At 68.6% G+C, this 56,410-nt stretch carries 46 protein-coding genes and 1 tRNA gene; 18 read left to right on the top strand and 29 right to left on the bottom strand.

What is annotated here, in order from left to right; translation table 11 throughout:
* Nucleotides 1-79 precede the first annotated feature (79 nt).
* Nucleotides 80-712 (bottom strand): hypothetical protein, encoded by a 633-nt coding sequence (locus AB0M36_RS36610; protein ID WP_364167154.1) that lies wholly within the window; start codon nucleotides 710-712, stop codon nucleotides 80-82.
* A gap of 258 nt (nucleotides 713-970) precedes the next feature.
* Between AB0M36_RS36610 and AB0M36_RS36605 the strand changes: the two genes are divergently transcribed.
* A complete protein-coding gene (locus AB0M36_RS36605) occupies nucleotides 971-2,266 on the top strand; it encodes a potassium transporter TrkG (RefSeq protein ID WP_364167162.1) in 1,296 nt (431 codons plus the stop codon).
* Nucleotides 2,259-2,927, top strand: a complete 669-nt coding sequence (locus AB0M36_RS36600; RefSeq protein ID WP_364167152.1) for a TrkA family potassium uptake protein — start codon at nucleotides 2,259-2,261, stop codon at nucleotides 2,925-2,927. Before AB0M36_RS36605 ends, AB0M36_RS36600 begins: the two co-directional genes overlap by 8 nt.
* Here the strand turns inward: AB0M36_RS36600 and AB0M36_RS36595 are convergent.
* The 9 genes from AB0M36_RS36595 to AB0M36_RS36555 form a co-directional block, all read right to left on the bottom strand.
* Complete coding sequence (locus AB0M36_RS36595) at nucleotides 2,924-4,645, bottom strand: serine/threonine-protein kinase (RefSeq protein WP_364167151.1); 1,722 nt, start codon at nucleotides 4,643-4,645, stop codon at nucleotides 2,924-2,926. The two genes, AB0M36_RS36600 and AB0M36_RS36595, sit on opposite strands and share 4 nt — an antisense overlap.
* A 60-nt stretch (nucleotides 4,646-4,705) precedes the next feature.
* Entirely contained in the window at nucleotides 4,706-6,208 is a 1,503-nt protein-coding gene (locus AB0M36_RS36590) for a fused MFS/spermidine synthase (RefSeq protein WP_364167149.1), read from the bottom strand.
* Nucleotides 6,209-6,250: 42 nt separating this feature from the next.
* Nucleotides 6,251-7,264 carry a hypothetical protein gene (locus AB0M36_RS36585; protein WP_364167147.1) on the bottom strand — a complete coding sequence of 338 codons (1,014 nt, stop codon included), beginning with the start codon at nucleotides 7,262-7,264 and terminating at the stop codon, nucleotides 6,251-6,253.
* 64 nt (nucleotides 7,265-7,328) lie between these two features.
* Nucleotides 7,329-8,087: an SDR family oxidoreductase gene (locus tag AB0M36_RS36580; protein WP_364167145.1), complete on the bottom strand. Its 759-nt coding sequence runs from the start codon at nucleotides 8,085-8,087 to the stop codon at nucleotides 7,329-7,331.
* 14 nt (nucleotides 8,088-8,101) lie between these two features.
* Entirely contained in the window at nucleotides 8,102-8,911 is an 810-nt protein-coding gene (locus AB0M36_RS36575) for an inositol monophosphatase family protein (protein ID WP_364167143.1), read from the bottom strand.
* Complete coding sequence (locus AB0M36_RS36570) at nucleotides 8,904-9,359, bottom strand: response regulator (RefSeq protein WP_364167141.1); 456 nt, start codon at nucleotides 9,357-9,359, stop codon at nucleotides 8,904-8,906. Before AB0M36_RS36570 ends, AB0M36_RS36575 begins: the two co-directional genes overlap by 8 nt.
* Nucleotides 9,356-10,948, bottom strand: coding sequence for an ATP-binding protein (locus AB0M36_RS36565; RefSeq protein WP_364167139.1), 1,593 nt, complete (start codon nucleotides 10,946-10,948; stop codon nucleotides 9,356-9,358). Before AB0M36_RS36565 ends, AB0M36_RS36570 begins: the two co-directional genes overlap by 4 nt.
* A complete protein-coding gene (locus tag AB0M36_RS36560) occupies nucleotides 10,945-12,102 on the bottom strand; it encodes a SpoIIE family protein phosphatase (RefSeq protein ID WP_364167160.1) in 1,158 nt (385 codons plus the stop codon). Before AB0M36_RS36560 ends, AB0M36_RS36565 begins: the two co-directional genes overlap by 4 nt.
* 228 nt (nucleotides 12,103-12,330) lie before the next feature.
* Nucleotides 12,331-12,678: a hypothetical protein gene (locus tag AB0M36_RS36555; protein ID WP_364167137.1), complete on the bottom strand. Its 348-nt coding sequence runs from the start codon at nucleotides 12,676-12,678 to the stop codon at nucleotides 12,331-12,333.
* A 72-nt stretch (nucleotides 12,679-12,750) separates the two neighbouring features.
* Here AB0M36_RS36555 and AB0M36_RS36550 point away from each other — a divergent pair, with 72 nt between their 5' ends.
* A complete protein-coding gene (locus AB0M36_RS36550) occupies nucleotides 12,751-15,141 on the top strand; it encodes a M20/M25/M40 family metallo-hydrolase (protein ID WP_364167135.1) in 2,391 nt (796 codons plus the stop codon).
* Here the strand turns inward: AB0M36_RS36550 and AB0M36_RS36545 are convergent.
* Nucleotides 15,138-15,422, bottom strand: coding sequence for a Smr/MutS family protein (locus AB0M36_RS36545; RefSeq protein WP_364167133.1), 285 nt, complete (start codon nucleotides 15,420-15,422; stop codon nucleotides 15,138-15,140). The genes AB0M36_RS36550 and AB0M36_RS36545 overlap by 4 nt on opposite strands.
* 13 nt (nucleotides 15,423-15,435) lie before the next feature.
* Nucleotides 15,436-15,813 (bottom strand): tetratricopeptide repeat protein, encoded by a 378-nt coding sequence (locus AB0M36_RS36540; RefSeq protein ID WP_364167131.1) that lies wholly within the window; start codon nucleotides 15,811-15,813, stop codon nucleotides 15,436-15,438.
* Between the two features lie 132 nt (nucleotides 15,814-15,945).
* On the opposite strand from AB0M36_RS36540, the gene AB0M36_RS36535 reads away from it, so the two are divergent.
* A complete protein-coding gene (locus tag AB0M36_RS36535) occupies nucleotides 15,946-18,111 on the top strand; it encodes a hypothetical protein (RefSeq protein ID WP_364167129.1) in 2,166 nt (721 codons plus the stop codon).
* Here AB0M36_RS36535 and AB0M36_RS36530 read toward each other — a convergent pair.
* Nucleotides 18,056-19,657, bottom strand: coding sequence for a hypothetical protein (locus AB0M36_RS36530; protein WP_364167127.1), 1,602 nt, complete (start codon nucleotides 19,655-19,657; stop codon nucleotides 18,056-18,058). The genes AB0M36_RS36535 and AB0M36_RS36530 overlap by 56 nt on opposite strands.
* 178 nt (nucleotides 19,658-19,835) lie before the next feature.
* Between AB0M36_RS36530 and AB0M36_RS36525 the strand changes: the two genes are divergently transcribed.
* Nucleotides 19,836-20,573 (top strand): response regulator transcription factor, encoded by a 738-nt coding sequence (locus AB0M36_RS36525; protein ID WP_364167125.1) that lies wholly within the window; start codon nucleotides 19,836-19,838, stop codon nucleotides 20,571-20,573.
* Nucleotides 20,574-20,649: 76 nt separating this feature from the next.
* Complete coding sequence (locus tag AB0M36_RS36520; protein WP_364167158.1) at nucleotides 20,650-22,122, top strand: HAMP domain-containing sensor histidine kinase; 1,473 nt, start codon at nucleotides 20,650-20,652, stop codon at nucleotides 22,120-22,122.
* On the opposite strand, the gene AB0M36_RS36515 is transcribed toward AB0M36_RS36520, so the two are convergent.
* Nucleotides 22,069-22,473, bottom strand: coding sequence for a hypothetical protein (locus tag AB0M36_RS36515; protein WP_364167123.1), 405 nt, complete (start codon nucleotides 22,471-22,473; stop codon nucleotides 22,069-22,071). The two genes, AB0M36_RS36520 and AB0M36_RS36515, sit on opposite strands and share 54 nt — an antisense overlap.
* A gap of 268 nt (nucleotides 22,474-22,741) precedes the next feature.
* On the opposite strand from AB0M36_RS36515, the gene AB0M36_RS36510 reads away from it, so the two are divergent.
* The 4 genes from AB0M36_RS36510 (at nucleotide 22,742) to AB0M36_RS36495 (ending at nucleotide 27,920) form a co-directional block, all read left to right on the top strand.
* Nucleotides 22,742-23,830, top strand: a complete 1,089-nt coding sequence (locus AB0M36_RS36510) for a 3-deoxy-7-phosphoheptulonate synthase (protein WP_364167121.1) — start codon at nucleotides 22,742-22,744, stop codon at nucleotides 23,828-23,830.
* A 72-nt stretch (nucleotides 23,831-23,902) separates the two neighbouring features.
* The gene (locus tag AB0M36_RS36505; RefSeq protein WP_364167119.1) at nucleotides 23,903-26,116 is read left to right on the top strand and encodes a glycosyltransferase family 39 protein; all 2,214 of its coding nucleotides are present in this window, start codon (nucleotides 23,903-23,905) and stop codon (nucleotides 26,114-26,116) included.
* Between the two features lie 139 nt (nucleotides 26,117-26,255).
* Nucleotides 26,256-27,515: a bifunctional glycosyltransferase family 2/GtrA family protein gene (locus AB0M36_RS36500; RefSeq protein WP_364167117.1), complete on the top strand. Its 1,260-nt coding sequence runs from the start codon at nucleotides 26,256-26,258 to the stop codon at nucleotides 27,513-27,515.
* A gap of 96 nt (nucleotides 27,516-27,611) precedes the next feature.
* The gene (locus tag AB0M36_RS36495; protein WP_364167116.1) at nucleotides 27,612-27,920 is read left to right on the top strand and encodes a DUF3040 domain-containing protein; all 309 of its coding nucleotides are present in this window, start codon (nucleotides 27,612-27,614) and stop codon (nucleotides 27,918-27,920) included.
* A gap of 171 nt (nucleotides 27,921-28,091) precedes the next feature.
* On the opposite strand, the gene AB0M36_RS36490 is transcribed toward AB0M36_RS36495, so the two are convergent.
* Together AB0M36_RS36490 and AB0M36_RS36485 are read right to left on the bottom strand one after the other, a co-directional pair.
* Nucleotides 28,092-29,186, bottom strand: a complete 1,095-nt coding sequence (locus tag AB0M36_RS36490; protein WP_364167114.1) for a winged helix DNA-binding domain-containing protein — start codon at nucleotides 29,184-29,186, stop codon at nucleotides 28,092-28,094.
* A gap of 14 nt (nucleotides 29,187-29,200) precedes the next feature.
* A complete protein-coding gene (locus tag AB0M36_RS36485; RefSeq protein ID WP_364167112.1) occupies nucleotides 29,201-29,809 on the bottom strand; it encodes a GNAT family N-acetyltransferase in 609 nt (202 codons plus the stop codon).
* A 308-nt stretch (nucleotides 29,810-30,117) separates the two neighbouring features.
* Here AB0M36_RS36485 and AB0M36_RS36480 point away from each other — a divergent pair, with 308 nt between their 5' ends.
* A complete protein-coding gene (locus tag AB0M36_RS36480; protein ID WP_364167110.1) occupies nucleotides 30,118-30,993 on the top strand; it encodes a LysR family transcriptional regulator in 876 nt (291 codons plus the stop codon).
* On the opposite strand, the gene AB0M36_RS36475 is transcribed toward AB0M36_RS36480, so the two are convergent.
* Nucleotides 30,988-31,527: a hypothetical protein gene (locus AB0M36_RS36475; protein ID WP_364167108.1), complete on the bottom strand. Its 540-nt coding sequence runs from the start codon at nucleotides 31,525-31,527 to the stop codon at nucleotides 30,988-30,990. The two genes, AB0M36_RS36480 and AB0M36_RS36475, sit on opposite strands and share 6 nt — an antisense overlap.
* Before the next feature lie 120 nt (nucleotides 31,528-31,647).
* On the opposite strand from AB0M36_RS36475, the gene AB0M36_RS36470 reads away from it, so the two are divergent.
* From AB0M36_RS36470 to AB0M36_RS36455, 4 genes are all read left to right on the top strand, one after another.
* Nucleotides 31,648-32,226 (top strand): XRE family transcriptional regulator, encoded by a 579-nt coding sequence (locus tag AB0M36_RS36470; RefSeq protein ID WP_364167106.1) that lies wholly within the window; start codon nucleotides 31,648-31,650, stop codon nucleotides 32,224-32,226.
* Between the two features lie 98 nt (nucleotides 32,227-32,324).
* Nucleotides 32,325-35,699 carry a TIR domain-containing protein gene (locus AB0M36_RS36465; RefSeq protein WP_364167104.1) on the top strand — a complete coding sequence of 1,125 codons (3,375 nt, stop codon included), beginning with the start codon at nucleotides 32,325-32,327 and terminating at the stop codon, nucleotides 35,697-35,699.
* A 116-nt stretch (nucleotides 35,700-35,815) separates the two neighbouring features.
* Nucleotides 35,816-36,040 (top strand): hypothetical protein, encoded by a 225-nt coding sequence (locus AB0M36_RS36460; RefSeq protein WP_364167102.1) that lies wholly within the window; start codon nucleotides 35,816-35,818, stop codon nucleotides 36,038-36,040.
* Between the two features lie 62 nt (nucleotides 36,041-36,102).
* Nucleotides 36,103-36,612: an RICIN domain-containing protein gene (locus AB0M36_RS36455; RefSeq protein ID WP_364167100.1), complete on the top strand. Its 510-nt coding sequence runs from the start codon at nucleotides 36,103-36,105 to the stop codon at nucleotides 36,610-36,612.
* A gap of 614 nt (nucleotides 36,613-37,226) precedes the next feature.
* Here AB0M36_RS36455 and wecB read toward each other — a convergent pair.
* The 3 genes from wecB to AB0M36_RS36440 form a co-directional block, all read right to left on the bottom strand.
* The gene (wecB, locus tag AB0M36_RS36450) at nucleotides 37,227-38,444 is read right to left on the bottom strand and encodes a UDP-N-acetylglucosamine 2-epimerase (non-hydrolyzing) (protein WP_364167098.1); all 1,218 of its coding nucleotides are present in this window, start codon (nucleotides 38,442-38,444) and stop codon (nucleotides 37,227-37,229) included.
* Complete coding sequence (locus AB0M36_RS36445; RefSeq protein WP_364167096.1) at nucleotides 38,441-40,678, bottom strand: glycosyltransferase; 2,238 nt, start codon at nucleotides 40,676-40,678, stop codon at nucleotides 38,441-38,443. Before AB0M36_RS36445 ends, wecB begins: the two co-directional genes overlap by 4 nt.
* A gap of 131 nt (nucleotides 40,679-40,809) precedes the next feature.
* Nucleotides 40,810-42,306, bottom strand: coding sequence for a stealth family protein (locus AB0M36_RS36440; protein ID WP_364167094.1), 1,497 nt, complete (start codon nucleotides 42,304-42,306; stop codon nucleotides 40,810-40,812).
* Nucleotides 42,307-43,393: 1,087 nt separating this feature from the next.
* Between AB0M36_RS36440 and AB0M36_RS36435 the strand changes: the two genes are divergently transcribed.
* The 3 genes from AB0M36_RS36435 (at nucleotide 43,394) to AB0M36_RS36425 (ending at nucleotide 44,912) form a co-directional block, all read left to right on the top strand.
* On the top strand, nucleotides 43,394-43,627 hold the full coding sequence (locus AB0M36_RS36435) for a hypothetical protein (RefSeq protein ID WP_364167092.1): 234 nt from the start codon (nucleotides 43,394-43,396) through the stop codon (nucleotides 43,625-43,627).
* 242 nt (nucleotides 43,628-43,869) lie between these two features.
* On the top strand, nucleotides 43,870-44,124 hold the full coding sequence (locus AB0M36_RS36430; protein ID WP_364167090.1) for a hypothetical protein: 255 nt from the start codon (nucleotides 43,870-43,872) through the stop codon (nucleotides 44,122-44,124).
* Nucleotides 44,125-44,159: 35 nt separating this feature from the next.
* The gene (locus AB0M36_RS36425; protein ID WP_364167088.1) at nucleotides 44,160-44,912 is read left to right on the top strand and encodes a hypothetical protein; all 753 of its coding nucleotides are present in this window, start codon (nucleotides 44,160-44,162) and stop codon (nucleotides 44,910-44,912) included.
* Nucleotides 44,913-45,126: 214 nt separating this feature from the next.
* Here the strand turns inward: AB0M36_RS36425 and AB0M36_RS36420 are convergent.
* The 9 genes from AB0M36_RS36420 to AB0M36_RS36380 form a co-directional block, all read right to left on the bottom strand.
* Nucleotides 45,127-45,199, bottom strand: a tRNA-Arg gene (locus AB0M36_RS36420).
* A gap of 352 nt (nucleotides 45,200-45,551) precedes the next feature.
* Entirely contained in the window at nucleotides 45,552-46,805 is a 1,254-nt protein-coding gene (locus tag AB0M36_RS36415) for an MFS transporter (RefSeq protein ID WP_364167086.1), read from the bottom strand.
* A gap of 53 nt (nucleotides 46,806-46,858) precedes the next feature.
* Nucleotides 46,859-47,296 carry a PadR family transcriptional regulator gene (locus tag AB0M36_RS36410; RefSeq protein WP_364167156.1) on the bottom strand — a complete coding sequence of 146 codons (438 nt, stop codon included), beginning with the start codon at nucleotides 47,294-47,296 and terminating at the stop codon, nucleotides 46,859-46,861.
* Nucleotides 47,297-47,505: 209 nt separating this feature from the next.
* Nucleotides 47,506-48,339 carry an enoyl-CoA-hydratase DpgD gene (gene dpgD / locus AB0M36_RS36405; RefSeq protein WP_364167084.1) on the bottom strand — a complete coding sequence of 278 codons (834 nt, stop codon included), beginning with the start codon at nucleotides 48,337-48,339 and terminating at the stop codon, nucleotides 47,506-47,508.
* Entirely contained in the window at nucleotides 48,333-49,658 is a 1,326-nt protein-coding gene (gene dpgC, locus AB0M36_RS36400; RefSeq protein ID WP_364167082.1) for a (3,5-dihydroxyphenyl)acetyl-CoA 1,2-dioxygenase DpgC, read from the bottom strand. Before dpgC ends, dpgD begins: the two co-directional genes overlap by 7 nt.
* A complete protein-coding gene (gene dpgB, locus AB0M36_RS36395) occupies nucleotides 49,639-50,313 on the bottom strand; it encodes an enoyl-CoA-hydratase DpgB (RefSeq protein ID WP_364167080.1) in 675 nt (224 codons plus the stop codon). Before dpgB ends, dpgC begins: the two co-directional genes overlap by 20 nt.
* A 42-nt stretch (nucleotides 50,314-50,355) precedes the next feature.
* Nucleotides 50,356-51,417 carry a 3,5-dihydroxyphenylacetyl-CoA synthase DpgA gene (dpgA, locus tag AB0M36_RS36390; RefSeq protein ID WP_364167078.1) on the bottom strand — a complete coding sequence of 354 codons (1,062 nt, stop codon included), beginning with the start codon at nucleotides 51,415-51,417 and terminating at the stop codon, nucleotides 50,356-50,358.
* Nucleotides 51,418-51,546: 129 nt separating this feature from the next.
* Nucleotides 51,547-55,428 (bottom strand): amino acid adenylation domain-containing protein, encoded by a 3,882-nt coding sequence (locus AB0M36_RS36385; protein WP_364167076.1) that lies wholly within the window; start codon nucleotides 55,426-55,428, stop codon nucleotides 51,547-51,549.
* An 11-nt stretch (nucleotides 55,429-55,439) separates the two neighbouring features.
* Nucleotides 55,440-56,261, bottom strand: coding sequence for a methyltransferase domain-containing protein (locus tag AB0M36_RS36380; RefSeq protein ID WP_364167074.1), 822 nt, complete (start codon nucleotides 56,259-56,261; stop codon nucleotides 55,440-55,442).
* Nucleotides 56,262-56,410 lie beyond the last annotated feature (149 nt).

The following is a 56,410-nucleotide window of genomic DNA, read 5'->3' as shown; positions in this document are numbered from 1 at the left end:
CCTGAACGCCTTCTCGATCACCTTCGGCGACCGGTTCCCGGCCGCCGAAACCTACTAACCAAAGACGCCGGAAACACCGTTAGCGAGACAGTCCCAGGGTCTTCGGTTCCGTGCCGTCGGTTCGGAAGTTTCCGTTGACGAGGCGGTCGGTGATCGAATAGGTGATGGTTTTGCCGGAGAGTGTGCGGGTGACCTTGACGCATCCGACGATGTCTTCGGCTTTGACCTCGGTGACCGCGACCTCTTTCGCATAGGCGAGGTGGGTGGCCAGCACGCTTTGGAGTTTCCAGATGTCCAGCCACTGGCCGACGCGGCACAGGTAGATGTACGGCGTTTTCTTGATCGACTCCTCTTCCTTCATCGGGTCGTACGGGAACAGCGCGCAGATGTTGAAGTCGAGCGCCAGCGAGACCGCGCAGTCGGTGTCCATGTCGACATTGCCTAGTCGCAACGCCACCCCGGGTGCGGCGCCCGCCGCCAGCGTGGAGGGCGGCGGGTATTTTTCGATGGCCTTCTGGCGGGGTGTGAAGCCGCTGACGAAGATCTCGGCCGGTGCCCGGGTGTCGCTTCGATAGGCGAGCGCGAAGGTCCGGTCCGACCCCGCCGAGAACGTACGCATTTCATCGTTGCCGATGACCGTCGTGCCCATGATGTCGAACTTGAGTCCGGAGTCCTTGGTCGGCTTGGGCGATGGCACGTAGTAGGACGTCATGGGATCCAATGTCCAACCACTACGCTACGGGTTCAACCGACTGCGCAGCGTATGCCACAAGGCACTGTTCCACCGCAAGGGGCCAAGACGGAAGGCCCGGCGCGTGACGGCGGACCGGCAACCGGGGCGGAGAAAGTCGCATGTCGAGTTGCGTCATCCACCCCCTCTGCCGGGTAATGGAGCAGGCCAACCAAGAGATCGGGAGGTTACGGGGTGCGTACCCGCTCGCCGTGGCGCTATCCGGCGCGCATCGTGCCTCTGGCCTTCCTCGGTGCTGTCGCCATCGGCACCGCCCTCATGATGCTGCCCGCCGCCCGTGCCGAACCGGGGCACGCCCCGTTCGTCACGGCGCTTTTCACCGCCACGAGCGCCGTGTGCGTCACCGGGCTCTCGGTCGTCGACACGCCGACGTACTGGTCCGGCTTCGGCCAGGTGCTGCTCACCGTGCTGTCTCAGATCGGCGGCTTCGGGATCATGACGCTGGCGACCCTGCTGAGCCTGCTGGTGTCGCGGCGGCTGGGTCTGCGTAGCCGGCTGCTGGCGCAGGCGGAGAGCTCAGGGCTGCTCGGCGGCAACGTCGGGGGGATCCTGATCCGGGTCGCGCTTGTCATGTTCGTGTCCGAGGCGGTCATCAGCGTCGTTCTCACGCTGCGGTTCTGGCTGGCGTACGACTACTCGTTCGGCCGGGCCGTGTGGGAGGCGGTGTTCCATGCCGTCCAGGCGTTCAACAACGCCGGCTTCGCGCTCTACCCCGACAGCCTCGTACGATTCGTCGGCGACTGGTGGATCTGCGTGCCGCTGACCCTGGGGGTGTTGGCCGGCTCGATCGGTTTTCCGGTGCTGTTCGAGCTCGCGCGCGAGTGGCGTGTCCCCGGAGCCTGGTCCACCCACACCCGCCTGACGGTCTGGGGGACGGTCCTGCTCAGCGGGATCGGCTTTGTGCTCTTCCTGGCGTTCGAGTGGAGCAATCCGGGCACGCTCGGTCCGCTGAGCGTGCCGACCAAGGTGCTGGCCGCCTTCACCCAGGACGTCATGACGCGGTCGGGCGGCTTCAACAGCGTCGATCTGGGCGCCACGAACACCGAGACCATCGCCCTCACGAACGGGTTGATGTTCATCGGCGGCGGCAGCGCCAGCACGGCCGGTGGCATCAAGGTGACCACGTTTCTGCTGCTCGCGTTCGTCATTTGGGCGGAGATCCGGGGTGAGCCGGACGTGGTGATCCGCAAGCGGCGCATCGCCGAGGAGACGCAGCGGCAGGCGATGACGGTCGCGTTGCTGGGCGTCGCCCTGGTCGCCGTGGGGACGCTGGCGTTGATCATGTTGACCGACGACGTGCCGTTCGACCGGGCGTTGTTCGAGGTCACCTCGGCCTTCGCCACCGTCGGGCTCAGCACCGGAATCACCGCGAGCCTGCCGCCGTCCGCGCAGGTCGTGCTCGTCGTCCTGATGTACGTCGGCCGGGTCGGCACGATCGCGGTCGGCACCGCCATCGCGCTGAACACCCGCCGGCGGCTCTACCGCTATCCGGAAGAGAGGCCCCTCGTTGGCTGACAAGGAAGAAATCGACAACGTCGTGGTCGTGGGCCTGGGCCGCTTCGGCGGCGCGGTCGCCGAGTCGCTGGTCAACCTCGGCCACGAGGTGCTCGGCGTCGACTCCGACCCGCGGATCGTGCAGGACTGGTCGGACCGGCTCACGCACGTCGTGGAGGCCGACGCGACCGACACCGACGCGTTGCGCCAGCTGGGTGTGCAGGAATTCTCCCGGGCCGTCGTCGGCATCGGCACGAACCTGGAGACCAGCGTCCTGACCGTCCTCACGCTCGCCGAGGTCGGCGTCAGCGAGATCTGGGCCAAGGCGACCAGCGCCAAGCACGGGCAGATCCTGTCGCGGGTCGGCGCCCGCCATGTGATCTTTCCGGAGACGGAGATGGGCGAGCGGGTCGCCCATCTGATCACCGGCCGGATGCTGGACTACATCGAGTTCGACGACGGCTTCGCCATCGCGAAGGTCCGGGCACCCCGGGAGGCGGTGGGTCGCTCCCTGGCCGACGTCGGCCTGCGCAGCAAGTGGGGGGTCACGGTGGTGGGCACGAAGCTGCCGGGTGAGGACTTCACGTACGCGCGCCCCGAAACGGTCGTGCCGCCGGGCTGCATCCTCATCGTGGCGGGCAACACCTCCAAAGTGGAGCAGTTCGCCGCCGTCACCGTCTAGATGCCCACCGAGAAGCCGTCTTTGGTCCGCGGCGGCGCAGGCGAGGCGGCCGTCGGCGTCGGCGCCGGCTTGCCCCTGTCCTTCTTGCGCGAGGGCGCGGGCGCCGGCTGCGCGGGAGCCGGGACGACGATCGCGCCGAGGACCTCGGCCTGACACTGGTGGCCATTGAGGCTGAAGCTCAGCGGAAGCGGGTTGCTGACCCGGTAGCTGCCGCTGAGCGTCACGCTCGCCGACCGCCCCGGCCGCAGGTGTACGCCCTTCTTCGGCCGCAGCACCAGCTTGCGCCCCTTCTGGGAGAGCCGCTTGGGGCCGTCGGTGAGCCGCTGGCCGCCGGTGAACGTGAACTCCAGCCGCCAACCGGAGAGCAGGCGTTCCCCGGTGTTCACCACGGTGAGCTGCGCGCCGAAGTCCGTACCCGTGTCTTTCTGGACCCGGTAGCGAACCTTGCAGCCCATGCCGTGCGGCACCACCGGCCCGGGCCCGGCGCCGGCGGCCGCGGCCTGGGCGGGGCCGACGTCGACCGGCTCGCGGGTCGACGACCAGACCAGGCCGACCGCCGCGATCAGCACGAGCGTCGCCACGGCCGCCTGCAGGCGATGCCGGGCGGCGAGGACGGCCTGGCCGAGCCGGCCGCCGTTGAGCAGGTCGCGGGCCAGGACGCCGCCGCGGAACAGGCCGCCGCCGAGCGGCACCGGGCCGCCGATCCGCAGTGCCCGGCCGGCCCGCAGTCCGGCCCGCAACAGCAGGCGGCTCGGCAGGGGCAGCACCCCTAGAAAGCGGCGACGCCCGGGGCGCGGGCCGGGATGCGAAGACGGCCGGAATCCGGCCAGCACGTTCCGCTCGTCGAACGCGGTCACCGGCGGAATGATCGGCTGAAGACCGACGAGCGCGGCCAGCGTGGTGGCCACCTCGTCCGCGCCGGGCCGGTCTTCCGGACGTTTCGCAAGGCAGCGCAGGCAGAGTGCGGCGACCTCGGCGGGCATGCCGGGCAGCTCGGGTACGGGCTCAGGATCCGCGTAGAGATGCGCCCGCAACGCCTCGGTGGTGGTCTCGGCGGGCCAGGGCAGCCGCCCGGTGAGCAGCCGGTAGAGGAGCAGCCCGAGCGCGTACACGTCGGCGGCGGGCGCCACCGGGTCGCCGCTGAGGCGTTCCGGCGCCAGGTAGGCGGGGGTGCCGAGGAGGCTGCCGTCCGCGGCGGCGTCGCGCTGCCCGGTCAGTGCGGAGATGCCGAAGTCCACGACCTTCGCACCGGCGCCGGTGAGCATGATGTTCGCCGGCGTGATGTCGCGGTGCACGATGCCGCGCGAGTGTGCGGTCGCCAGCGCCGACGCAACCTCGGCGACCACGGTGACCGCGCCGCGCCACGGGAACGGGCCCTCGCGGCGGAGCCGGGCGGAGACCGGTTCGCCGTCGTTGAGCTCCATGACCACGTACGGGACGGTCACCCGCTCGTCCAGCGGCGATTCCCCGAAGTCGAACACGCCGGTGATGTGCGGGTGGCACAGCCGGGCCGCGGCCAGCGCCTCCTGCCGCAGCCGCGCGCGGGAGGCGGCGTCGGCGGCGAGCTGCGGCGACAGCACCTTGACCGCGACCGGGCGGCCGAGGACCTCGTCGTGGCCCCGCCACACGACCGACATGCCGCCGGTGCCGAGCCGCTCGACCAGGCGGTAGCGGCCACCGACGTGGCCGCCTTCTCGTCCGGTCGCCAGCCACCCCATGTGCCGATTGTGGCCCGAGGGAACACCCGGCCAGGGTGCGTCTCGAAAATCCCTTCAGATTCAGCCGGCGAGCAGCTGGTCGACGGGCGCGAAGTCGTCGGTCAGCACCCGGGCGTCGCCGATGAGGGCGCGCAGGGCCGTTCCGGACACCAGTTCGACCGGCTCGTCGACGAGGTCGAGGCGGTTGCGGATCTCGTCCAGCGGGAGCGGGGACGCCGAGGCCACGATGACGAAGTTCGCGCCGATCTCCCCGGCGAGGGCTGCCTTGGGGGCGATCACCGCCACGTGCGGAAAGACGTCCGCGACGGTGGCGAGCTCGGCCCGGATGAAGCGGTTCGGCGGATAGTCGATGACATTCTGGGCATACATACCGTCGTCGCGCAGCACGCGGGAGACCTCCGCGGCCATCTCGCGGGTGGCAAGATGCCACGGGACCACGAGGTGGCCGAAGGCGTCGCCGACCACGAGGTCGTACGACCGGTCGTCCTGCTCGCCGAGCCCGACCCGGGCATCGCCGACCCGGGTCCGCAGCTGTGGTCCGGTGGTGAGGCCGAGCTCGCGCTCGTCCAGCTTCACCAGGTCGCCGTCCAGCTCGACGACGAGCTGGTCGCTGCCGGGCCGGGTCGCCGCGAGGTACGCGGGCACGGTGAAGCCGCCTCCGCCCAGGTGCAGGGCGTCAAGGGGCGCGGCAGCGGACTTCTGGACATCGACCAGCGCGCCGATCCACTGGATGTAGGCGAACTCCAGGTGAGTCGGATCGTCGAGGTCGACGTACGAGTGCCGCGCCGAGTTGAGGATCAGCGTCCGCCCGCCGGCCCGGTGGGCATCGGCCTCGACCCGGGCGCAGTGGTAGGCGGTCTCGATGTCGCAGGGTGTCGGCGCCGAGGCCCCCAGCCCGGCGCCCACCAGCCCCACGGTGACCAGCATCGCCCGGGCCTTCGGCCGTCCCGGCTCGAGGTCGGGCCGCTGGCGGCGCAGCCACCAGCCGAGCCCGACGCCGGCGACGGCGAGCAGCGCGGCGAGGGTCAGCACGATCCAACTGCTCGGCATGGCGGCGACGAAGATGAAGCCGGTGCCGAGCGTCGCCGTGATCGCGCCCAGGGTGCCGAAGCTGGAGAGCCGGCCCACCACCTCACCGGTCCGCCGCAGGTCGCCCAGCTGGAGCTTCACGGTCATCGGGGTGATCGTGGAGAGCAGGAACGCGGGCAGGAAGACGGCCAGCGCGGCGAGCAGCAGCACGGCTGACGCCGCGCCGCCGCGCAGCCACTCGCCGCCCCAGCGCACGAGCGGCAGCGTGATCGCCGTGGTGATCGCGGCCAGCAGCAGCGCGGGGGCGAGCAGGGTCCGGGGGTCGTACCTGTCCGCCAGCCGGCCGCCGAGCCAGGTGCCGTACGCGATGGCGGCCAGCGCGATGCCGATCACCGAGCTGCTGACCTGGAGGGTCACGCCGACGTACGGCCCGACCAGCCGCAACGCGACGATCTCGAGGACGAGCACGGCCCCACTGGCGAAGAAGACGAGTGCGGTGGCCAGGCCGGACGGGAGAGCCCGTGGGGAGTCCATCGGCGGATGGTACCGACGATGACGCTTGATTCCCGGTAGGCCCTACAGGATCGACAGGTGCACGTGGTTGGTGTGTGCCGCGGCCGGGCCGCCGGAGCCGCCGTTGTAGGTGCGCCACCCCGAGCCGGGCAGCCAGATCTGGCGATACCAGATCACGTACATCACGCCGAGGCGGTCGGCGTTCTTGACGAAGAACGCGGCGAGGTTGTTGCCGTAGGTGCGGTCTCCCCCGCTGGCGTTGACGTTTTGGAACCCACCCGCGGCCGCGGAGTAGTCACAGGCCTTGCCCTGCGGGTGTTCGCCGGAGGCACGTTGGCTGAAGCAGGAGGTGTACCGCTTGAAGCCGGCCGCCTGCGCCTGCCGGTGGGCGTTCAGCAGCCTCGGCGTGATGCAGCCGCCGGTGGTGGGGTCGTCGACGGTGCACCCCTCGCCGGGCCACGAGCCGTCGGAGTTGCGCGGTGCCGCCTTGGCCAGCGGCGAGTTCGCGCTGACGAAGCCGCCGGCGACCTGTCCGCCGCCGGCCGCGGCGAGGGCGTCCTGCGCCTGCTGCTTCTTCTTGGCCATGACCGTGACCTGTTTCTGCTGCTCCTTGATCTCGAGCTCGATGGCCTTGGTCGCCTTCTCGGCGATGGTCGCGGCGTCCCGATATCCGGCCAGGGCGCGGCCGTCGACCTGGGCCATCTGGTCGAGGCTCAGCATGCGGTCGATCAGTGCGTCGGGCGAGGTGCTGCCGAGCAGCATCGTCATGGTGGTGAGCCGGCCCTGCCGGTAGGAACGGCCGGCGATCTCCTGGACCCGGCCCGACAGCTCCGCGGTCTTGCCCTGGGCCTGCTTGAGGGCGGCCTTGAGCGTGACCTGGCGCTTCTTGGATGCTTCCAGCTTCTGCTTGGCCTGAACGTGTCCCTTGGCCGCCGACTCGAGCTGCGCCCGCAGGGTCTTCGAGCCGCCCTCCTCGTCGGGCTCGGCATGCGCCGCCGGGGGCGCGACGAGCAGCACGAGGACTGCCGCCAACAGCGCGAGTACGTGCTTCGCTTGGCGTAGGTAAGTCGCCGCCACGATCAACCTCCAAGTGGTAAGCGCGGGGAACTCTACCTCGCTCCCACCGGTGGAAGCAGATCGATCAGGTCGCCGAATAGCCACCATCGACGAAGAGTGTTTGACCGGTTACCGCAGCGCTCGAAGAACTCGCTAGATAAACGACACAACCGACAAAATCGTTGGGTACGCCGTTACGCCCGATCATCGTCCGTCTCGCGTGCCCGGCGGCCACCGAAGGATCCGCGAAGACCGGCTCGGTCAACGGGGTGTGCACGACTCCCGGAGCGATCGCGTTGCACGTCACCCCGCGGCCGGACCAGGCCTCCGCCTGGGAGCGGGTCAGACCCACCAGACCCGCCTTGGCGGCGCCGTAGGCGCCGCTGTGGCCGTACGCCCGGAAAGCCTGTTGCGAGACGACGTTGATGATCCGTCCCCAGCCGCGCGCCGCCATCGCCCTGCCGAAATGCTGCCCGAGCAGGAACGGCGCGGTCAGGTTCGCGGCGAGCGTGACATCCCAGTCGGATTCGGTGAGCTCGTCCATGGGCGGCCGCCGGTTCACCGCCGCCGCGTTCACCAGGATGTCCACGTCGGCGCACCCGGTCACCCGGGCGACTGCCGCGCGGTCCGCCAGGTCCGCGGCGATCGTCTCCACCTCGACGCCGTGGGCCGCCAGCGCGTGAGCGGTTTCCCCCAGCGGCCCGGGTCGCCGTGCGACCAGCACCACGCGGGCGCCGGCTCGGCCCAGCGCCTCGGCCATCGCGCGGCCGATCCCGGAACTGCCACCGGTCACCATCGCGGTCCGGCCGTTGAGACCGAAGAGCTCGTCGAGGTACGAAGCCACGGGGAACGGACCTCCTACGGGGAGAGCAGCGTGCCGCGTACGGTGTGCCAGATGTCGTGGTTCGCCGCGATGAGCAGCCCCCGCTCGGCGCTCTCCGGCCGGTACGCCGAGCCGTCCAGGTGCAGCACCGCGCCGCCGGCTTCCCGCAGGATCAGGGAGCCGGGCGCGTGGTCCCAGGGCAGGACGCGCCAGAAGACCGCGAACTGCTGCTCGTCGGTGGCGACGCACGGGTACTCGTACCCGGCGCAGTGATGCCCGCCGGTGACCTGGCCGAGCCGGGAGGCGTTCGCGTCGATGCCCGCGCGCAGGTCGTCCGGGAAATAGGTGCGGGAGATCGAGCCCGTCAGCGCGTCGGCGGCCGGATCGTCGGACCGGGTCTTGAGCCGCAGACCATCGACGTAGGCGCCGCTGCCCGCCTCCGCGACGACCATCCGGTCGTCGGGCACGTCGAGGATCCAGCCGGCCACCGGCTCGCCGTCGCGCACGAGTGCCACCATCACCGCGAAGGGCCGCTTGCCCGCGGCGAAGTTGTTGGTGCCGTCGACCGGGTCCACCACCCACACCGGGCCGTTCCCGCCGAGGCGGTCCAGCACCGACGGATCCGCGGCGACCGCTTCCTCGCCGACCACGGTCGAGCCGGGCAGCAGCGCGGTCAGCCCCGACGTCAGCGCCCGCTCGGACTCCTGGTCCGCGACGGTGACGAGATCTCCGGGCGACTTCTCCCGCACGTCGCCGGTGTTGAGCCGGCGCCAGCGCGGCAGCACGATCGTCCGCGCGACCTCCCGGACCAGGTCGGTGACGGACTCGATCAGGTCGTCACGCACGCGGTGGCAACTTCACGACACTGACGAAGAAGTCGTCGATCTGGCGGATCACCGAGATAAACCGCTCGAAGTCGACGGGCTTGGTGACGTACGCGTTGGCGTGCAGTTGGTAACTGCGCAGGATGTCCTCGTCGGCGGCGGACGTGGTGAGCACGACGACCGGGATGCGGCACAGCTCGTCGTCCTTCTTGATCTCCTCGAGCACCTCCCGGCCGTCACGGCGCGGCAGGTTGAGATCGAGCAGGATCAGATCCGGGCGTACGGCGCCGGCGTACTGGCCCTCGCGGCGCAGGTAGGACAGGGCCTCGGCGCCGTCGGAGACCACCGTGAGCCGGTTGCGGACCTTGTGCTCCTCGAACGCCTCCTGCGTCATGAGCACGTCGCCGGGGTCGTCCTCCACGAGCAGCACCTCGATGGGCGTGCCGTCCTGCCGAACCGCTCCGGTCATGCGCCGACCTCTTTCAGTTTCTCCTGCACCGGAATCCCGGCCACCAGGGGCAACGTGAACCAGATGGAGGTGCCTTCGGTGACGTCGAGATCGAGCCAGATCCGGCCGCCATGATATTCGACGATCTTCTTCACGATGGCCAGTCCGATTCCGGTGCCCTCGTAGGCGTCACGACCGTGCAGGCGCTGGAAGATCACGAAGACCTTGTCGGCGAACTCGGCCTCGATGCCGATGCCGTTGTCGCGGACGTTGATGCGCCACTCGTCCTCGTCCCCCTCGGCGGTCACCGTGATGACCGGGGGCACGTCCGGACGGCGGAACTTGAGGGAGTTGCCGATCAGGTTGACGAACAGCGTGGTGAGCAGCGGCTCCTCGCCCTCGACCGTCGGCAGGTCCGTCCAGACGATCCGGCCGTCCGCACCGGTCCGGGGCTCCAGCTGAGACTTCACCTCGGTCAGCACCCGGTCGAGGTCGACGTCCGTGAAGCCCGCGGTGAGCCGGCCGATCCGGGAGAACGCCAGCAGGTCGTTGATCAACCGCTGCATGCGCTGCGCCCCGTCCACCGCGAACGCGATGTACTGGTCGGCACGATCGTCGATCTGCCCGGCGTAGCGGCGCTGGAGGAGCTGGCAGAAGCTGGCCACCTTGCGCAGCGGCTCCTGCAGGTCGTGCGACGCCACGTACGCGAACTGCTCGAGGTCACGGTTGGAGCGGGTCAGCTCCTCCGCCTGCAGCTTGAGTTGCTCGTTGACCCACTCGATCTGCTGGCGGGCCTCGCGGACCTCGGCGAGCTCGGCGGCGATCTTCTTCCGCATGCCGTCCACATTGTCGGCGAGCTCGCGCAACTCCGGGGAGCCGCTGCTCTCGATGTGCTTGTCGAAGTCGCCGTCCGCCACCTCGCGCACCTGCGTCGCCAGGTCGGTCACCGGCCGGCTCACCAGCCGATCGAGGAGCAGCAGCAACGACACGCCGGCGATGACGATGATCGCGGCCGCCGCGACCTGGAGCGCGACCATGCGCTGGCTGGTCTCCTTGGCCTGCGCCGCCGCCCGATCGCGCAGCACGCCGATGTCGGTCTGCATCTTCTCGATGGCCGAGCGCAGCGCGTCGAACTCGGCTGTGCTGCCGGCCTCCACCAGCGCCTGCCCGGCATCCGGCCCCTCGACGCGGACGGCGTCGAGGATCGGCTCGGCGACGCTGCGGTGCCAGGTGTCGCTGCGGGCCCGCACCTGCGCCAGGTCGGCCCGGATGGCGTCGTCCAGCGGGCCCGACCTCAGGAGCCCGTCGATCAGCGCGACGACGGACTCCTCCGAGGCGCGACCCTCACGGTACGGCTGAAGGTTCGTGTCGCGGCCGGTGATCGCATATCCGCGGACGCCGGTCTCCTGATCGACGACGGCGGTGTTGAGCCGCTCCCCCGCCGCGCGCATCGGGGTGGCCCGGTTGACGACCTCGTCGAGCTGCCGATTGCTCTCCGCGGCGGTGAACGCGGCGATCCCGCCCAGCACGGCGAGCAACAGGCCGACGGTCACGCAGAGGGCGAGGACCCGGCCGCGCAACGTCCAGGTGGCGACGCGCAGCAGGCTCACCGCCCACCGCCGCGCGAGATCAGCAGCATGGCCACGTCGTCGGCGAGTGGGCCGCCGTTGCCCTGCTCGGCCCGGCCGACGAGCCAGGCGGGCAGCGCGGCGAGCGGCACGTCCCTGGCGGCGGGCTGGGCGAGCAGGCCGCAGAGGCCCTCGACGTCGAGGCGCTCGTCGCCCTCGCCGGTGTGGCCCTCGATCAGCCCGTCGGTATACATCAACAGGGACCAGTCATCGCCGAAGAACTCCAGGTCGGTCGCGGGGGTGGGCGTGGGTCGTACGCCGAGAACGATGCCCGTCCGCGCGGTCACCGCCGCGGCCTTGCCGCCGGAGAGCAGCACCGGCGGTGGGTGCCCGGCGAGGCGCACGGTGGCGCGGTTGCCGGCGAGGTCGATGGAGACCATCGCCACGGTGGCGAAGACCTCCCGCGCCCGCCGCTCGGACATCAGCACCTGCTCCAGGGCGGCCAGGATCTGATCCTCGGGTACGCCCCCGAGCACCAGCGCGCGCCACGCGACCCGAAGCTCGACCCCGAGCGCCGCCTCGTCCACGCTGTGCCCGCAGACGTCGCCGACGATCACGTGCAGCTTGCTGTCGCCGATCTGGACGACGTCGAAGAAGTCGCCGCCGAGCAGGCCCATCGCGCGACCGGAGCGATAGAACGTGTGCACGGCCACCTCGGTGGTCTGCATCAGCGGCTGGGGCAGCAGGCCGCGCTCGAGCCGGGCGGACTCGGCCTGGCGCAGCTCGGCCTCGCGCAGCCGCTGCGCGTTCTCGTCGGCCCGCTTGCGCTCGACCGCGTAGCGCAGCGCCCGCACCAGCAGGACGCCGTCGACCTGGCCCTTGACCAGGTAGTCCTGGGCGCCCTCGGCCACCGCCTGGACTCCGAGGTGCTCGTCGGAACGCCCGGTGAGCACGCACACCGCCGCGCTGCCAGCCAGGGCGAGCAGCTTGCGCAGGCCGTCGATGCCTTCGGCGTCCGGCAGGCCGAGGTCGAGCAGCACGCACTGGACCCCGCGCATCAGGCCCTGGGCCTCGCGCAGGGTCGTGGCGATCTGCAGGTCGAACGACGCGCCCGCCTCGACCAGCAGCTCGCGGACCAGGAACGCGTCGCCCTCGTCGTCCTCCACGAGCAGGATCCGCAGCCGCTCCGGCACCATCACCCGGCCGGGAGCCGTCAATTCGGTCACGACCTCACCCCGCCCGACGTCGAAGCGTGGGCGGTATGCGGGGCGGCGGCACCGGCTCGGCGGGGACGCTTGATGACGAGACTCCTCCTTCGGGCGTGACCCGCTGATCGTCCATTACCGGTCGCGGGCGCACAACACCGGCCACCCCGTCCGGGCACCGTGCTGGCCATGCGACGACACAGCGTGACGGAGCCTCGGTCATGCCGACGGGCCGTAGGAAGGATCCTCGGCGACCCGCCGGGCATGCCGGGCGATGACCTCGCCGAGGATGCCGTGCAACCGGCCGCAGTCGCGGCAGTGCAGGTTCTCGTCGAGCCGGCGGCCGCCGCAGGCGATGCAGGAACCCCGGTCCTCGGGGTCGCGGTAGGCCTCCAGCGCCCGGCACATCGCGCGGACGACATGGTCGCCGAGCTGGAACGTCGCCTCGCCAAGGGCGGTACGCAGGCCGAGCACGGCGACCGGACCGGCCTCGGGCGTCGGGTCGTACGGCGCGACCCGCTCGACGAACTCGGCGAGGACGGCGGCGGGGTCGAGCGGGGCTGTCACGGCTCCCAAGTTAAGCCACGGGACCGTAAGATCGCTTGGCTAGGGGACCCCTGGGAGGATCCGTTGAAGGGCGTGCCGAGGATCGAGGCCGCGGATCGGGCACCCGCTCGTCCGACGCGCCGGGGCTGGGCGGCCCTCGCCGCGGTCCTGTTCCTGGTGGTGACCGGTGTTCTCGCGGGGCAGTCGGTGCGCCCGCCGGCCGCCGCCCCTCCGGACGCCCCGGCGGCGCAGTTCAGCGCGGGCCGGGCGTTCGCGCACGTGCGCACCATCGCGGCCGAACCGCACGTGGCCGGCAGCGCCGCCAACGACGCGGTCCGCGACCACCTGCTGACCACTCTGCGCGGTCTCGGCCTCTCACCCGAGGTGCAGGACACGGTCACGACACAGGGTGCCCGGCTGTCCTCGAGTGCCGGCGGCGTCGGCGTGGCCCGCGTACGCAACGTGGTCGCGCTGTGGCCGGGCACCGCCTCGACCGGCCGGATCTTCCTGGTGGCGCACTACGACTCGGCGCAGACCGGACCGGGCGCCAACGACGACGGCGCCGGCGCCGCGGCGATCCTGGAGGCCGCCCGCGCCCTGACCAGCGGCCCGCGGCTGCGCAACGACGTGGTGTTCGTGCTGACCGACGCCGAGGAGGCCTGCCTGTGCGGCGCGCAGGCCTTCGTCGAGCAGCACCCGCTGGCCCAGCAGGGCGGTGTGGTGCTCAACCTGGAGGCCCGCGGCAGCAGCGGGCCGGCGATCATGTTCGAGACCGCCGCCGACAACGCCGGCCTGGTGGGCGCCTTCGCGCGCGCTCCCGCGCCGGTGGGCACCTCGTTCGCGGTGGAGGTCTACCGCCTGCTGCCGAACAACACCGACTTCACCGCGTTCCGCGAGCGGGGGTTCACCGGCCTCAACAGCGCGTACATCGACGGCGCGGCCGTCTACCACACCCCCGTGGACACGCCGGATTCGATGGACAAGGACAGCCTGCAACACCACGGCGTCAACGTTCTGGCGCTCACCCGCGACCTGGGCGACCGCGATCTGCCGGGGCTGCGCTCTTCGGGCGACGCGACGTACTTCCCGGTGCCCGGCGCGCTGGTGCACTACCCGAGCTCGTGGATCTGGCCCCTCGCGGCGGGCGCCCTGCTGGCGGTCCTCGCCCTGGCCTGGCTGGCGCGCCGGCGCGGCATGGCCACGGCTCCACGGCTGCTGGGCGCCTTCGGCCTCGCCCTGGTGCCCGTCCTGGCCGTCCCGGCACTGGCGCAGCTTCTGTGGATCACGATCAAATTCATCCGTCCCGGGTACGCGGAAATGCCGATCGACCCGTACCGCCCGTGGTGGTATCGGCTCGCGATCCTGGCCCTCGCGGCGGCCGTGGTCTTCGCCTGGTACGCGCTGCTGCGCCGCCGGCTGGGCCCCGCCGCCCTGGCCGTCGCCGGCCTCGGCTGGCTGGCGCTGCTCGGCCTGGTCCTGGCCGGCCTGGCGCCGGGAGGGTCCTACCTCACCGCCCTGCCCGCGCTGGCGGGCGGCGTGGCCGGCGTCGCCGCGGTGCTGCTGCGCGGGCGCGGACGGGGGCCGCTCGCCGGCTGGGCCCCGGCGCTGGCCGTGACGCTAGGTGCGGCGGCCGGGGTGGTCGTGCTGGTCCCGACCCTGCTCATGTTCTTCCCGGCCATGGGCATGAACCTGGCGGCGGCCGGCGCGGTCTTCGCCGTGCTCCTGGCGCTGTCGCTGCTGCCGGTCATCGACCTCGTCCACCCCGAGGCGGGGGGCCAGCGGGGAATCGCCGCCCTGCGCGCCCGCCGGCGCGGCGCCCTGCCGGCTCTCGCCGCCGCGGTGGCCATAATCGCCTTCGTCGCGACCGGCCTGGCGGTCGACCGCTTCGATCGCACCCATCCGGCGCCCACCCACCTCATGTACGCGCTGGACGCCGACACCAACCAGGCGCGCTGGCTCAGCGAGTCGAGCACCCCGTCCGCCTGGACCGCCCAGTACGTGGGCGGGGCACCCTCCTCGGTCGCCGACACCCTGCCCGCCTTCGGCACCGACGAGTTGCTCACCGGCCCCGCCCAGCCGGCGGCCCTGCCGGCACCCGAGCTCACGACGACCGCCGACACGACCGCGGACGACCGGCGGACGGTGACCCTGCTGCTGGTCCCGAAGCGACCGGTGCGCATGGTGACACTGCACGTGGCAGCGCAGGCTGAGGTGCGGTCGGCCACCGTGGGCGGACGCACCGTAGCGGCCGACCGGATCGGTGGCGGCACCTGGGGCTTCGGTTTCGTCTTCCACGCCCCGCCGGCGACCGGCGTCGAGGTGACGTTGACCGTGCCGGCGGGGGCGCCGCTGAGGTTGCGCGTCATGGACGCCAGTGACGGGCTCTCCGCCCTTCCCGGCTTCCGGCCCCGGCCGGCGGACGTCGGCGTGGTCGGCTCACACAGCTCCGAGATGCTCGCCGTCGCGAAGACCTATTCGTTCTAGCGCCCGCGGCCGCGGCGGCCCGTCGACACGTCGAACCGGAAGTGGATGAACAGCCGTCCCCAGTTGTCCCCGTCCTTCTCGACGCGGTGGTAGAGCTGCTTGATCTCCTTCTGGTCCAGGAAGCGCAGCACCTTCTTCTTGAGCTGCCCGCTGCCCTTGCCGGGGATGATCTCGACCAGGGTCGCCTTCTTCTGGATCGCCTCGTCGATGATGCCGCGCAGCGCCTTGTCGATCTCGGTGCCCTTGTTGAAGATGTCGTGGAGATCCAGTTTGAGCTTCACGTCGGCAGCCTACTCAGCCGGCGCGGCCGTCGTTCTTACCTAGCCACGCCTCCACCCGGCGCAGGGCCTGTTCGTAGTCGTCGTGGCGCTTCATCGCCACCGCGAGCCGCAGGTGCGGGAGAGCCTCGCGGAAGCGGCCGGCCCGTTCCAAGGTGCGGCCGAGGACGTGGTGCGCGTAGTGGTCCGAGGGATCACGCTCGATCAGCGCCCTGAGCTGGGTCTCCGCCCCCGCCAGCTGGGCCGAGTTGAAGTAGGCGCGGGCGAGCAGCAGACGCACCGCCGTGTTGTGCGGTTCCGCCTCGACGATCGGCTCCAGCAGGCGGGCGGCGCCGAGCGGGTCGCCCGACTCGAAGACGACGGTCGCCCTGCGGTACTCCTCGAGAAGATCCACGAACCGCTTCCTCCCCGTGCTGCCGGCTGCGATCCACGCTGACACAAAACGCGGCCGAACGGCGAACGACCCCGATCCCAGCATCCCGACAATTCACCCGATTCTGCAACCCTCGACGCGCACAATGCCGGGGTGGGCGACTTCCCGCGTCACCTTGTCGAGGCGCCACCCCGGCCCCGCCTCGGCCGCGCCAAAGCCACCGCCATCGGCCTCGCGACCCTCGTGATGTGTCTGTTCCTGGCCGGCGCCGCGCCGAGGTCGGCGATCCACTCGGAAGCCTCCGCGATCGCGGGCATGGACGCCGTCGGCGCGCCGCCCGCCGGGCCGTCCTGGGCGCCGACCGCACGGCTCGAGGGCGGCCTCGCCAGCGTGGCGGTGGCCCGCGGGCAGACCTTCGAGCTGCGGACGGCGAGCGGAATCCAGACCTTCCTGCCCGGCGTCAACCTCGGCAGCACCACTGCCGGCCACCAGCCCGGCGAGCTGTCCATCACCGCGACGCAGTACCGCACCTGGTTCGCCGCCATGGGCCGGCTCGGCATCCGGGTGCTGCGGATCTACACAATCCACCCGCCCGCGTTCTACCAGGAGCTGGCCCGCCACAACCGCGCCGAACCGGACCGCCCGCTGTATCTCATGCAGGGCGTCTACCCGCCCGACGAGTCCTACGTCGCGAAGCAGAACCTCTTCGACCCGGCCGTCACCCGGGCGTTCCAGGACGAGCTGCGCGACGCGAGCGCCGCCGTGCGCGGCCGGCTCGAGCGTGCGCCCCGGGCCGGGCGGGCAAGCGGCACCTGGGACACCGACGTCACCGGCTGGATCGCCGGCTGGATCGTCGGGCTGGAGCTGGACCCGGACGCGACCCACGCCTCCGACCTGCGCAATCGTGCCGCCCCGGCCGCACGGGGCCGCTATTTCCGCAGCACCGCCGCCGCCTCACCCACCGAACGCTGGCTGGCCGCGCGGATGGACGAACTGGCCGGGTACGAGGCGGCACAGGGGCTGAGCCAGCCGATCGCCTTCGTCAACTGGCCGACCACAGACCCGTTGCGCCATCCCGAGGAACCCCTCGGGCAGGAGGACCTGCTGCAGCTCGACGCCAACCACGTGCTGCCGACCACCGCCTGGCCCGCGGGGACGTTCGCGAGCTACCACGCGTACCCGTACTACCCGGATTTCCAGCGACACGAGCCGGCGCTCCAGCGATACCAGTACGGCGGGCGGGCCGACCCGTACGCGGGCTATCTCGCCGCCCTGAAACGCCACCACCGCGACATGCCCACGCTGATCACGGAGTTCGGGGTGCCGTCCTCGCTCGGCTCGGCGCACCACGGACCGCTCGGTCGTTCGCAGGGCGACCACAGCGAGCGCGAAGCGATGCGGATCGACGCCGAGCTGCTGCGGCTGATCAAGGATCAGGGGTTGGCCGGCGGCTTCCTCTTCGCCTGGGTGGACGAGTGGTTCAAGTTCACCTGGAACACCATTACTCACTCCGACAGCGAGCGCCGCCAGCTGTGGCACGACCCGCTCACCAACGAGCAGCACTTCGGGCTGGTCGCGATGGACGCGGCGGGTTCGCCCGACGCGCCGGCGGCCTATCTGGTCGACGACAAGTCCGCCTGGCCGGCCCGGCGGGTGACCGCGCGGGTGGACGAGTCCTACGTGCACCTGCGCGTCGGCCTCGGCGAGTCACCGCCCAGTGCCCTGACCCTGGGATTCGACGTGTTGCCCGGGCTCACCGGCACGCCCGCGCCCGGATCCGGCAGCGCCGAGGCGGATGCCGCGTTCGTGCTCGACCTCGTGGCGCGTGGCGGGCAGGCGTACCTGCGGCGGGAGCTGGATCCGGTGCCGCTCGACTACGCCGTGCCGGCCAGGCTCCGCACCCCGGCGCCGGATGGGTGGCGGCTCTTTGAGCTGGTCGTGAACCGGGATCTGACGGTCCCGTCCACCGGCAGACGGTTGCCGGCCGAGCTGCAGAACGCGGGACTGCTGCGGTATGGCCGGCCCGGCGACGACAGCCGGGCGCTGTGGTACCGCGAGGGCAACGACCTGGTCGTGCGGGTGCCGTGGGCAATGCTCGGATTTGCCGACCCGTCGATGCACGAGGTCGGGGTGCCCAAGGGCAAGCGGCTGACCCGCATGATCGTGCCCGGCGTCGGCGTGACCCTCTCGGCCGCCGGCACCGACCAGCCGGCCGGCGACGTGACGTGGACCAACTGGAACCGGGTCTACGCCACCGAACGGCTCAAGGACGGGGCCGAACTGGTCCGCGACGCGGCGCTGGAGACGGCGGCTTCCTGACGAGCAGGGCGACCAGGCCGCCGCCGAGCAGCATCGTGCCGATGGCGACCAGGGCGACCGGGCTCAGCCCGGTCACCGGCAGCCCGCCGCCGGCCCCCGGCTGCAACTCACCGCTCGGGGCGGCGACACCGACCGGATCGGGTGCGACCGCGGCCGGTGTCGCCGTGACGAGGTCGCCGACCGTCATGCCGTCGCTGGTCTTCACCACCACGGCGACGTCGTACTCCTGGCCGTTACGCAGGTCCGTCAGGTCGCAGCCCTGGATCGTGAGCGCACCGAGCGTGCACCCGGACTCGTGATCGGCGGTCGTCACCCAGACGTACTCGAACTGCCCACTGCCCAGATCGGCCGGCGGACGCCAGGAAACCCGCAGGCCACCGTCGAGGGCACGCACCCGCACGCCGGTCGCCGCGCCGGGTGCGCGCGGCAGACCCTCGACCCGCATCGGTACGGCGGAAAGCGTCGTAGCCCGCGCACCGAGCTGCCCATCAGCGCCCGAACCCCAGCAGAACGTGTATCCGCGGGTGTCCACGGCACAGCTGTGCGCGTTGCCCGCGTCGATGGCGGCCAACTCCGCGTCCACCTCGACGCCGATGGGCGCGGCCCGGTCGGCGGTGCGGCCGTTGCCCAGCCGCCCGTCCCCGCCGTCACCCCAGCAGTACGCCCGTCCCGCCCGGTCGAGGCCGCAGGCATGCCCGGCGCCCGCGCTGATCGTGGTGAACGGCCCGGCGCGCCTGGTCGCGGCGCCCCAGCAGTACGCCGCACCGTCCGGGTCCAGGGCGCATGCCTGTCGGCCACCGACCGCCACCTGACGCACCTTGCCGCCGGTGGTGACCGCCGCGGGCCCGGGCCGATCGTCGCCGCCCGCCGGGTCGACGCCCCAGCAGTACGCCGAGCCGCCCGCGGTCGCGGCGCACGTGGTGTCGCCGCCCGCCGCGATGTCGACGATCGGGTCGTCGGTTCGGCCGCCCGTACGCACCCGCACCGGGGTCGCCGACCCGCGCGCGTCCGGCACGCCGAGCTGTCCCCGCGCGCCGTCGCCCCAGCACCAGGCCGCGCCCTCGTCGTCGGCCGCACAGGTGTGCCGGGCGCCGGTGGCGATCGTGACGAGGGTCCGTCCCCGCAGCGCCTCGACCGGGTGTGGCGCGTCGCGGTCGGTGTGCGCGCCGTCGCCGAGCTGTCCCGCCGAGTCGTCGCCCCAGCAGAACGCCACGCCGTCGGCGTCGATGGCACAGGTGTGCGCCCGGCCGGCGTCGGCCCGTACGGCGTTGCGCAGTGCCACGACGGGCTCGGCGAAACCGTGTGGCCGGGCGCCGTCGCCGAGCTGCCCCGAGGAGTCGTCGCCCCAGCAGTACACATCGCCCAGGCTGGTGATCGCGCACGAGTGCGCCCCGCCGGCGGCGACGGCGGCCGTGCCGGCGCTCGCGATCCGCATCGTCTCGGCCGTGACTCCGGGCGGGTACGTGCCCTGAGCGGCGGCGGGCGACCCGGGCATCGCGGCCAGGATCAGCGCCGCGACGGCGCCTCCGATACGGCCCAGTCGCACCTGCTTCTCCGCTCACCCGACCGACACAACGCGGGAATTATGCGGAGTCTCAGAGTATTAGTCCGTTTTGACACGCAGTGTCGGGCTCTCGCGGGCAGAACGCCGGTGGATGGGGATACACAGGTGCTACACAGGAAGCGGAAAGCCGCCACAAAGCGAGGCCCACGACAGTTAGGGCATGACGATGGCGAACGCAGCCCCCAGCGGTGAGCTCCAGCGGCCCGACGGCAGCCCGGTCCGGGTCCTCGTGGTCGACGACGAGCCGACCCTGGCCGAGCTCCTGTCGATGGCGTTGCGCTACGAGGGTTGGGACGTGCGCAGCGCGGGCGACGGCCAGGCGGCCGTACGCACCGCCCGGGACTTCCGCCCGGACGCCGTCGTCCTCGACATGATGCTCCCGGACTTCGACGGCCTCGAGGTGCTGCGCCGGCTGCGCGGCGAGACGCCGGACGTGCCGGTGCTCTTCCTGACCGCCAAGGACTCCGTCGAGGACCGCATCGCCGGCCTGACCGCGGGTGGCGATGACTACGTCACCAAGCCGTTCAGCCTGGAGGAGGTCGTCGCCCGGCTGCGCGGCCTGATGCGCCGGATGGGCCGCTCGCCGATGCGGACGGACTCCGAGCTGATCGTCGGCGACCTGACCCTGGACGAGGACAGCCACGAGGTGCGCCGCGGCGGTGATCTCATCACCCTGACCGCGACCGAGTTCGAGCTGCTGCGCTATCTGATGCGCAACCCCCGCCGGGTGCTCAGCAAGAGCCAGATCCTCGACCGGGTGTGGAACTACGACTTCGGCGGCCAGGCCAACGTCGTCGAGCTCTACATCTCCTACCTGCGCAAGAAGATCGACGCGGGACGCAACCCGATGATCCACACCATGCGCGGCGCGGGCTACGTCCTGAAGCCGGCGGACTGACGTGATCGCCACCGCCCGCCCGGCCCGCTGGCGCTCCCCGGCGACCTGGCCGCTGCGCACTCGCCTGATCGCCCTCATGATCGTCCTGCTCGCCATCCTGGGCCTGGTCGTCGGCGCCACCGCCGAGATCTACCTGCACAAGACCCTCTACGACCGCCTCGATTCCCAGCTGAAGGCGATGGCCAGCCGAGCACAGCCCCGTCCCGGTCCCCCCGGCGGCCCGGGCCCCGGCGGCAGGCAGATCAGGGACGACCCGCCGCCCGGCGCCCAGGACGACTCGATCTTCGTTCAGCTCAGGAGCGCGGGCGGTGTGAAGGGTGGGATCGTCTCGCTGGGTACCGATGACGACAACTTTCCCGAAAACAAGCTCGCGCCCCTGCCAGACGCGACGGTGACCCAGCTGAGCCAGGTCACGCCGAACAACAACCCAACCGACATCGACCTGGGCGAGCTCGGCGACTACCGCGTGATCTCCACGGCCGTTCCGGGCGGCGTGGTCGTGGCCGCGGTGCCGCTCGCCGAGACACGGGAGACACTGCTGGCCGTCGCCTGGGTGACCGGAGGAGCCGTGGTCCTGGCGCTGGTCGCGGCCGGGTGGGCCGGCGCCGCCATCATCCGGCGCGATCTGAGGCCATTGAGCCGGGTCGCGGCCACCGCGACCAAGGTCTCCGAGCTCCGGCTCGACCGGGGCGAGGTGGAGCTCGCCCAGCGGGTGCCCGAATCCGACACCGACCCGCGGACCGAGGTCGGCGCCGTCGGCGCCGCGCTCAACCGGATGCTCGACCACGTCGGCAACGCGCTCGAGGCGCGGCACGCCAGCGAGACACAGGTACGCCAGTTCGTCGCCGACGCGAGCCACGAGCTGCGCACCCCGCTCGCGGCGATCCGCGGCTATGCCGAGCTGAGCCGCCGCAGCCGCCAGCCGGTGCCGGAGGAGATCGCCCACGTGCTGCGCCGGGTGGAGTCGGAGGCGGGCCGGATGACCACGCTGGTCGAGGATCTGCTGCTGCTCGCCCGCCTGGACGCCGGTCGGCCGCTCGCGCACGACCCGGTGGACCTGACGATGCTGGTGGTGGACTCGGTCAGCGACGCGCACGCGGCCGGCCCGCGCCACGACTGGCAGCTCGACCTGCCCGAGGAGCCCGTCACGGTGACCGGCGACGGCCAGCGCCTGCACCAGGTGCTGGCCAATCTGCTGGCGAACGCGCGTACGCACACTCCCGAGGGCACCACCGTGATCGTCGGCGTGGCCGCCGAGGGTGACGCGGCGGTCCTGCGGGTGACCGACGCTGGCCCCGGCATCCCGGCGGAACTGCGGCCGCACATCTTCGAGCGTTTCGCCCGCGGCGACAACTCCCGCTCCCGCGCGGCGGGCAGCACCGGCCTGGGCCTGTCGATCGTGCACGCCGTCGTCACGGCGCACGGCGGCGCGGTCGAGGTCGACAGCGCCCCGGGACGCACGCGGTTCACCGTACGGCTGCCGCTGACGCCGGAGCTACCAACCGAGGCGGATGCCGTCCATCAACACGTCCCGCAGGTCGTCCAGTAGCGCACCGGCAGCGTCTCCGTCCGAGACGTGCAGCTGCAGAGGGACCGACTCGCTGTCGCGGCCGACCAGGACGTCCAGGGCGCACAGGGCGCGACCGGCCAGTTCGCTCGTCACGCCGGTGACAGCGGCGGCTCTCAGCCGGTCGTCGAGCCACGGTCTGCCCTGCGCACCGGGCAGGCCCGCCGCTATCGCCGCTATCGCCGCGAGCGCCTGCATCGGCGGGATCTCGTCGAGCAGGACCTGAGGCGTCTCCCAGACCCGCAGCACCACCACCGACACCGCCTGACGGCGTTCCGCCGGGGCCAGGTCGGACAGGCCGTCGAGCAGGTGCGCCGGGCTCGCGTTGTTCATGCGTCTCATGTCAGCACACGCAACTTGCATGTGCCCATACCCCGGCTGACGGACAATGTCCGTCGACCATGGGCTACCATGACGGCGTGTCCCGTTGGTATTCGTGGTTTACGAGGCCGGCTCCGCCGGTGACTCGGCCATGAGTTCATGACCTGAGACACCCCCGCAGGGCCGGCAAAGGCAGCGACGCAGAGTCGCTGCCTTTTCGTTTGCAACGAGCCGGCCAAAACTCGGGGACGCCGGCCCCGGGGAGCGCCGGCGGAGAAGGATGACTGTCGTGACCATCCCCGAGGTGCAGCGGGTCAGCGACCACCGCATCGACCGCGTCGTGCCGCTGATGAGCCCCGCCCTGCTCCACCACGAGCTGCCGCTCACCCACGAGCTCGCGGCATGCGTGCTGGACAGCCGCCGCCAGGTGGAAGCCGTGCTCGACGGCCGAGATCCCCGCCTGCTCGTCGTCGTCGGACCCTGCTCGGTGCACGACCCGGACGCCGCCGCGGAGTACGCCGACCGCCTCGCCGCCGAACGGGAGCGGCTCGCCGACGACCTGCTCATCGTGATGCGGGTCTACTTCGAGAAGCCGCGCTCGACCGTCGGCTGGAAGGGCCTCATCAACGACCCGGCCCTCGACGGTACGGGCGACGTCGGCCGCGGCCTGCGGGTAGCCCGCAAGCTGCTGCTCCAGGTGCTCGAGCGGGGCCTTCCGGTGGCGGTGGAGTTCCTCGACCCGATCACCCCGCAGTACATCGCCGACACGGTGGCCTGGGGCGCGATCGGCGCCCGTACGGTGGAATCGCAGGTCCACCGCCAGCTCTCCTCGGGCCTGTCCATGCCGATCGGCATGAAGAACCGCCCCGACGGCAGCATCTCCACGGCGATCGACGCGATCAACGCGGCGGCCGCGCCGCACGTCTTCCCCGGCATCGACGTCTCCGGCACTCCGGCGATCATGCACACGAGCGGCAACCCCGACTGCCACCTCGTGCTCCGCGGCGGCAAGGGCCCCAACTACGGCGCCGACGACGTCCGGGCAGCGCTCGACCTGCTCGGCAAGGCGGGCCTGGAAGAGCGGGTCGTGGTCGACTGCTCGCACGGCAACAGCGGCAAGGACCACCTGCGCCAGCCGATCGTCGCCGACGACGTCGCGGCCCAGCTCGAGGCCGGGCAGCAGGGCATCCGCGGGGTGATGCTGGAGAGCTTCCTGGTGCCGGGACGCCAGGAACTCGGCGGCGAGCTCACCTACGGCCAGAGCGTGACGGACGCGTGCATGGGCTGGGAGCCGACGGTGGGCGTGCTGGAGCGGCTGGCGGCGGCCTCCGCCAAGCGGCGTACCGCCTTCACAGGGGGCGCACAGTAACGGCACAAGGGTCCGACAGGCGGGCGGTCGACATTACGAGGGTCAGTGCTTCCGCCTGCTTAAGGACCCTTGATGACCTCGACGTTGCCTGTACCGCCGATCGTGGCGCCGGTGGACCCGCCGGCCGATCCCGGAACGAACCCTCGGTCCCGCTGGTCCACGTTCCCCCGCTGGTCCGCGTTCCCCCGCTGGTCCGCGTTCCCCCGCTGGTCCGCGTTCCTCCGTGGCCGCGTGGACGATCCGCCCTGGGTCCGGCCCTCGCTGCTCGCCCTGCTCGTGATGACCGGAGTCCTCTACATCTGGGGCCTCGGTGCGTCCGGGTGGGGCAACGCCTTCTACTCGGCGGCGGTGCAGGCCGGCTCGGAGAGCTCGAAGGCGTTCTTCTACGGCTCCTCGGACGCGGCGAACTCCATCACCGTCGACAAGACCCCCGCCTCCCTGTGGATCATGGCGCTGTCGGTGCGGATCTTCGGCCTGAGCTCCTGGAGCATCCTGGTGCCGCAGGCGCTCATCGGCGTCGCCACGGCGGGCCTGCTCTTCGGCACGGTCCGCCGCTGGTACGGCCCGGCCGCCGGCCTGATCGCGGGCACCGTGTCGGCGCTGACCCCGGTCGCGGTACTGATGTTCCGCTTCAACAACCCGGACGCGCTGCTCGTGCTGCTCATGGTTGCCGGGGCGTACGCGATCGTCCGCGCCATCGAGAACGGCTCGACCAAGTGGCTCGTGCTCGCCGGAACCTTCGTCGGCTTCGGCTTCCTGACCAAGATGCTCCAGGCACTGTTGGTCGTGCCCGCGTACGCCCTCGCGTACCTGATCGCCGGACCGCCGAAGCTCGGTAAGCGGCTCGGGCAGCTCCTCCTCGCCGGGCTGGCCCTCGTGGTCTCCGCCGGCTGGTACATCGCCATCGTCGAGCTGGTGCCCGCCTCGATGCGGCCGTACATCGGCGGCTCGCAGAACAACAGCCTGCTCGAGCTGACGCTGGGCTACAACGGCCTGGGACGGCTCAACGGCAACGAGACCGGCAGCGTCGGCGGCGGCGGGGGTTGGGGCGAGACCGGAATCCTGCGCATGTTCGACACCGCGCAGGGCGGTCAGATCTCCTGGCTGCTCCCGGCCGCGCTCATCGCGCTGGTCGCCGGTCTGGTCCTGACTCTTCGGGCCGCCCGCACCGATCGGCTGCGCGCCGGACTGATCCTCTGGGGCACCTGGCTCGTCGGCACCACCCTGGTCTTCAGCTTCATGCAGGGCATCTTCCACGCGTACTACACGGTGGCGCTCGCGCCGGCGGTCGGCGCGTTGGTCGGCATGGGCTCGGTGCTGCTGTGGCGCTCGCGCCGCAACCTCTTCGCGACGCTGACGCTGGCGGCGGCGATCGGAGTGACCGCCTGGTGGTCGTGGCACATGCTCGGCTGGAGCCCCGACTTCCTGCCGTGGCTGCGATGGGTCGTGCTGGTCGCCGGCATCGTGTCGGCGTTGGGCGTGGTGGCCTCGCTGCGGGTGCGGCGGATCGCGCTGGCCAGTGCCGGTGTGGCGCTCGCCGCGGTGCTGGCCGGGCCGGCGGCGTACGCGGTGCAGACCGCGTCCGAGCCGCACACCGGCTCGATCCCATCGGCCGGGCCGGCAACGCAGGGCGGCGGATTCGGCCCGGGCGGCGGACGCGGGGGCCCGGACGGCAACGGCGGCGCGCCGGGCGGCCGGGCCGACGGCGGCGGCTTCCCGGGCGGCGGCGCGCCTGGCGGTTTCCCGGGCGGCACCGCACCCGGCGGTTTGCCGGGCGGTGGCACCGCACCCGGTGGCACCGCACCCGGTGGCACCGCACCCGGTGGCACCGCACCCGGTGGCACCGCACCCGGTGGCACCGCACCCGGTGGCACCGCACCTGGCGGCACCGCACCACAGGCCGGCGCCGCGCCTCGTGGTGGCATGGGTGGGCTGTTGAATGCGGCGACGGTCAGCGACGAGCTGAAGTCCCTGATCGACGCGGACGCCGACCGTTACACCTGGGTCGCCGCGGCGGTCGGCGCGCAGAGCGCCTCGGGCTACCAGCTCGCCACCGAGGAACCGGTCATGGCGATCGGCGGCTTCAACGGCAGCGACCCCTCGCCCACGCTCGCGCAGTTCCAGAAATACGTCGCCGAAGGAAAGATCCACTACTTCATCGGCGGCGGGGGCTTCGGCGGCCGGGGCGCCAGCAGCTCCAGCACGCAGATCGCCGAGTGGGTTGCCGCGACCTACACGTCGCAGACGGTCGGAGGGGTCACGCTCTACGACCTGACCGCGCGGTAATCCCACCCGACAACCGTCAGGCGGCTCCCGTTCCGGGAGCCGCCCAGCGGCGTTTCGGCGATCCGCGGCTGTCGGCACTCACAGGTCGGGCACAGGGTCGCCACACACCGGGCAAAGCCGCGAAGCCGACCTTGGTGGCATGAGCCTTTCCACGTTGCCCACGTCCGCCGCCGGTCCGGTCGGGATCGTCGCCCCCGTTCTCGACGTCGTCGTCCCGGTCTACAACGAGGAGATCGACCTCGAGCCCTGCGTGCACCGGTTGCACGCCTACCTGGCGGCCGAGTTCCCGTACCGTTTTCGGATCACGATCGCGGACAACGCCAGCACCGACTCCACCGCGGACGTGGCTCGCCGACTCGCCGAAACGCTGCCCGGTGTCGACGCGGTCCATCTGACGGAGAAGGGCCGAGGCCGCGCTCTCAAACACGCGTGGACCCACTCCGACGCCGCCGTCCTGGCCTATATGGACGTGGACCTGTCGACCGACCTCGGCGCCCTGTTGCCGCTGGTCGCCCCGCTGATCTCCGGCCACTCGGAGGTGGCGATCGGCTCGCGACTGGCACGTGGCTCGCGGGTCGTCCGCGGCGCCAAGCGGGAGTTCATCTCCCGCACCTACAACCTGATCCTGCGCGGCACGCTGTCCGCCCGGTTCTCCGACGCGCAATGCGGCTTCAAGGCGATCCGCGCGGATGTGGCGGAACGGCTGCTGCCGATGGTCGAGGACACCGGCTGGTTCTTCGACACCGAACTGCTGGTCCTGGCGGAACGCGCGGGCCTGCGCATCCACGAGGTGCCGGTGGACTGGGTCGACGACCCGGACAGCCGCGTCGACATCGTCTCGACGGCGCTGGCGGATCTGCGGGGCATCGTCCGGCTCGCCCGCGCCCTGGGCACCGGACGGCTGCCGCTGGCCGCGCTGCGGGAACAGTTGGGGCGCAACCCGCTTCCGGTCGCGGGGGTCCCGACCGGACTGACCGGGCAACTGATGCGCTTCGCCGCCGTCGGAGCGGCCAGCACCCTGGCTTATCTGGCGCTCTATGCCATTCTGCGCACCGGCCTCGGTCCTCAATGGGCGAACCTGACAGCCCTTCTGGTCACGGCAATCGCCAACACCACCGCGAATCGCCGGCTCACCTTCGGGGTACGGGGCTCCGGCGGCCTCTGGCGTCACCAGGCCCAGGGCCTCGTCGTCTTCGCCATCGGCCTGGGCCTGACCAGCGGCTCCCTGGCGCTGCTGCACGCGGTGACCGTCCCCGCGACCGCGCTGGAACTGGCCGCGCTCGTGGCGGCGAACCTGATCGCCACCGGGGTCCGCTTTCTCCTGATGCGAATTTGGGTCTTCCGCGCTTCGCGGGGTGGGCATGAACTGAGCATGAACACAACCCCCCCAACGGTATGAATTCCATGACCCTCGGGTAACAATAGGAGCATCGACCGGGATCACGATCCCGGTCGTCGTGCCCCTTCAGTCCGGGCCCCCGCCGGAGGTGCGACGATGCTCAGCAAGGAAGACAGCCGCCGACTCGCCCAGCTCGAACGGCAGCTCCGCCGTGAGGACCCCGACTTCTACTACCGGATGACCGGGGGCGAGCCCGCCCCCAAGCAGGTGCCCGTCCCGCTGATCCTGGCCGCGACGGTGATCTGGGCGGCGGCGCTCGTCCTGGCCGTCATGGGCTGGTGGGCCGCCGCGATCGTCGCCGGCGTGTGGGCCCTGGTCATCATGGCCGCCCTCGGCCACCACTGCCGCATCGCCCGCCGCTCAGGCCCGGGCCCCGGCCCGGGAATCCCGCCGCCGGCCTGGTAACCACGACTCTCACCCCGGCCCAGCTCCCACCCCGGCCCAGCTCTCACCCGGCCCAGCTCTCACCCCGGCCCAGCCGAAAGCGCGGCCCAGCCGAAAGCGCGGCCCAGCCGAAAGCGCGGCCCAGCCGAAAGCGCGGCCCAGCCGAAAGCGCGGCCCAGCCGAAAGCGCGGCTCAGGCGAAAGTGACGGTCGCGTCCGGGACCTCACGGGCTCGGGCCACCGCTGCCGCCTCCGCCTCCAGCGCCTTGCGCACCTTGGCGGTCAGCGACCCGAACGGCGTCACGGTGAGATCCACCCGCTTGCGTCCGGCCAGCTTGGCACGCCATACGCCGGCGATCTCACCGTCCACAAGGATCACTCCCGGGTTGCCCAGGGTCCGCCAGACCTCCTTCTGGTGTGGCCGCCCGGGCACCAGCAGGTCGCGGTCACGGGCCTGCAGCAGCGGGTCCATGCCTGGCAGAAAACGCACCCCGGAGGTCCGCTCGGCGGCCGACAGCCCGGCCACGCTCGACGCCGGCAGCCAGGCCTTGCGCCCGTCGACCCGCACCTGCTCGAGGCTCGACGTCGGCCATACCTTCTTGATCTCAGCGGTCGAGCTGCCCAGGTATTTCGCCACCTCGGCCGGACCGGCCGGGCCGAGTAACCGCAAGTAGGTGGCGATCAGATCCTCTATGCCCTCGTTTTCGGTCGGCTGCGGAGGGGCACTGGGGATCGGGCCCAGCGTGGCGTCCCGGCCCCGCGATTCGACCTGCACTCCCCCGGCCAGTCCGGAATGCTGCCAGACGTTGCCCGCGATATGCCGGGCGCCGCAGGAGCGGCAGTCATATGTCAGCTCGCGCGGCACCCGGGCGCTGACCTCGGTGCTCGCCTCGCCGCGGGACATCGAGGAGGTGACCACCTCGCGGAACGCCGTGGCGGTGACCTCGAACGCCTTGACGCCGAGCTTGACGCCCTGGGGAATCTGCGCGCTGTTGATGCGGGCGGAGGCGTCCGCGTCGCTGACCGGCCACAGCGCCTTGACGAGCTTCCCGAGGTCTCGCTTGCGGTGCAGATGAGGCGCTCCGCGGGCCGCCCAGACCATGATCAGCCGACGGTCGGCCAGGTCGGCGCCGGTGCGCGCGGCGAGCGCCACCCGGACCGAGCCCGGCGTGTACTCCTGCACGCCGAGGTCGAGCGCCGCCAGGTCGCCCGGCCGCTGCTCACCCCGCTCGGCCAGGCCCAGCGAGGCCACCCGATAGGCCATCGCCCGTTCGCGGTCGACGTCCACCACGCACCTCCCGATCAGACGCGACGACCGTACCGCCGGGCTGCGACATTTCTCAGCCGTTCCAGCCGGCTGCCGCCGGCCGCGACCAGTTCCCACGTGTCCAGGCTGCTGGGGCCGTACGGACCCTCCTGCAGGATCGGGGGTTCGCCGGTGAGCCGGTATCCGCAGCGACGGGCCACCGCGGTGCTGGAGGTGTTGCCCGCGTCGATGCGCAGCAGCAACCGGCTCAACCCGAGCGTGGTGCGGGCGTACCCGGAGAGCAGGGCGAGCGCGCGGCTCGCCAGCCCGTGCCGGCGGTGCTGCGCGCCGACCAGGTAGCCCAGCTCCGCCTCCCGCAAGCCGGCGTCGACCCCGAAGAGCAGGACCTCGCCCAGTGGCTTGCCGCCGTCGACGGTGATCGCGAGCTGGATGCGTTGCCCGCCGATCCGGCCCTGCCGGGCCCGCTTCAGGTACGCGATGCCGGCCTCGGCGTCGAACGGTGACGGCATCGGGGTCCACCGGGCGATCTCGGGCTCGTCGAGCATCGCGACGAGCTCCTCGAGGTCCTCGTCCCGCCACTCTCGCAGGGTGACGCCGTCCCCGGTCAGGCTGATCGGGTAGGGCAGGCGGCCGGAGGTCGTCATGCGCCGATCCTGCCCGTAAGCACCCGGTTCCTGCCAGTAGGCGGGCCTTCGTAAATGGGTGAGTGAACCGTTCAGGCATCTATCACGTTCGGTGCGGTTTTCCGCCATTCCCAGCCGTGGCCCCACAAAACGCGCTCCGCGCGGCGCCGTCGACAGATACCCCGTGTCAACTTATAGACAGACGTCTCCGCCAACCCCATTTCCAGCGGCAATCAGCGTCGCGACCTGGCCAATAGCCACAGCCGCCCTTCCCCCGCCAGGGCGACAAGCCCCTCCAATGAATCCCGTGGTAGCTAGGATCCACATTCGTGGATCTACGCCAGCTCGAATACTTTGTGGCCGTTGCCGAGGAGGCCAACTTCACCAGGGCCGCGGCGCGCGTGCACATCACTCAGTCCGGGGTCAGCGCGCAGATCCGGCAGTTCGAGAAGGAGCTCGGGGCCGATCTGTTCGACCGGTCGTCGCGCATGGTGCGGCTGACCGCGGCCGGAGCGGCGGCGCTGCCCCACGCCCGCACCGCGCTGGCGGCCGCGGCGTCGGTCCGCCAGGCGATCGACCAGGTGACCGGGCTCGTCCGCGGCCGCCTTCGGCTCGGCATGCTCGTCGGTTGCACGGCGAAGCCGCTGTTCGCGGCGCTGGCCGGCTTCCACCGCGCCTATCCCCGCATCGAGATCGCGCTGACCGAGGGCGACTCCGACCTGCTCATCGACGGCGTGCGGGCGGGCAACCTCGACCTCGCCCTGGTCGGAGCGGCCGGCGAGTTGCCCGGTGAGCTGGCGTCGCTGACGGTCGCCAGCGAAAGCCTGGTGGCGCTCGTGCCGCCCGGTCACGCCCTGGCGGCGACAGACGAGACGACGGTACGCCGGCTGGGCGCGTACCCGCTGGTGTGTCTGCCCCCGGGCACCGGAATCCGCGACGCGCTCGACCAAGCCTGCACCGCGCGGGGCGTGCGGGCGAATGTCGCCTTCCAGGCGACCGCGCCCGGCGCCGTGATCGACCTGGCCGCGCGCGGGCTGGGCGTGGCGGTGCTCAACGCGTCCACGGCCGCCGACCATCCGGAACTGACCGCGGCGCCGATCAGCGACGCCGAGGCGCCGGCGCTGCTCGCCCTGGTCTGGCGCAAGGAGGAGAGCACGGTGCTGCGTGCCCTGCTGCCCATCTGCCGCAGGGCCTTCGGCCTATAGCAAGTCACCCGCGCACGCGATCCGCGCCTGCTCGTTCCACTGCGTCGCGTCGAGCATCGCGACGGCGGTCCGTTCCCGATCGTCGTACGTCCGCACGGCGAGCGTGACGGGAAGCCGCCCGAACGGGAGTCCCCCCGCGCAGAGGACGCGGATGTCAGCCTCGGCCTGCACGGACCCTCCGCGCTTGATCCATCGCTCCCGCTCGGTGCCCCGCACGACGAGCCCGGACCGTACGGCGCTGAGATTGTGCACGTTGACGGGAAGCGGCCCGGCGTTGATCAGCGTGACCCGGCGGGTGAGCGACGCGTCGACGACCCTGCCGCGGACGACCACGCCGCCCACCCCGGCGTCGTTCGCCTGCGGGCCGGTGTCGGCCAGGATGAGCACGGAGACCTCACTTCCGCGCGCCCGCTGTTCCCGGTAGGAGGTCGCGGCCGCACCGAGGACGGCCCCGACGACGAGAACGCCGACGGCGGCCATGAGACGCCCGGGGCGGCGGCGTGGGGGTGGCCGGTCCAGGTCGATGACGCTCATGGCCCATAGAACGCGAAGACCCCGGCTTCGGTGATGCGGCGTCGGCGCCCCTGCGGGTGACGCCGCTTTCAGTTTGTCGAGCGCCTTGCCATTACTGGGAACGCGGAGTGAACTGGCGGCATGGACAGCTCGATCTCGGCGACCCTGGCCGGCGTCGGACCACGCCTGAAGCAGGCCCGCGCCAAGCGGGGAATCACCCTGACCGAGCTCGCCGAGACGACCGGCATCTCCAAGAGCACCCTGTCCCGGCTGGAGTCGGGCCAGCGCAAGGCGAGCCTCGAGCTGCTGTTGCCGATATCGCAAGCCCACCGGATCCCGCTGGAGGAGCTGATCGGCGCGCCGGAGGTCGGCGATCCCCGGGTACGGTTCACGCCGCGTACCCGAAATGGCCGCACGGTGGTCCCCCTCACCCGGCAGCCCGGCGGGTTGCAGAGCTGGAAGGTGATCATTCCGCCGGAGCGCGGCGAGCCGCGGCTGCGGTCCCACGAGGGCTACGAATGGCTGTTCGTGTTGGCGGGCAGCATGCGGCTGATCGTCGGGGACAAGGATCTCGTCATGGGGTCCGGCGAGGTGGCCGAGTTCGACACGCGCCACCCGCACTGGTTCGGATCGGCGAACGACCAACCGGTGGAGATCCTCAGCCTCTTCGGTGGCCAGGGCGAGCGGATTCACGTACGGGCGGCGCCGGCCCGTCGGTGACTTTTCGCACGTCACTGCGGGCCATACCCCGGTTTTCCTCGATGGGTCGCCCCGTGGACAATCGCTCGCACTGATGATCGACCACCGGGAGCCACGGCATGACTTTCGACGGCTTCATCTCGTACAGCCATGCCGCGGACGGCCGGCTGGCACCAGCCTTGCAGCACGGGTTGCACCGACTGGCGAAGCCGTGGCATCGCCGCCGCGCATTGTGGATCTTCCGGGATCAAACCGGCCTGTCGGTCACACCGGCGCTGTGGTCATCGATCCAGCAGGCACTGGATGACTCCGAGTGGTTCGTGCTGCTCGCGTCGCCCGAGGCGGCACGGTCGCCCTGGGTGAACCGTGAGATCAAGCACTGGATCGCGACGAAGCCGGCCGACCGCATCCTGCCCGTGGTCACCGACGGAAAGTGGCAATGGGACGCGGAACGCGGCGACATGGCCGCGGACTCGACCGCCGTACCGGACGCCCTGCGCGGCGTGTTCGCTGAGGAGCCGCTCTTCCTCGACCTGCGGTGGGCTCACGACGACGCGCACCTCAGCCTGCAGCACGCCCGGTTCCGCGAGGCGATCGCGCAGCTGGCCGCCCCTATGCACGGCGTCAGCAAGGACGACCTGGAGGGCGAGGACGTCCGGCAACACCGCCGGGTTCGGCGACTACGCCGGGCGGCCGTGGCGGCGCTGACGGTGCTGACCGTGGCGGCGTCGTTGATCGGCGTGGTCGCCGATCGCAACGCCGACCGTGCCACCGCCTCGGCGGTCGAGGCTCGACGCCAGCAGCAGGTTGCCGCGCAGCAGCGCGGCAACGCCGAGCGGGCCGCGGAGGAAACCCGACGCCAGGAGCAGATCGCGGCGGAACAGCGCGGCAACGCCGGGCGGGCCGCGGACGAGGCGCAACGGCAGAAAGAGAACGCCCGTAAGCAGAAGGCACGCGCACGAACCGCCGCCGCGGAGACGAAGCGGCAGGAGAAGCGCGCACGGCAGCAGCAGGCCGTAGCCAAGCGTGCGGCCGCCGACGCACGCCGGCAGCAGGACAACGCGCGCCGGCAGCGACAGCTGGCGAGACGGGCGCAGGCGCTGGCCGAGGAGCAGAAGGCCGTGGCCCGCGAGCAGAGCAAGCTGGCGCGGCAGTCGGTGAAGGAGACGACCCGCCAGCGGATCATCGCCGAGAAGCAGCAACGCCTCGCCGCGGAGGCCGCCGCGGAGACTGAACGACAGAAGCACGTCGCACGGCAACAGCAGCGGTTGGCCGAGGCGGCGGAGGAGGAGGCGCGCCGCCAGGAACGGATCGCCCGTGAGAACGAGCGGAAGGCGAAGGAGGCCGCCGAGGAGGCTCGCAAGCACGAGAAGAACGCTGCGGAACAGCAACAGGTCGCGATCGGACGCAAGCTGTTCAACCGGGCCGAGGCCACGATCAGCAACGACCCCGCGACGGCACTCAAGCTGGGTATCGCCGCGCAGAAGATCCGACCCGGCACCGAGGTCCGCGGCGATCTCGCGGGCCTCGTCGCGTCCACGCGCCTCGTCGGCATCGCCAACGATGTCGAGTACGTGGGGTACGGGCCGAACGACGTCCTCGCCGTCGTGCACTCCGACCGCACGGCCTCGATGTGGAGCGTGGCCAACCGGGCCACGCCGGTTCTGCTCGGCCCGCTCGGCAGCGGCTCGTTCCTCGGCGAGCCCGTCTTCAGCCCCGACGGCAAGACGCTTACCGTCATCAGCGGCCGGGACTACGAACCGCTGTTGTTCGACGTGTCCGATCCAGCCCGTGCGACCTCGCTCGGCACAGTGCCCGCGCAGGACACCGCGTGGCTCACCATCAGCCCGGACGGAAAGACACTGGCCGCTGTCACCATCCTCGGCGAGTGGACTCTCTGGGACCTGACCGACAGGCGAAACCCCGCTCTGCTCACGAGACAAAAAATGAAGTACGCGTCGGCGATCACGTTCGGCCCAGACAGCCGCACCGTCGTGACCGCCGGCGCCCCGGGAACCGTCTGGGACGTCACCGATCGCAAGCGCCCCACCGAAGTAGGCACCCTGGACGGCAACTGGCGGGTTTTCACCTTCAGTCCGACGCGGCCCCTCCTGGCGGCCAGTGACGAAAACGGGAACCTTGCGCTCTGGCACATGAACGACCGGACGAAGCCGCGGAAGGTCGCGACGGAGCTCGGCCGGGGCTACGCCGCGACGTTCAGTAGCGATGGCCGGACTCTCGCCACCAGCGAGGGCAACGGGACAACCCGCCTGTGGGACATCAGCGAGAACACGCCCGTCCATCTGGCCAACGTGGACGACCACGGGGGTTACGGAGTGTCGCTCGCGTTCAGCCCGGACGGCCGGACCCTGGCCACCGCCGGCTCCAGCGGCACGTTGTACCTGTGGACCGTCGCGGCGCACGGCGAACCGAAGACTCTCGGCCGAGCCGAAGGCGATCCCCAGCACGGACTGGTAGCCGCACTCACGTCGGACGGGCAGCGCCTGACCACCGCATACTTCGGCGGAACGGCCACCGTGTGGAAGGTTTCCGACCCCACCGGGCCCGAGGAGCGCGCCACCATCCGCATCCACCCGGCGAATCTGCACTCGGCGGCGGTCAGCCCCCGGGGCGACACAATCGCCGCGCTCGGATGGGCGACAGACGGAACGGTGACGCTGACCGACATCAGGGATCCAGGGAAGCCGGTACCACTCGGCACGCTGCCCGGTCGGGACTACGAGAGAGCACTGGCGTTCGGTCCGGATGGACGGATGCTGGCCGTTGGCAAGGGATCCCACGTGACGCTGTGGGACCTCGCCGACCGACAACGCCCGACCTTGCTCGCCGACTTCCGAGTGAACGACCTGGCAATGGGCATCGCGTTCAGCCCCGACGGCCAAACCATCGCCATTGCCTCCTCCTCGCGGACAGTAGGCCTCTGGAGTGTGGCCGACCGGTCGAACCCGATTCATCTGGGTACGCTCAAGGGCCACTCCAATCAGGTGCTCGCTATGGCGTTCAGTCCGGACGGGCGCACCCTGGCGACCGGCGGCCAAGACAAGACGGCGGCGCTGTGGAACATCGCCGACAAGACCCGCCCACGCCGACACACCATCCTGACCGGCAACGGTCACGCGGTCTGGTCGGTGGCCTTCGCCCCTGACGGTCGAACCCTCGCGACCGGCACAGCGGATGACACGGCGGCACTCTGGGACGTGACCGAGATGTCCGCCCCCGTTCGCGTCGCCACGCTGCGAGGCGCCAGCGCCAAGTCAGCGTCACTGCTCTTCCACCCGGACGGACGCACGCTCACCACCAGCGGCACGAGCTACAGCAGAACGCGAGCTGTCCTCTGGGACTATTCGACGCTGAACAGTTTGCGCGCCAACCCCGCTGACGTCGCCTGCGCCATCACCGGTGGAGGCTTCAGCCGCGAAGAGTGGGCCGCGTATATCCCGGAGATGCCATACCGGCCGACCTGCACCCGGTGAGGCCACTCAGGCGTACGTCCGGAAGATCGCCGGCGATCACTGTTTCGTAGACTTCCCTGTCTGCGGTCGCCCGGGGTTGGGCGACCGCACGTTCTGGACCTGGAGAGGCACATCAAATGACTGGCATTCGGTTCACCGGGCGGCGTCCCGCTCGACTCCTTCTCGCCGCGGCGACCGTGGCGGGCATCGCCCTGGCCGGCGCCACCTCGGCGCCCGCCGACTCGGAAGAGCTGGCCGGCCGAGGCCGCGGCCTGCGGCCCGTCGACACGACCCTCCTGGTCCAGTACGGCAACGTCGTGCTGCCACAAGACATCGTCGACCTGCGCAAGACCGCGCCCTGACACTGTTCCTTCCACGGGTGCCCGGATGACCTTCCATCGATGTGTTAGGTCATCATCTCCCGATGACACGAATCCGAACCGTGATCGTTTCCGTTGTCGCGGTGCTCAGCGCCCTGGTGGTGGCAACACCCGCCCAGGCCGACCCGCGCATCGTCACGTTCACGTACGCGAACGCATACACCGGCAAGTGCCTGGACGTCAGCTGGGCCAGCCGAGACAACCTCGGCCCCCTCAACCAGTGGGACTGCTACGGCGGTGCCAACCAGCAGTTCCAGGAGCAGTGGGTAGGCACTGACACCTACCTCCTGCGGGCATGGCACAGCGGCAAGTGCCTGGAACCGAAGTACGCCCTCACAACAATCGACACCCCCATAATCCAGTACGACTGCCACGGCGCCCGCCACCAGCAGTGGCGGCGTCTGTGGAAGCAGGACAACACGTTCCTCTGGCAGAACCTGCACAGCGGCAAATGCCTGGAGATCGACGTGATCCGCAATACCGGCGCACTGCAGTACGACTGCAACGGCGGCGCGTTCCAGAAGTGGCGCTACGAACGGTCATTCACGTACTAGCAGACCCGTCACCGCGACGAGGCGGACAGCTCGGGCAGGTGAGCCGTCCGCCTCGTCCTGGCAATGCCGTGGTTGCCGCATGGCGGCACGGCAACCACGACGAAGCCACCATAGGACTCCGACGCCACCCACCACGATCAGCGACACTGCGAAGCCGAGAGCACACCGCACGTTAGGTCTTGTCGGCGCCGAACGAGCGTCGCATTCTCGCTCAACATGCACCCCGGCCCGCCTGACTGGCGACTTCCGGCTGGCGACTCATGCGCTCGACCTCCCAGCGATCGCCACGCGCCAGCAGGCCGACATGCTCTACCAGCCAATACTGCCACCCACGACACCGGACGAATCACCGGCGATCACCCTGGTAAACGATGCACCTAGGCTCGGTTCACACCGGGCCTAGGTGCATCCGTCGTTCGCGCATAGTCCTGCCCTCAGCGGCCTCCCGCCGCGTCGCAGAGCCGCCGCCTGTGATGAGCCGTGAAACCAAGCTCAGCGCCGAGCCCGACGACGCGCCGACCGGCGATCACAGGACTGATCACCGCCGTGACCAGCAACTACCGGCAACGCAATGACCCTGAGGTACCCGAACAGTTACCTCAGGACGACTCAGTTCAAGTCCGCGACGTCGATTTCCTTTGCCGAGGGAGACTGGGTTCGCTGCCTCTCAGAAGGCTCGGATCTCGCGCTTCCCCGTGCTCAGGACTCCCGGAGACGGCCGCGGTCGACAGCGGCTCGCCGGCCCGGATCTTGTCCATCACGTCCATCATCTGCTGCGCCGTCGTGCCGTTACCGTAAGGGTTCGCAATGGCGGCCATGCGCCGGTACTCGTCGTCGTCGTCAAGCAATCGGCAGGCATCCCGCACGATGTCGTCGCGAGCGGTGCCGACGAGGCGTAGCGTTCCCGCCTCCACCCCCTCAGGGCGTTCAGTGGTGTCGCGAAGCACAAGCACGGGCTTGCCGAGGCTCGGAGCCTCCTCCTGGATGCCGCCGCTATCGGTCATCACAATGTGCGAACGGTTGAGGATGTTGTGGAAATCCGTCGTGCCGAGCGGCTCGATGATCCGGATCGATGGCGCCGTCAGGTACTGATTCGCGGCCTGCCGCACCACCGGATTCATGTGAATCGGGTAGACGATCTGGTGACTGTCGCCATAGCGCAAGCCGATCTCATTGATCGCCGTGAAGATCTGATTCAGCTCGGAGAGATTCTCCCGCCGGTGCACGGTCACCAGGATCAGTTTTCGGTCGCCCAGTTCGTCCAGCACCGGATGACGGAAGGCTGGTCGGATGGTGTAGCCGAGCATATCGATCGCACTATTGCCGACCACGAAGATCCGCTCCGGATCTTTTCCTTCCCGCAGAAGGTTCCGCTGCGTCGCCTCTGTCGGCGTGAAGTGGTAGTCGGCGAGCACGCCGGTGAGTTGCCGGTTCATCTCCTCCGGAAAAGGGGAGTACTTGTTGTACGTGCGCAGCCCCGCCTCGACGTGCGACAGCGGCACATGCCGGTACAGCGAGATGATGCTGCCGGCCAGGGTTGCCGACGTGTCGCCGTGCACGAAGATGTGATCTGGTCGAACCTGACCGACAACCTTGTCGAGCGGCACGATGGTCCGGGCCAGGATGTCGGCCAGGCTCTGCTGCTGTGTCATGACCTTGAGGTCGAAGTCAGCGGACATGCCCATTTCGTCAAGCAACTGGTCGAGCATCTCACGGTGCTGACCGGTGTTGACCACAGTGACGTCGTACTGCCGGCGGCGCGCTTCCATGATCACCGGGTACAGCTTGATGAACTCCGGCCGCGTCCCGAAGACGAACATGAGCTTGTTCACTGACCAGCCTCCCCCAGAACGGCCTCGATGATGCGCTTGCGATTCTGTTGGTCGTCATTGAAGGCGAAGAACCTGTCGATCTCGCCCACCTTCTCCGCACTCACAGAAAACCCTCTGTCGGCCGCGGCGAGAACAGCGTCGACGACTGCGTCATGGCGGTAGGCGAGGTCACCCAACTGCGCATAGAGCTGCAGATCGGCCTCGTTGTTCGTACTGTGAGTCTGACTCTCAGGGAAGCTGTAATAGACGACCGGCCGGCGCAGGTAGAGCACGTCGAATGAGATCGTCGAGTAGTCGGTGACCATCAGCTGGGCTCCGGAGAGCAGGTCGGCGAAGCTGACCACGTCTCTGTAATTGAGGATCCGGACGTAGTCACTTTCGGTGAAGCAACCAGCGAACTGGCTGATGCTGGGATGCAACATGAGCTTGAGATGCAATCCGGCCGAAGCCAGGGCGGAATGCATCCGCTCGTCGTGGATCAGGTCTTGCCAGTTCTTGAAGAAATCCGACTCGCGGAACTCCTGCTCCGTTGCCTTGGTCAGGAACGAGCGCCACGTCGGGGCGACCAGGATGTAGTCGCCGGACCGGGCCTTCAAGAGATCGTGTCGAGCCAATCCGGTCAGCTTGAGCTGCTCCGGTCCCAGCCGGTACTGCACGTTGTTGAGGATGCTTTCGTACTCCTGCCGAGCACTCGTACAGAACGTGTGGTAGTTCTTGGTGCCCAGCCAGCCGGACAGATCGGACCGGATGATTCCGTGCTGGAGAAAGTTCAACTTGTAGCGTGGCTTGCCGGTCTGCCCGCCGAATGTCGCCCACGGCGTGATGATTACATTGTCGACGTGCGAGGCGAAGAAGTGTTCGCAGTTGAACAACAAGCGCCAGTGCGCCAAGGTATTGTAGGCCACGACGTTGAAGCCCTCGCGCTTCAGCCGGTAATAGTCCGGCGAGTCCGCCGCGATGACGAAGGCCAGCTTGTCGTGAATCCTGTTTTCGCGAACGTACCGGTAAAGCGCCTCCGAATTGTCGGATGCCTTGTCCTGCCGGTCCATGAAGACCCAGTAGCCGTTCGGTGCGTCGCCGAGACCGTTGGGGGTTCGGGTAGCCCGAACCTTTCCCCAGGCGCGCTCCCGCACGATCCGCCGGCCGAGCTTGAGAGTCTCGCCGGCCTTGATCCCGGCCTTAACGAAGCGCGACTCCAGCACCTTGAGCTTGTTGGCCTGCGAGCGGTTACGTCGAGCCAGCCCCCTGGACCGGTGGTCCATGAAGAAGAGCATCAGCTGGCTGTAGTTGCGGTCCCTCAACAACTCGATGATGCGCCGGTCTACCGGGCTTGCGGTCAGCATCAGCCGGTCGAACCCGAACGCCTCGCATGCCTTGCGAGTGAGCTCGAGCGCCTCATCGGTCTGGTCCGGGTCGAGCAGCAGGAGCTTCGGCAGATAGAAGGTGCGCAGCAGGCCGGCCACCCTGTACGCCACGATCGCATCGCTGAAGTAGACCGACAATGAGTCATCGAGGCCGGCGAAGATTGGCTCCAGATCCTCGTAGACCTTGAGTCGGATCTTGCTGGTGATGCTGCCGGTACGCTCGACCGTGTACAGGTACACCACATCATTGATCTTGGTTATCCGCTCGGCGAGGAGGAGAAACTTCATGTCGAAGATTTCGTCCTCGCTGCTACTGACACCCTCGAGGAACCGTAGCTTGTGTTCCTCGATGAGGCTGCGGCGGTAGATCGTCTTGAGAATGACTGGACGTTGCGAAAGCAGATCCAGTTTGACGGTGTAAGAATTCTGATTGACGTAGGGCTGCTCGGCCAGCCAGTCGATCCAGACCTTACTCTCCGGCCCCTGCTTTTCCTTCACCCCGTAGCGGGTCGCGATCACTACGTCGCTTCCGTGCTGCTCGATTTTCTTGAGCAGCAAGCTGTACCCGTCCTCATAGATGCGGTCGTCCGGGTCCATGAAGATCACGTACTCGCCCCGCGCGACATCGAGACCGGCGTTGCGCGGCCGTCCCGGCCCACCGGAGCCGTGTTCGAAGTTGATCGGGAAGAAGTTTTCCGGAAAGCGCTCCTGGTACCTCTGGATGATCTCCCAGGTGCCGTCGGTCGAGCCGTCATTGACGGGGATCACTTCGATGTGGGCGAGCGCCGTCTGCTTGATGATCGACTGAAACGCATCATCAATGAAGGCTTCGACGTTGTAGCACGCCAGAATAATCGAAACCTTGAACAACGAAACTCCTCCGCATGACGGCGCGCCGGCGACCGGCGTTAAACCTCGTGTTTGAGTTGGGACGGGGTGGGGCGGACGGGACAGTGGTCACGCTGCCGTCGGTGTGACCGGCTGACCGCCGTGAACGTCCGTCATAGCGCGGCCGCATCGGGCTGCTCGTAAGGCGATCGGAAGGGATAGTAAGCCGGTAAAAAGGTTTCCAGCAGCTCAGTCTGAGCCCGTGCCGACTCTTCGGTCGAATTGGTGTCATTCAGGCAAAACAATTGATGGTGCCGTCGCCTGAGAGCAGTGGCGAGTCGCTTCGGCGTGAGCGGGTCTTCGAGATTGCGGTACATGTACTGCACGTCGGCTAGCACAGCGCGACCCGTAAGGTACGCCCAGTGCTGCTGAAGTGACGAGAGCAGGGAAACATCTTCGGGATGCCGGAACTGGTGCGATGCGGTGGCCGCGATTTGGTCCGGATACCGTGCCTCGATTTCGGCCAGCACGCTACGCCGGGCCGCATGCGGGGTGTGTTTGACTTTGAAGGCGAGGAACCGGCCGAACTCTCGCTCGACCAGCTCCCGGTTGTTCTTGCCGGCCGACATGGCGGGCTGTTCATCCGGCGTCACCGGCCCGGAGTCAACCCGGACACGCGACTGGAAGATCCGGGTCTGACCTGAGGGCGTGAAGAAGAAGCTAGGTAGAAGCGGCTGTCCGAAGAACACATCGTCATTGATGTAGAGGAAGTGCTCGGAAAGGCCGTCGATGTGGTGCAGGCGCGTCTCGATCGCCATCGAGTTGAACGTCGGCAGCTTGCCGGCTTCTCCGAAGATCTCCTTGTGGCTGACTACCGTGATCTGCGGGTGATCGACCGTGAGCCACGACGGGACCTGATCGTCGGTGACCAGGAATATGCGCCGCACCCATGGCGCATAGGCGTGCAATGAGCGCAGTGAGTAGCGCAGCTCGTTGCGGGAGATGTAGCGGGAGGCGTTGGCCGCTTCCTCGTTTTCCGACACCCACTCGTTCTCGCCCAGCGCGGCGTTCTTGCGCTCAAGCCACGCCGGATCGGCGCCGTCCACCCAGGTGTAGACCACGTCGATCGGGAAGTCGATGTGATCCAGCGCCGGCAGCAGAAACGGCCGTCGCGTGCGGTAGCTGCTGCTGGAGCCGACTCCATGGAAGTCCCCGAACGTTGCCTCCGAGGCGCTGACTTCCGGCTCGACGTTCAGAAGCACATCAACCGAAAGGTTGGGCCGCGGCGCGACCAACCGGTCGGGAAGCTCGCTCCAGAACTCGACCTCGCAGGCATACTCCCGACCCAGCAGCAGTCGCCGCTCGGGATCGGTGACCGGCCAGTACAGCGCGGTAGCGACCGGCTCAGCAGTCTCGTCCGGCAACGTACCGGCCTTGGGCGATGCGGGCATGACGGGCTCGAGGATTCCACCCTCCGCAACGAGACCGGACAGGATCCGCTCGACGCGATCCCGGAACGACTCCGGTACCCCGACGACCGTCCGCTGCCACTCCACCGGCGGGATGCGGAAGTAGGGAACATCCTGGGCTGCTAGTGCGCCGACCACGCGGTCGAGATTGTCGGTCCGCACCGAGAGTGGCGAGGCCGCTGGATCGATGCGGGCTGACATGACCTCCCGCGACGGCTGCCTGGGCGGCTGGAGCCGCCGCACAAGGCCATCACGTACCGGTACGGGAAGCCATCGGAACATCCAGCGTCGAACCTGTTGCGGAGCCATTGCCCGCGCAAGACGCACCGCCTGCACCTGAATGTCCCTTCCGTCCGACTGCACAGCGGACCCGGTCGTGGCCTGACCTCTCGGATGAGGCCGGGCTGCGACACTGACCGCGCGCAGAGGCGCCCTACCCTCTCTGCGACGAGAAGGCCTGACGCCACGCCGGACTCGATCGGCGGCAAGGTTAACACCTTCGTGATCAGGCTGGCATCCTCATGCCAGCCGCGATGGTGGTCCTGCGCGGTCAAAGCATGGTGGAAATGTGTCGACTTCCACATCCAGGACGCGGTGCTCGGTCGGCGGCGGCCGCATCCGCGGCTAACGCGCCGAGCGACCAGGACACCGGTCTGGGAAAACAGCAGCCCCACGACACCCCTAACACCCGCCGTCTAACACCGCCAGCCACAGCCGATAGACATGCAGTTCAGAAGGGTGGGCCGCCGGGGACTCGAACCCGAACTTTGGGAGTAACGGGGCAGGTGATCACGGGAGTGGCGGATAGATCATCAGACGTAGTCCTGAGCTTGGACTGACGCGACTTCACTCGTGCGCCCAGTGTCATCGGCGGTCATCACCGGAAGCTTCGAATCATGCCCATAGTCGGCAAATATCTCGGTAACGGCAGCGGCACTGGCGCAGGTTGCCGTCGCCGTGCACCGTGACGTCACCTTCTCTGCCTCCTGCCGGAAGGATCTGCTAGCCGTCTGTCTAAGTCCCTGGCCGCTTCATGCGCTTCCGCGGAGGTTGGGGCTGTCGTTGAGGTAGTGGAGGCACGGTCGACCGCTCACGGCCCTGCTGGTTGGCGCCGATGTCCTTCGCCTGCACCCATGTCACGTGATAGCTGTCAATCCACGCACCCTCTACATTGGGTTCATGTCCAAGGGCCAAGTCGTATTCCCGATCATCACGGGCGCTATCGCTCTCGCAGGATTTGCGTAGACGAGCATTTGGGCACTGCGCACCTTGGCGCCACTCTGGTCCGATGATCGCCCTGCGGCTGGGTGTGGGGCCCGATCGAGCCCTGCGGGTCGCCGAGCACGTCGGCACCGGCGGCCAGTTCGCCACGGTCAAGCTCTACAGCCCCGGCATCCTGATCGGTAACGCGAAGGGCCGGAAAGACACGGCCGGGTTCTGCCAGGACGCAGCATGCGGCCACGCGCCGTTCACGGCACCTACGAAGCGCTCCAACTCGACTTCTGACCCATTACAAACATAAACCGAGCCAGGCTCGGCGCTGCTCTGCGGCGACGGGCCTGGCATACCGCCATGCCCACCAACGCCAAGGAGTAGAGCCATAGTGGAGGACGAGCTAATGACCACTATCGTTGGCGCGAGCTAGGCATCGCCCCAACCTGCATCAAGCTGCCAAACAACGAACTGCGCATATGGCGCAGCGAGTTGAGTGCGTGGCTGGAGGCCAGGCGTGAACAGAAGGACGCGGCGACATGATGGCGCGATGTGCGGATCTGGCCGATCCGCGTCAACGAACTCGGCCCACGCAAGAAGTCATACACAGTGCGGTGGAAGGTGGCACACAACAAGCCCACCAAGACGTTCGCCAACCGGACGCTTGCCGACAACTTCCGGTCGGAACTCAAGTCGGCGTTCAACAACGGTCAGCAGTTCGATGTTGAGTCCGGCTTACCACCCTCCATGCTGACCACCAAGGACGTCACGACGTGGCTGGAATTGTTCGGCGCTACATCGCAATGAAGTGGCCGGCGACGGCTGCCACGTCGCGAGAGTCGATGACCGACGCCCTGGCAACGGTGACACCCGCTTTGGCGAAAGACAGGGACGATCGACCCGACACATCGTTGTTGCGGAAGGCGCTGCGACTACACAGCCTGCTCCCCAAGAGCCGGCGCGAGGAGCTACCGCTGGACGCCGCAGCAGCCTTGCGCTGGCTGGAGGAGGCGAGCTTGCCGCTGACAGACCTGGCCAACGCCGAAACGGTACGGCAGGGCCCCGATGCGGTCGCCCTGAATTTGGACGGCACCGCGGCGGCGGCAACGACTCACCGGCGCAAGCGATCGGTCTTCTACAACGTGCTTCAGTACGCGGTCGAGCTTGAGCTGCTGGACTTCAATCCGGTGGACAAGCTGCGCGTCAGTGCCAACCGTAAGAAGGTCGCCGAGGTCGTCGACCGCCGTTCTGTCGTGAACCCACGGCAGGCTCGTGAGCTGCTGATCGCCGTGTCGTACGTCGGTAGCCGAGGCAAGCACGCCAAGCGCGGCGAGCGCCTGGCGGCGTTCTTCGCCTGTCTGCACTTTGCGGCGTTGCGCCCCGGCGAGGCGCTGAGCCTGCGGGCGCAGAACTGCTACCTGCCCAAGAAGGGCTCGGGGTCACTGACCGTTGAGCGATCACACCCGGCGGCCGGCAAGCGATACACCGACCGCGCCGGCCACTCCGCAGATGTCCTACTGAAGGTCTACGCCAAGTGCATCGACGGCGACCGCGACACGATGAACGCTCGGATTGAGTTCGCTCTCGCCGCCTAGGTGGAGCGTCCCGTGAAGCAGTCCCATGACACGAGGCACTACACGCACCGGCTCTGACCAGCCCAAACGCTTTCAAGATCATGACACGCATTTGCCACAACTGGCGGCAACGGGCTGCCTTGAGCGGCATCTGGCCGCCTACGAGGCCAAGATCTGCTGATCTTGCTGCCGTGAATACAGCCTGCTCAGAAGGCGTTGTGGCTGGTCCAGGAGGTGCCCCCGGCAGGAATCGAACCTGCGACCTGCGGTTTAGGAAACCGTTGCTCTATCCCCTGAGCTACGAGGGCGCGAGTCGTCAGCTTACCTGCCAGCGGGTACCCACGCGTACCAGGGCGTGCCGACCGCTGCCAACGCGTCTGACCTGCCGTTGCTCCGACCCATGGAGCAAATATGGAGCACACGGATCACCGCCTGACCGGTCCCGTGCCAACCCGTACCAGGTGGTACCAACGGCTGCCCACCGGTGCCAACGTCTCACCGAGCAAATACCGAGCAACCAGAAGAGCGAAAATCTCACTGCCGGACGCCGACGACGCGGTTGCAGCCCGGCTGGCATGCGCCGGGACCGCTGCCCGGCGCGCCGCCTCGAACGCCGGTGCCGCGCCGCGGCGACCGGACCCGAGCCCAGGTGCACTCAGCTCAGGATTCTTCGGGCCAGCGCGCTCGGCGGATACGCCGGTCGCTGGCCGCCCAGGCGACCGTGAGGGCGAGTACGCCGGCGAGCAGGACGACGGCTCCGGCTCCTGGCAAATGTTCCAGGAGCATGCCGGAGCTGAAGACTCCCAGCGAGGCGCCGGCGCCAAGCACGGTCATGAAACCGGTGAATGCGCGGCCTCGCTGATCGTCGGGTATTTGGCGGAAGATGAGCACGTCGACCAGCACCCGCATGGAGGGCCCGCCGAGGCCGAGCAGGAACAGTGCGGTCCCGATCCACCACGGCCCCCAGGGCAGGGCGAGCGAGGCGATGAACGCAACCGCGGTGAATCCCAAGAGGAGCATGAGCGATCCTGGGGAGAAGGCTCGATGGAGCGGCTTGACCAGCAGGGTGCCGGCGAGGCCACCTAGCGCGAGTCCCATCGATGTAAGGCCGACCACGGTGGCGGGTGCGCCTGTCCGGCTCAGCAGGACGACCACGATCAGAATCAGTGGTGCGGTCACTGCGTTGAGCGCCGCAGCGAAGATCATGCTGTGCCGTAGCACAGGGGTGCGCCACAGCATCGTGAGCCCGGCCGAGATCCCTGAGAACGGCGAGCCCTTCTTTCCGGTCTCACCGTTCGCAGCTCCGCTAGGCAGACGAACGAACAACGCGCATACGAGCGAGATGAGGAAGGACAACGCTGTGGCGATGAAGGGCAACACGCTCGCCGCGGCATAGAGGAAGCCGCCGAGCGGCGGACCGCCGAGTCCGGCAGCGTGAGTGCGGACTTCTTCCTGGGTCAGCGCGGCGGTGAGTTGGTGCGGCGGTACGACCGAGCGGACCAACAACATCCGAGCGGAGCCACCCAGAGGTTGCACGGCGCCCACGGCGGCCGCTACCACCAGGAGGTGAGGAAGCGTCAGCGCGTCGGCCAGCACGGCGACGAGCACGCTGGCTGAGGCCAGAACCCGGACGCCTTCCATGATGATGAGCAGCGTGCGCCGGTCATAGGAATCCGCGAGCGCTCCGGCGGGCAGCCCCACGAGCAGCGCGACGAACAACTGTAAGCCCCCGAACGCGCCGGCCCACGCGGCTGACCCGGTCACACCCAGCACGACCAAGGGGTAGACGAGATCGGTGACTTCTTTGCCGAGGAAGGCAAACGCTGATCCGCTCCAGAGCAGTTGGAAGTTCTTGTTTCTTCGCAGCGGTGGCGAGGTCGCTGGTGGACTGGTGAGAGTGGCTCGGTCAGTCATCGGATCTCCTCGGAGAGGATGGTCGGAGCGCACGCAGCGCGAAGGGGTGTGCTTCAGTCCGGGAAGAGGCGCTGCAGATCGCGATGTGCGTGTTCGAGGATTGACGCCGCTCGGATCAGCCGCTCCGGTGACTCGGCATCCGTTAGCCGCGCTGCTGCAAGGTGCAGCTTGTCGCTGATCTCGTGAACCCGGGCAGCACCGGAACTCTGCGGCGAAGGCTCCCCCGCCCACAGCCTGTCGAACTCCGATCGCTGCTGCGCCGCCACTTCCCGGCCGGATGGCGTCAATTGATGACGGCGCTCCGGTTCGTCGTCTGGGGCTCTGACTAGGTTCTCGTCGACGAGCTGGGAGAGAGTCGGGTAGATCGAACCGGCGCTGGGTCGCCACCGTCCTCCGCTACGCGCGATGATCGACTGCATCAACTGGTAACCGTTGCTCGGTGACTCGTCGAGCAGCCCGATCAGCGCGATTCGAACGTCCCCCTTACGCATCCTCACCCGCGGATGTGTGGGCGGCTCGGGAGGAGGGGGCGGCAGCGGTGGTTTAGGCGGAAGGGGTGGACGCCAGCCGGACTCGCCGGGGCCGATGTGGATGTGCGTGCCTGGCCCCTGTGGGTCTAGATTCATCAATGTCTCCGATCCTCGGGCACCCGATAACGATATATCGTTACGGGGTGCCCGGCAACCTCGAACATTGAAGATCATCGGCCTAGCCACTGTGGTGCCCGCTTCTGGGCGAACGCCTTCGGGCCTTCACGAGCGTCGAGGCTGCGTGACCTGATCTCCTCCCATCGGTAAGACGCCGTGAAGGCGACAGGGAGAGGCATGTCGATGGACTGCATGGCAGCCTGTTTGATCGCCCGGACAGCGAGTGGCGCGCTGGCAAGCAGGTCGTCGAGCCAACCACCGAGGCATTCATCAAGTTCGCCAGGTCTGGCGACATCGTTGATTAGGCCCAGGGCCATCGCACGGTGCGCCGGAAGACGCCGCCCCGTGAGCAGATAGCCCATGGCCGTCTTCAGGGGTGTCTGGCGCACCAGCCGGAATACCCCACCTGCCCCAGGCACCAGGCCGAGACGTGCCTCGGGCAGGCCGAATGATGCGTGCTCGGCCGCCACCACCAGATCGCAGGCCAACGCCAGCTCGAAGCCACCACCGAGGGCGTATCCATTGACCCGGGCAATCACCGGTTTCGACAGGTCGAACCGCTCGGTCAACCGCGGCCAACCAGGCTGGCCACGGCTCCCGAACGTAGTGCGATGCGAGCCGGACCGATCGAGTTCCGCTCGCTCCTTGAGGTCCTGACCAACAGAGAATGCCTGATCTCCTGCTCCGGTCAACACCGCAACCCAGAGATCATCGTCTGCTTCGAAGTCGTCCCAGACATCGGCGAGCTCGGTGTGCATCTGGAGGTCCATGGCGTTCATGGCTTCCGGTCGATCAAGGGTTACCCAGGCGACACGATCGCGCTTCTCGTAGCGCACGCGCGGCTTGCCGGTAGCGCACATAAAACATCCTTCGTACGTGATCAGCACGCCGCGGTACCGGCATGCGCACCGGACGTGAAGCGGGTCACCTTGTTCATCACGTCCTTGCTGTAAAGCCGCTCCGCCTGCTCCACAGCAAAATCCGCCAGGTAGCGCCGAAGATCGTCGGCAGGTTCATCCGCCACGTTGAGCATGTGTCTATTGGCGACTACCGCCGGGCTATCCAGGCGCCTGACCTCGGTCTCGACCGCGAGGTCCAGATCTCGGGCGGGCCACACCTCATCGAAGAGCAGTGAGCCCTCGGGCTCCCCCGCCGTGACACGCTGGCCGGTCAGGATGATCTGGCGCGACAGACGAGTTCCGACGGCCCGAGTGAGGCGTAGGTTAGCGGCGCCGGGAACGATGCCTTCCTGGGCAGCGGGCAGGCTGAAGTACGCCCCGCGTTCGGCGATGATTCGATCGCAGGCGAGCATGACCTGAGCGCCTCCCCCGATAGCGAACGCGTCGACCACAGCGAGCCACGGCTTGTGCACCGCGCTACCGCGCCAAGCCGATTCCGGGTCGCCGCTCAAACCGTGAATGATCTTTGCGATATATCCGAGCTCGCGACGCATGAGGAAGTTCAGGAAGGAAATCTCACCGGAGTGAAGCTTGCGAAGATTGATGCCCGAGCTGAAGACGCGGCGACCGGCGTACTTCGGATGAGTCATCACGCCGCCTCTCAGCACTCCCACGCGCACCGTGGGGGCCAGCATCGCCAAGTCGACAGCGGTCTCCATGTCCTCGACCTGCTCGTTGTCCTCGGCGTTCAGGCAGTCGTCACGATGCATGGTGAGGTAGGCAGCTCCGTCACGCAGCTCGACGGCGACTGAGCCGAGTGTCACCTCGCCTTCCGCGAGGACGGTGGGCAGAAGGCGCTGCGCTCGTTCGGTGGGTCGCCGCATTGCTTCCAACATGTGCAGTCCGGCGACCTGCGACCGGAGCAGGTGGCTTAGGAGGATTGCTTGTTCGACGTCACGCCCTTCCTTCTGCGCCGGTGGCAGGAGCTGTTCTTCCTCGGCCTCCCGCCGTGATGGCACGAGGCCTGGAACCAGCCGGGCGGCGCGGTCGCAAATCTCGTCGATCCGCAGGTAGAGACTCCGGCCAGCAGTGATTTCGTCGTACAGCCGGTCAGCGTGCTTTCGAAGGAATACAACTGATCGAGCGTACAGATCCTGCCTTGCAGACTCGAGCTCCTGCCGCTGCCGCGGAGTGCGAGCAGCAACGACCGGGAACGCCCGCCGTAATGTGGCGACCCGGTCGGCCGCCGCGGTGACGGCCTCGGCTTCAGGGCCGGCTGCCCAGGGTTCAAACCAGCGCGGCACCATCGGGGGCCTCCTCATTTCTACGCTGGCGAGTCACTCGGTCGCACGCCGCAAGATGCCGTCCCAACGCCTCCTCGAAGGGTGTCGTGGTGGCCTCGAGCATGAGCTGACGGCGCACTGCCAGGTCGTCGCCGGAGACCGCGGCAGCCAACTTGCACGCTGCGTCGACGGCGGCGGGCAAGTCATCGACGATTTCATGGACCAAGCCCAAGGAAAGGGCTTCGCCAGCGTTGAGAGCCGAGCCGAACAGCAGGTGCCTTCTAACTGCAGCGGCTCCGATTTGGTTGCTTAACCGGTGAAGCATCATGCCGGGCCAGACGGCTCCTCCTGAGGTTGAAACATACAGATGACAATCATGGGTAGCGATCCGCAGATCAGTGGCAAGCAGGGCCTCGACGGCCGGTCCGGCGCAATCTCCTCTGACCTCGGCGATCGTGGGCGCGTTCAGGCGTTCGAGCCTCCTCAGCACTCGTTCCCACTTGTTGACCAGGGCGGTGCTCGGGGTTGAGGCGACGATGGCGGTAGGCCTGCCGGTCAGCTCGAGGACGGGTACAACGCTGGGGCCTTGATTCTCGACCCGATCGATGAATTCCTCCAGACCAACAACTAAGGACCGGGACAGAGGCTGGCTACCATCGATAACGTGGCGAAGTTGCATCTTTTCTCCGATTATCTGCAAAAAAGGGAACAGTTTGTCGATTCACCATCGGACCAGTGCGGTCTCGATCGTGGAGCCGGGCCCCATCGTCATCAGGAGGCCGTACTCACCTCGCTGCACGGACTCCTCGTTGAGCAGGCGCTCATAGGAGAAGAGGAAGGATCCGCTGGAAAGGTTGCCGTAGTCGCGTAGCACACCGATGGTGTGTCGCAGGTCGTAGCGAGTCAGTCCGAGGTTGACTCCGACGGCGTCGATGACCTTCTTGCCGCCGGAGTGGACCAGCCAGTGAGCGATGTCCGACTGCCGAAGACCATTGCGCTGCAGCAGCTGACCGACCGTTGCGCGCGCATTCGCTCCGACGACGTAGGGGATGTCCGGGTCGAGGTAGAAGCTAAATCCGTGGTGGACAGAGTCCCAGTCGTAACGCATGGCGTCGACCGCCTCGGGGATGATGCAGCTGACGAAGTCGATGATTCGGGGCATCAGGTCGCTGCCGGGAGCGGCGTCCCGGTCGGCCCCAGCTGCTATGGCGACTGCGGCGGCACCATCGCCGAACAGACTGTTGACCACCGCGCTGCGCATGGTGCCGTCGAATACGTACGCTGCCGAACACGCCTCGATACAGACCATCACGGCCAGCTCACCCGGCCGGCCCCGGGCCCACCCGCTAGTGACGTTCAGGCTGTTGAGCCCGGCGTTGCACCCCATGCCCACCACGTCGGCGCGGGAGGTGTGCCGACTCAGCCCGAGTTCCTTGATCAGCAAGGCACTGAAGCCCGGGGTGAGGAAGCCTGTCGAGGTCGTGCAGCAGAGGTAACGCACGTCGGAGATATCGGCGCCGATTCGCTTGAGCGCCTCCTGAACGGCACGGGACCCCATCGCTATGCCCTGGCTCTTGTGCTTGGCGAGAAGCCGCCCGGTGTCCTCAGCCGCCGGGAAGCCGTCCGCATTCGGCTCGGGCAACGTAAGGAACCGCCGGTCGATGGCGCTGTTGAGGAAGACCGACCGAACTTTGGGGTCGGTGATGCCGAAGATCTGGAGAAGATCTTCCTGCGAGTACGAATTGGCAGGCACCGCCGTGCCGACCGAAAGAATGCGTGCCATGGCACTCGTGTCCAGGTCAGGCTGCGACCCGGTTCGTGTCAAACCCGGGTGAGGTAGCACGGTGCTCGTCATCGGTAGGTCCATCCCCACATTCGTTTCCTACTCTTGATGAGGCGTTTCATGACCTTTTCAGGCAAGGCTGTGCATCCTCTCTGTGATGACTGGCGCAATCTCGGCCAAGACCCGGGCGGTCACGATGTCGAGGTGCCCGCAGTGGATGTCCACGTTCGTCACGCTTCCGCGTAGGTAGGGAACCCACACCTGCGCGGTGTGGCCCTCCGCGACGGCGGTGAAAGTCAATGTCGTTCCCGTGTACGGAACCGGACGGTGATCGGCCAGCGCTTCAAGGTTCAGACCCGTAACGGCGAGCAGTCGATCGAGGGTCTCGTCGTCGAGCGATGCGAGAGGACTGCCGGCGGCGGTCAGAGCCGCGCGACGGTCACCGTTCCGACTCAGAGCGACACCACCGAACCCGACGTAAGCCACATGACTGTAGGTGGGCTCGGTAGGCCCGTCGCCGCCGGGATGCGCATCAAACATCACCAGCAGTTCGGTGCGCTTTCCCTGATTCTGGAGGTCTACCGCGATCTGGTGGGCCAAGGTGCCGCCGAACGACCACCCGGCGAGCAGGTACGGACCGCTCGGCCACAAGCTGACGATCTGGTACAGGTACGCCGCTGCGAGATCCTGCACGGACCGCGGTCGCAGCTCGCCGCCCGCGAGGCGGGAGTCCTGCAAGATATGAATCGGGTGGTCGTCAGGTAAGTGACTCGGTAAGGAGGAGTATCCCCAGCCCAGCCCGTTGGCTGGGGGCAGGACGAACAGCGGTGCGCGCTTTGCACCGGGGCGGTAGCTGAGTACCGCATCCGGCGCGGCTCCGCCACGTTGTAGCAAACGGTCGAGCCGGGCCACGGTGGGCGCGGCGAAGATGCTGCGCACCCCTACTTCGAATCCGAGCTCCATGGTGATCCGGTGGGCCAATCGAGCCGCAGAAAGTGAATGCCCTCCGAGGTCGAAGAAGCCGTCATCCACACCTACGTCGGACGTCTGAAGCACCTCCGCAAACAGGTCGAGGAGGAGATGCTGGCGTGGGCCGACCGGCCGACCGGCGGATCTATGACGCTTGGGTGCCGGCAGCGCCGCCCGATCGGTCTTTCCGTTGGAGGTCAGCGGCAGCGCGTCCAGCAGAACCAGGAATGCCGGGATCATGTAGTCGGGCAGTATCGAATCGAGATGGTCGCGGAGTCCACTTTCGGTGACGGCCATACCCGGGTGCGGCACGACGTACGCCACGATGCGACGCTCATCGGTGGTTGCGTCTTGAGCTACGACAACCGCGGCCGCTACTGAGACGTGCCGGGCGAGCGCTGCCTCGATCTCCCCGAGCTCGATACGGAATCCCCGGATCTTCACCTGGTGGTCAGTACGTCCGAGGTACTCCAGCTCGCCGTCGCGGGCCCATCGGCCCAGATCGCCGGTGCGGTACATCCGGCAGCCGGGCGGGCCATAGGGATCGGCGATGAAACGTCCGGCGGTGAGGCCGGGGCGACCTAGGTAGCCGCGGGCCACCCCGGTCCCGGCCAGGTAGATCTCGCCCACCGTGGCATCCGGCACTGGTCGCAGCTGGTCATCGAGCACATAGACGCGAGTGTTGGCAATGGGACGACCGATCGACGGTTGCCCCGGACGGGCGTCGATGACCGCCCAAGTCGAATAGACCGTGGTCTCCGTCGGGCCGTACAGATTAATGAGTTCCGCGCCACGCGTCCTCAATTCCTGAGCGAGACCGGACGGGAGAGCTTCCCCACCAGAAAGCACGCGCAGGCCGAGCAACGCTTCCGGCGCGCTGCCGACCAGCATTTGCCACAGGCCGGGCGTCCCCTGCATCACGGTGATGCGCTCACCCCTGATGAGGTTTGCGAGGTCGGCCGGTTCTCGGGTGGTGTCCCGGCCGACGATGACGACAGTGGCGCCGACAATCAACGGTTGAAGCAGTTCCAGCAGGGACAGATCGAAGGACGCGGTGGTCACCGCGGCGAATCTGTCCGAGTCGTTGAGCTGTAGGGATTCCCGCATCGCCAGCTGGAAGTTGACCAGGTTGGTGTGGGACACCACCACGCCCTTCGGCCGGCCCGTCGATCCGGAGGTGTACATGACGTACGCGGCGTTGTCCGCACCGGCCGGAGGTGTGCTGCGGCTGCGCGGGATCGGAACCGGCGTCGCGAAATCGTCGAGCATGATCCGTGGGCAGCTGTCGATGGCTGGTAGCAGGTCGGCGCTCTGCCGATCAGCGAGAAGCATGATCGGCGACGCGTCCGCGAGCATGGAGGTAATGCGTTCAACTGGATGCGAGGTTTCCACGGGAAGATAGGCGCCGCCAGCTTTCCACACTGCCAGGATTGCCGTTACCAGGGCGGTCGACCGAGCAAGCGCCAGGGCGACGATTCGTTCGGGGCCGACTCCGCGGTGATTCAGCACTGTGGCGAGTCGTTCCGCTTGGTCGTCGAGCTGCCGGTACGTTAGCTCCCCGTCGGCGGCCCGTACCGCGATCCGGTCCGGCGTCACACGGGACTGTTCTTCGAAGAGATCGATGAACCGGTCCGCATGCAGCGGAAATGCGGTGTCGTTTCGAGCCGTCACGATGTCGTGTCGGTTGGCTGGGCCGAGGATGTCGTACTCGCTGATCCGGCGGTCCGGAGTGTCCGCGACCAGCTCCAGAAGTCGGCTGATTTGTCGTGCGATGGCCTCGGCACCGGTCCGGCAGAAGAGATCTTCGGCGTACTCGACGACGCCCTCGATGCCAGCCGGATCACCCGCTGGGTCCCACTGCTCGCTCAGATAGAACGAGAGATCGAACTTGGCAGCGGCGTTCGTAGGGCGCAAGGTTCTTCCCGGCAGACCGAGAAGTTGGACGTCTCCAGTCCCGCCGCTCGCCAGCAGGAAGAAGACCTGGAAGAGAGGATGGCGAGCGAGCGAGCGAGCCGGCTGCAGGGCTTCCACAAGTCTCTCGAACGGTAGCTCCTGGTTGTCGAAAGCGCGTAGGTCGGTGTCTCGCACCCGGTCGAGCAATGTGATGAACGTCGGATTCCCGCTCGCGTCGGTGCGCAATACAAGCGAGTTGACGAACAGGCCCACTGCGTCGTCCAAACCGTCGTCGACGCGGCCGGTCACCATGCTGCCAAGGGGGATGTCCGTACCGCATCCGAGCCTGGTGAGGAGTGCAACGATCCCGGCTTGCACTGTCATGAACATGGAGGCCCCGCGGGCTTGGGCGAGGGCACGCAAACGACGATGCGTCGAGGCGTCGAGGCGGAAGGCGACCGAGCCACCCTGGTATGAAGCCTGCGCCGGCCGAGGAAGATCTGAAGGCAGGGTGAGTTCTTCGGGGAGGTTGTGCAGAGTCGCGCGCCAGTAGGCGAGCTGTCGGCTCATCTCGCTGGCCGGATCGTCCTCGGCGCCGAGCAATTCCCGCTGCCACAGTGCGTAGTCACCGTATTGGACGGGCGATGACGCCCACCGCGCCATGCCGCCGTTGAGCCGTGCTGCATATGCCTCGGAAAGATCGCGGTTGAGTGGTCCTGCCGAGGCACCATCGCAGGCGATGTGGTGCAGCACCAACACGATCACGTTGTCGTCTTCGGCAACGGAGAAGAGGTCGACGCGCAACGGGAGCTCCGCCGACAGGTCGAAGGGGTACGCGCATGCCTCCGCTACCCGGGCCTCGACCTGCGCCTCAGTAACGGCCTCCGTGCGGATAGACACCAACGCCTCGGCGGTTGGCAGGACGCGCTGATGGGGCTCGCCGTCGACCTCGACATAGACCGTACGCAACACCTCGTGTCGCGCCACGAGGTCCCCGACCGCCGCCCGGAGCGCCGAGGTATCCACTCGGGCACGGATCCGGCTGACCAACGGAACGTTGTAGGTGCCTGACGGACCCTCCAGACGGTGCAGAAACCAGAGCCTGCGCTGGGCGTACGACAGTGGAATCAGTGCCTGCTGCAAAGCCACGGACGACTCAATCAAGGCTTCCGCCAAACCGTGACGTGCGACTCGAAATAGTCGTATTCTCGCGGATTCTGTCGCAAGACTCCCGGCTCATCCGTCTCCAGCAGAAGCTCGAGGTCGTTCTGGAGTAGCGCCTTCAACGCGTTCTCGCTCGGGTCCCCGGTCGCCGCGGAACCCAGCCACACCCGAGGATCGCTGTACTCGGCATACCAGGACCATGGGCAAGCGACCATGATGAGGCCGCCACGGCGCAGGATTCGATCCGAGGCGGTGAACTGCTTGAGGCAAGCGGACGGCTGCCGTACACGGTCGAGAACGTTTGAAAGCAGAACAGCGTCGAAGCTCCCATCGGGCTCGGACAGGCGGTCGGCATCGCCGATCTCGAACCGGACGCGGGCCCGGGAGTCCGAATCCGCTACCCGGACATGTACCTCACGGTGGAAGGGACCCTGCTCCATCACGCTGAACGTGCCGCCCCCGTGTCGGGTCAGAGTTTGCGCTACCTCGATGGAGCGCCGGCTGATGTCGACCCCGACCACTTCGTCGGTGACCCAGCCGCTGAGGGCATGAGTCACCCCTCCCACGCTGCAACCCACATCCAAGGCTCGAGCCACCGGCGTGCCACTGCGCTGCGCGAATTCCTGCAGCAGACTTGACAGCCGCTGGCAGTACCCATGTGCCAGGGCCAGGGGATGCGTCGCACGGTCGAACTGATCGTCGCGGGTGCCGTAGTGCATCAGCAGGTACTTGGAGATGTCCCGAGACGCTTCGTAGGGGGTGTCCGTGTCAACCGCAAGGAGCTCGTCGCCTTTGAGGAGAGGGGCAGGAAACGTCACCGGTCTTCCTTTCCTGTAGTCAGACGCCCTGGCGTGCCGCACGAGGGCGCAGCAGCGGGCGGTTGGGTCGGTTGGTGGTGAGGTGGGGTTCGAGGGTGGCGGGGGTGGGATTTTCGAACAGGGTGCGCACGCCGATATCGCTGCCGAGG

The organism is Actinoplanes sp. NPDC051346, from assembly GCF_040682215.1.
Classification (GTDB): Bacteria; Actinomycetota; Actinomycetes; order Mycobacteriales; family Micromonosporaceae; genus Actinoplanes.
This window is presented reverse-complemented; position numbering and strand designations above follow the sequence as displayed.

Coding starts and splice junctions, on each gene's coding strand:
- AB0M36_RS36610 (WP_364167154.1), bottom strand. CDS start 712: ATGACGTCCTACTACGTGCCATCGCCCAAGCCGACCAAGGACTCCGGA.
- AB0M36_RS36595 (WP_364167151.1), bottom strand. CDS start 4,645: ATGGGGTGGCTGGCGACCGGACGAGAAGGCGGCCACGTCGGTGGCCGC.
- AB0M36_RS36590 (WP_364167149.1), bottom strand. CDS start 6,208: ATGGACTCCCCACGGGCTCTCCCGTCCGGCCTGGCCACCGCACTCGTC.
- AB0M36_RS36570 (WP_364167141.1), bottom strand. CDS start 9,359: ATGACCGGAGCGGTTCGGCAGGACGGCACGCCCATCGAGGTGCTGCTC.
- AB0M36_RS36560 (WP_364167160.1), bottom strand. CDS start 12,102: ATGGTGCCGGAGCGGCTGCGGATCCTGCTCGTGGAGGACGACGAGGGC.
- AB0M36_RS36525 (WP_364167125.1), top strand. CDS start 19,836: ATGACGATGGCGAACGCAGCCCCCAGCGGTGAGCTCCAGCGGCCCGAC.
- AB0M36_RS36520 (WP_364167158.1), top strand. CDS start 20,650: ATGATCGTCCTGCTCGCCATCCTGGGCCTGGTCGTCGGCGCCACCGCC.
- AB0M36_RS36515 (WP_364167123.1), bottom strand. CDS start 22,473: ATGAACAACGCGAGCCCGGCGCACCTGCTCGACGGCCTGTCCGACCTG.
- AB0M36_RS36510 (WP_364167121.1), top strand. CDS start 22,742: ATGACTGTCGTGACCATCCCCGAGGTGCAGCGGGTCAGCGACCACCGC.
- AB0M36_RS36505 (WP_364167119.1), top strand. CDS start 23,903: ATGACCTCGACGTTGCCTGTACCGCCGATCGTGGCGCCGGTGGACCCG.
- AB0M36_RS36500 (WP_364167117.1), top strand. CDS start 26,256: ATGAGCCTTTCCACGTTGCCCACGTCCGCCGCCGGTCCGGTCGGGATC.
- AB0M36_RS36495 (WP_364167116.1), top strand. CDS start 27,612: ATGCTCAGCAAGGAAGACAGCCGCCGACTCGCCCAGCTCGAACGGCAG.
- AB0M36_RS36485 (WP_364167112.1), bottom strand. CDS start 29,809: ATGACGACCTCCGGCCGCCTGCCCTACCCGATCAGCCTGACCGGGGAC.
- AB0M36_RS36475 (WP_364167108.1), bottom strand. CDS start 31,527: ATGAGCGTCATCGACCTGGACCGGCCACCCCCACGCCGCCGCCCCGGG.
- AB0M36_RS36470 (WP_364167106.1), top strand. CDS start 31,648: ATGGACAGCTCGATCTCGGCGACCCTGGCCGGCGTCGGACCACGCCTG.
- AB0M36_RS36465 (WP_364167104.1), top strand. CDS start 32,325: ATGACTTTCGACGGCTTCATCTCGTACAGCCATGCCGCGGACGGCCGG.
- AB0M36_RS36460 (WP_364167102.1), top strand. CDS start 35,816: ATGACTGGCATTCGGTTCACCGGGCGGCGTCCCGCTCGACTCCTTCTC.
- AB0M36_RS36455 (WP_364167100.1), top strand. CDS start 36,103: ATGACACGAATCCGAACCGTGATCGTTTCCGTTGTCGCGGTGCTCAGC.
- AB0M36_RS36440 (WP_364167094.1), bottom strand. CDS start 42,306: ATGTCAGCCCGCATCGATCCAGCGGCCTCGCCACTCTCGGTGCGGACC.
- AB0M36_RS36435 (WP_364167092.1), top strand. CDS start 43,394: ATGATCGCCCTGCGGCTGGGTGTGGGGCCCGATCGAGCCCTGCGGGTC.
- AB0M36_RS36425 (WP_364167088.1), top strand. CDS start 44,160: ATGACCGACGCCCTGGCAACGGTGACACCCGCTTTGGCGAAAGACAGG.
- AB0M36_RS36415 (WP_364167086.1), bottom strand. CDS start 46,805: ATGACTGACCGAGCCACTCTCACCAGTCCACCAGCGACCTCGCCACCG.
- AB0M36_RS36410 (WP_364167156.1), bottom strand. CDS start 47,296: ATGCGTAAGGGGGACGTTCGAATCGCGCTGATCGGGCTGCTCGACGAG.
- dpgC (WP_364167082.1), bottom strand. CDS start 49,658: ATGGTGCCGCGCTGGTTTGAACCCTGGGCAGCCGGCCCTGAAGCCGAG.
- dpgB (WP_364167080.1), bottom strand. CDS start 50,313: ATGCAACTTCGCCACGTTATCGATGGTAGCCAGCCTCTGTCCCGGTCC.
- dpgA (WP_364167078.1), bottom strand. CDS start 51,417: ATGGCACGCATTCTTTCGGTCGGCACGGCGGTGCCTGCCAATTCGTAC.